Origin of the sequence: Isoptericola sediminis, from assembly GCF_013085345.1 — a bacterium.
Lineage (GTDB): Bacteria > Actinomycetota > Actinomycetes > Actinomycetales > Cellulomonadaceae > Isoptericola > Isoptericola sediminis.
The window spans coordinates 1-52,204 of record NZ_JABFAJ010000027.1 but is presented as its reverse complement, the minus strand read 5'-3'; the positions used below and the strand labels follow the sequence as shown (position 1 = coordinate 52,204).

The 52,204-nt window shown below is 72.8% G+C and carries 49 protein-coding genes and 1 riboswitch; of the genes, 32 read left to right on the top strand and 17 right to left on the bottom strand.

Annotated elements, in window-relative coordinates; all coding sequences use genetic code 11:
- The first annotated feature begins 165 nt into the window (after positions 1 to 165).
- From HLI28_RS15115 to HLI28_RS15105, 3 genes are all read left to right on the top strand, one after another.
- Positions 166 to 624, top strand: a complete 459-nt coding sequence (locus tag HLI28_RS15115; protein WP_171248401.1) for an RrF2 family transcriptional regulator — start codon at positions 166 to 168, stop codon at positions 622 to 624.
- A 129-nt stretch (positions 625 to 753) separates the two neighbouring features.
- On the top strand, positions 754 to 1,665 hold the full coding sequence (locus HLI28_RS15110; protein WP_171248410.1) for a sulfite exporter TauE/SafE family protein: 912 nt from the start codon (positions 754 to 756) through the stop codon (positions 1,663 to 1,665).
- 106 nt (positions 1,666 to 1,771) lie between these two features.
- Positions 1,772 to 2,500, top strand: coding sequence for a PAS domain-containing protein (locus HLI28_RS15105; protein WP_171248400.1), 729 nt, complete (start codon positions 1,772 to 1,774; stop codon positions 2,498 to 2,500).
- A gap of 89 nt (positions 2,501 to 2,589) precedes the next feature.
- Here the strand turns inward: HLI28_RS15105 and HLI28_RS15100 are convergent, their stop codons facing one another.
- Positions 2,590 to 2,874 carry a DUF4235 domain-containing protein gene (locus HLI28_RS15100; RefSeq protein WP_304604618.1) on the bottom strand — a complete coding sequence of 95 codons (285 nt, stop codon included), beginning with the start codon at positions 2,872 to 2,874 and terminating at the stop codon, positions 2,590 to 2,592.
- 106 nt (positions 2,875 to 2,980) lie between these two features.
- Positions 2,981 to 3,084: riboswitch (TPP riboswitch) on the top strand.
- Between the two features lie 57 nt (positions 3,085 to 3,141).
- Between HLI28_RS15100 and HLI28_RS15095 the strand changes: the two genes are divergently transcribed.
- The 3 genes from HLI28_RS15095 to HLI28_RS15085 are packed head-to-tail and all read left to right on the top strand — an operon-like array spanning position 3,142 to position 6,724.
- Positions 3,142 to 4,245: a thiamine ABC transporter substrate-binding protein gene (locus HLI28_RS15095; protein WP_171248399.1), complete on the top strand. Its 1,104-nt coding sequence runs from the start codon at positions 3,142 to 3,144 to the stop codon at positions 4,243 to 4,245.
- Entirely contained in the window at positions 4,242 to 5,978 is a 1,737-nt protein-coding gene (locus HLI28_RS15090) for an ABC transporter permease (RefSeq protein ID WP_425483400.1), read from the top strand. Before HLI28_RS15095 ends, HLI28_RS15090 begins: the two co-directional genes overlap by 4 nt.
- Entirely contained in the window at positions 5,978 to 6,724 is a 747-nt protein-coding gene (locus tag HLI28_RS15085; protein ID WP_171248398.1) for an ATP-binding cassette domain-containing protein, read from the top strand. The genes HLI28_RS15090 and HLI28_RS15085 overlap by 1 nt, the downstream gene beginning before the upstream one ends.
- Before the next feature lie 46 nt (positions 6,725 to 6,770).
- On the opposite strand, the gene HLI28_RS15080 is transcribed toward HLI28_RS15085, so the two are convergent.
- From HLI28_RS15080 to pgi, 8 genes are all read right to left on the bottom strand, one after another.
- Entirely contained in the window at positions 6,771 to 7,883 is a 1,113-nt protein-coding gene (locus tag HLI28_RS15080; RefSeq protein ID WP_171248397.1) for a PrsW family intramembrane metalloprotease, read from the bottom strand.
- A gap of 9 nt (positions 7,884 to 7,892) precedes the next feature.
- Positions 7,893 to 9,497 carry a SpoIIE family protein phosphatase gene (locus tag HLI28_RS16010; protein ID WP_171248396.1) on the bottom strand — a complete coding sequence of 535 codons (1,605 nt, stop codon included), beginning with the start codon at positions 9,495 to 9,497 and terminating at the stop codon, positions 7,893 to 7,895.
- Positions 9,494 to 10,729, bottom strand: a complete 1,236-nt coding sequence (locus HLI28_RS15070) for an ATP-binding protein (RefSeq protein WP_171248395.1) — start codon at positions 10,727 to 10,729, stop codon at positions 9,494 to 9,496. Before HLI28_RS15070 ends, HLI28_RS16010 begins: the two co-directional genes overlap by 4 nt.
- Before the next feature lie 8 nt (positions 10,730 to 10,737).
- Entirely contained in the window at positions 10,738 to 11,796 is a 1,059-nt protein-coding gene (locus tag HLI28_RS15065; protein WP_171248394.1) for a SpoIIE family protein phosphatase, read from the bottom strand.
- Positions 11,793 to 12,209, bottom strand: coding sequence for an ATP-binding protein (locus HLI28_RS15060; protein ID WP_171248393.1), 417 nt, complete (start codon positions 12,207 to 12,209; stop codon positions 11,793 to 11,795). The genes HLI28_RS15065 and HLI28_RS15060 overlap by 4 nt, the downstream gene beginning before the upstream one ends.
- On the bottom strand, positions 12,206 to 12,607 hold the full coding sequence (locus tag HLI28_RS15055) for an STAS domain-containing protein (RefSeq protein ID WP_171248392.1): 402 nt from the start codon (positions 12,605 to 12,607) through the stop codon (positions 12,206 to 12,208). Before HLI28_RS15055 ends, HLI28_RS15060 begins: the two co-directional genes overlap by 4 nt.
- Positions 12,604 to 13,434 carry an STAS domain-containing protein gene (locus HLI28_RS15050; protein ID WP_171248391.1) on the bottom strand — a complete coding sequence of 277 codons (831 nt, stop codon included), beginning with the start codon at positions 13,432 to 13,434 and terminating at the stop codon, positions 12,604 to 12,606. Before HLI28_RS15050 ends, HLI28_RS15055 begins: the two co-directional genes overlap by 4 nt.
- Positions 13,435 to 13,525: 91 nt before the next feature.
- Entirely contained in the window at positions 13,526 to 15,235 is a 1,710-nt protein-coding gene (pgi, locus tag HLI28_RS15045; RefSeq protein ID WP_171248390.1) for a glucose-6-phosphate isomerase, read from the bottom strand.
- A 213-nt stretch (positions 15,236 to 15,448) separates the two neighbouring features.
- Between pgi and HLI28_RS15040 the strand changes: the two genes are divergently transcribed.
- The 4 genes from HLI28_RS15040 to HLI28_RS15025 all read left to right on the top strand — a co-directional run bounded on the left by HLI28_RS15040 (position 15,449) and on the right by HLI28_RS15025 (position 19,249).
- Complete coding sequence (locus tag HLI28_RS15040) at positions 15,449 to 15,823, top strand: hypothetical protein (protein ID WP_171248389.1); 375 nt, start codon at positions 15,449 to 15,451, stop codon at positions 15,821 to 15,823.
- Between the two features lie 80 nt (positions 15,824 to 15,903).
- On the top strand, positions 15,904 to 17,115 hold the full coding sequence (locus HLI28_RS15035) for a phosphotransferase (RefSeq protein ID WP_171248388.1): 1,212 nt from the start codon (positions 15,904 to 15,906) through the stop codon (positions 17,113 to 17,115).
- A complete protein-coding gene (locus HLI28_RS15030; protein ID WP_171248387.1) occupies positions 17,091 to 18,596 on the top strand; it encodes a sensor histidine kinase in 1,506 nt (501 codons plus the stop codon). The genes HLI28_RS15035 and HLI28_RS15030 overlap by 25 nt, the downstream gene beginning before the upstream one ends.
- A complete protein-coding gene (locus HLI28_RS15025; protein WP_171248386.1) occupies positions 18,593 to 19,249 on the top strand; it encodes a response regulator transcription factor in 657 nt (218 codons plus the stop codon). The genes HLI28_RS15030 and HLI28_RS15025 overlap by 4 nt, the downstream gene beginning before the upstream one ends.
- A 26-nt stretch (positions 19,250 to 19,275) precedes the next feature.
- Here the strand turns inward: HLI28_RS15025 and HLI28_RS15020 are convergent, their stop codons facing one another.
- Positions 19,276 to 20,343, bottom strand: a complete 1,068-nt coding sequence (locus HLI28_RS15020; protein WP_343035864.1) for a LacI family DNA-binding transcriptional regulator — start codon at positions 20,341 to 20,343, stop codon at positions 19,276 to 19,278.
- 200 nt (positions 20,344 to 20,543) lie between these two features.
- Here HLI28_RS15020 and HLI28_RS15015 point away from each other — a divergent pair, with 200 nt between their 5' ends.
- The 6 genes from HLI28_RS15015 to HLI28_RS14990 all read left to right on the top strand — a co-directional run bounded on the left by HLI28_RS15015 (position 20,544) and on the right by HLI28_RS14990 (position 28,475).
- Positions 20,544 to 21,836: an ABC transporter substrate-binding protein gene (locus tag HLI28_RS15015; RefSeq protein ID WP_171248406.1), complete on the top strand. Its 1,293-nt coding sequence runs from the start codon at positions 20,544 to 20,546 to the stop codon at positions 21,834 to 21,836.
- An 8-nt stretch (positions 21,837 to 21,844) separates the two neighbouring features.
- Positions 21,845 to 22,870: a carbohydrate ABC transporter permease gene (locus tag HLI28_RS15010; protein WP_171248385.1), complete on the top strand. Its 1,026-nt coding sequence runs from the start codon at positions 21,845 to 21,847 to the stop codon at positions 22,868 to 22,870.
- On the top strand, positions 22,867 to 23,751 hold the full coding sequence (locus HLI28_RS15005) for a carbohydrate ABC transporter permease (RefSeq protein WP_369810849.1): 885 nt from the start codon (positions 22,867 to 22,869) through the stop codon (positions 23,749 to 23,751). Before HLI28_RS15010 ends, HLI28_RS15005 begins: the two co-directional genes overlap by 4 nt.
- Positions 23,752 to 23,827: 76 nt before the next feature.
- Positions 23,828 to 25,561 (top strand): family 43 glycosylhydrolase, encoded by a 1,734-nt coding sequence (locus HLI28_RS15000; protein ID WP_171248384.1) that lies wholly within the window; start codon positions 23,828 to 23,830, stop codon positions 25,559 to 25,561.
- Between the two features lie 116 nt (positions 25,562 to 25,677).
- Positions 25,678 to 28,044 carry a beta-xylosidase/alpha-l-arabinosidase gene (locus HLI28_RS14995; protein WP_171248404.1) on the top strand — a complete coding sequence of 789 codons (2,367 nt, stop codon included), beginning with the start codon at positions 25,678 to 25,680 and terminating at the stop codon, positions 28,042 to 28,044.
- A gap of 71 nt (positions 28,045 to 28,115) precedes the next feature.
- Positions 28,116 to 28,475, top strand: a complete 360-nt coding sequence (locus HLI28_RS14990; RefSeq protein ID WP_171248383.1) for an RNA-binding S4 domain-containing protein — start codon at positions 28,116 to 28,118, stop codon at positions 28,473 to 28,475.
- Positions 28,476 to 28,519: 44 nt separating this feature from the next.
- Here the strand turns inward: HLI28_RS14990 and HLI28_RS14985 are convergent, their stop codons facing one another.
- Positions 28,520 to 28,888: a MerR family transcriptional regulator gene (locus HLI28_RS14985; RefSeq protein WP_171248382.1), complete on the bottom strand. Its 369-nt coding sequence runs from the start codon at positions 28,886 to 28,888 to the stop codon at positions 28,520 to 28,522.
- A 222-nt stretch (positions 28,889 to 29,110) separates the two neighbouring features.
- Here HLI28_RS14985 and HLI28_RS14980 point away from each other — a divergent pair, with 222 nt between their 5' ends.
- Together HLI28_RS14980 and HLI28_RS14975 are read left to right on the top strand one after the other, a co-directional pair.
- Entirely contained in the window at positions 29,111 to 30,682 is a 1,572-nt protein-coding gene (locus HLI28_RS14980; RefSeq protein WP_425483399.1) for a SulP family inorganic anion transporter, read from the top strand.
- A 45-nt stretch (positions 30,683 to 30,727) separates the two neighbouring features.
- A complete protein-coding gene (locus tag HLI28_RS14975) occupies positions 30,728 to 31,846 on the top strand; it encodes a dipeptidase (RefSeq protein ID WP_171248381.1) in 1,119 nt (372 codons plus the stop codon).
- Positions 31,847 to 31,885: 39 nt separating this feature from the next.
- Here HLI28_RS14975 and HLI28_RS14970 read toward each other — a convergent pair whose 3' ends face one another.
- Positions 31,886 to 32,125, bottom strand: coding sequence for a hypothetical protein (locus tag HLI28_RS14970; RefSeq protein WP_246246830.1), 240 nt, complete (start codon positions 32,123 to 32,125; stop codon positions 31,886 to 31,888).
- Between the two features lie 265 nt (positions 32,126 to 32,390).
- Between HLI28_RS14970 and HLI28_RS14965 the strand changes: the two genes are divergently transcribed.
- From HLI28_RS14965 to HLI28_RS14955, 3 genes are all read left to right on the top strand, one after another.
- Positions 32,391 to 34,436 (top strand): gluzincin family metallopeptidase, encoded by a 2,046-nt coding sequence (locus tag HLI28_RS14965; RefSeq protein WP_171248379.1) that lies wholly within the window; start codon positions 32,391 to 32,393, stop codon positions 34,434 to 34,436.
- 153 nt (positions 34,437 to 34,589) lie between these two features.
- On the top strand, positions 34,590 to 35,129 hold the full coding sequence (locus tag HLI28_RS14960; RefSeq protein ID WP_171248378.1) for a DoxX family membrane protein: 540 nt from the start codon (positions 34,590 to 34,592) through the stop codon (positions 35,127 to 35,129).
- Between the two features lie 23 nt (positions 35,130 to 35,152).
- Positions 35,153 to 35,800, top strand: coding sequence for a response regulator (locus HLI28_RS14955; protein ID WP_171248377.1), 648 nt, complete (start codon positions 35,153 to 35,155; stop codon positions 35,798 to 35,800).
- Here the strand turns inward: HLI28_RS14955 and HLI28_RS14950 are convergent, their stop codons facing one another.
- The gene (locus tag HLI28_RS14950; protein WP_343035863.1) at positions 35,801 to 37,423 is read right to left on the bottom strand and encodes a sensor histidine kinase; all 1,623 of its coding nucleotides are present in this window, start codon (positions 37,421 to 37,423) and stop codon (positions 35,801 to 35,803) included.
- A gap of 125 nt (positions 37,424 to 37,548) precedes the next feature.
- On the opposite strand from HLI28_RS14950, the gene HLI28_RS14945 reads away from it, so the two are divergent.
- Positions 37,549 to 38,466 carry a universal stress protein gene (locus HLI28_RS14945; RefSeq protein ID WP_171248376.1) on the top strand — a complete coding sequence of 306 codons (918 nt, stop codon included), beginning with the start codon at positions 37,549 to 37,551 and terminating at the stop codon, positions 38,464 to 38,466.
- A gap of 91 nt (positions 38,467 to 38,557) precedes the next feature.
- Here the strand turns inward: HLI28_RS14945 and HLI28_RS14940 are convergent, their stop codons facing one another.
- Both HLI28_RS14940 and HLI28_RS14935 read right to left on the bottom strand, forming a co-directional pair.
- A complete protein-coding gene (locus HLI28_RS14940) occupies positions 38,558 to 39,106 on the bottom strand; it encodes a GNAT family N-acetyltransferase (protein ID WP_171248375.1) in 549 nt (182 codons plus the stop codon).
- Between the two features lie 2 nt (positions 39,107 to 39,108).
- Entirely contained in the window at positions 39,109 to 39,684 is a 576-nt protein-coding gene (locus HLI28_RS14935) for a 1-acyl-sn-glycerol-3-phosphate acyltransferase (RefSeq protein ID WP_171248374.1), read from the bottom strand.
- Positions 39,685 to 39,747: 63 nt separating this feature from the next.
- Between HLI28_RS14935 and HLI28_RS14930 the strand changes: the two genes are divergently transcribed.
- Together HLI28_RS14930 and HLI28_RS15830 are read left to right on the top strand one after the other, a co-directional pair.
- Complete coding sequence (locus tag HLI28_RS14930; RefSeq protein WP_171248373.1) at positions 39,748 to 40,419, top strand: O-methyltransferase; 672 nt, start codon at positions 39,748 to 39,750, stop codon at positions 40,417 to 40,419.
- An 82-nt stretch (positions 40,420 to 40,501) separates the two neighbouring features.
- Positions 40,502 to 41,470: a cold-shock protein gene (locus tag HLI28_RS15830; protein WP_171248372.1), complete on the top strand. Its 969-nt coding sequence runs from the start codon at positions 40,502 to 40,504 to the stop codon at positions 41,468 to 41,470.
- A gap of 43 nt (positions 41,471 to 41,513) precedes the next feature.
- Here HLI28_RS15830 and HLI28_RS14920 read toward each other — a convergent pair whose 3' ends face one another.
- A complete protein-coding gene (locus tag HLI28_RS14920; RefSeq protein ID WP_171248371.1) occupies positions 41,514 to 42,584 on the bottom strand; it encodes a fatty acid desaturase family protein in 1,071 nt (356 codons plus the stop codon).
- Positions 42,585 to 42,761: 177 nt separating this feature from the next.
- Between HLI28_RS14920 and HLI28_RS14915 the strand changes: the two genes are divergently transcribed.
- The 7 genes from HLI28_RS14915 (at position 42,762) to HLI28_RS14885 (ending at position 50,157) form a co-directional block, all read left to right on the top strand.
- Positions 42,762 to 44,054, top strand: a complete 1,293-nt coding sequence (locus HLI28_RS14915) for a hypothetical protein (RefSeq protein ID WP_171248370.1) — start codon at positions 42,762 to 42,764, stop codon at positions 44,052 to 44,054.
- A 103-nt stretch (positions 44,055 to 44,157) separates the two neighbouring features.
- Complete coding sequence (locus HLI28_RS14910; protein ID WP_171248369.1) at positions 44,158 to 45,318, top strand: MFS transporter; 1,161 nt, start codon at positions 44,158 to 44,160, stop codon at positions 45,316 to 45,318.
- 169 nt (positions 45,319 to 45,487) lie between these two features.
- The gene (gene dnaK, locus HLI28_RS14905; RefSeq protein ID WP_171248368.1) at positions 45,488 to 47,377 is read left to right on the top strand and encodes a molecular chaperone DnaK; all 1,890 of its coding nucleotides are present in this window, start codon (positions 45,488 to 45,490) and stop codon (positions 47,375 to 47,377) included.
- Positions 47,374 to 48,033, top strand: coding sequence for a nucleotide exchange factor GrpE (gene grpE / locus HLI28_RS14900; RefSeq protein WP_171248367.1), 660 nt, complete (start codon positions 47,374 to 47,376; stop codon positions 48,031 to 48,033). Before dnaK ends, grpE begins: the two co-directional genes overlap by 4 nt.
- Before the next feature lie 139 nt (positions 48,034 to 48,172).
- Positions 48,173 to 49,180, top strand: a complete 1,008-nt coding sequence (locus HLI28_RS14895) for a DnaJ C-terminal domain-containing protein (protein WP_171248366.1) — start codon at positions 48,173 to 48,175, stop codon at positions 49,178 to 49,180.
- 38 nt (positions 49,181 to 49,218) lie between these two features.
- A complete protein-coding gene (locus tag HLI28_RS14890) occupies positions 49,219 to 49,677 on the top strand; it encodes a heat shock protein transcriptional repressor HspR (RefSeq protein WP_171248365.1) in 459 nt (152 codons plus the stop codon).
- A 171-nt stretch (positions 49,678 to 49,848) separates the two neighbouring features.
- Positions 49,849 to 50,157: a DUF1540 domain-containing protein gene (locus HLI28_RS14885; protein WP_171248364.1), complete on the top strand. Its 309-nt coding sequence runs from the start codon at positions 49,849 to 49,851 to the stop codon at positions 50,155 to 50,157.
- 73 nt (positions 50,158 to 50,230) lie between these two features.
- On the opposite strand, the gene HLI28_RS14880 is transcribed toward HLI28_RS14885, so the two are convergent.
- Positions 50,231 to 50,992: a hypothetical protein gene (locus tag HLI28_RS14880; protein WP_171248363.1), complete on the bottom strand. Its 762-nt coding sequence runs from the start codon at positions 50,990 to 50,992 to the stop codon at positions 50,231 to 50,233.
- 179 nt (positions 50,993 to 51,171) lie between these two features.
- Between HLI28_RS14880 and HLI28_RS14875 the strand changes: the two genes are divergently transcribed.
- Positions 51,172 to 52,204, top strand: a 1,033-nt coding sequence (locus HLI28_RS14875) for a sigma-70 family RNA polymerase sigma factor (RefSeq protein WP_171248362.1), incomplete at its 3' end; no start/stop codon positions are given.

Genomic DNA, 52,204 nt, shown 5'->3' with positions numbered 1-52,204 from the left:
AGCAGGCCCCCCACCACAGGTGGGGGGCCTGCTGCCTTTCCCCACCCGTACCCCCGAGACCGCAGCGGACCGCGCGGACGGCGTCCACCCCGCTCTCCACCTCTACGATGAGCGCAGGGTGCGCGGGAAGCGTGCGGGGCGGACTGCTGAACGGGAGGAACCAGGGTGAGGGTCTCGGCGAAGGCCGACTACGCGGTGCGCGCGACGGCCGAGCTCGCCGCGGGCGACGACGGTGCACCCGTGCCCGCCGAGTCGCTGGCCGAGGCGCAGCACATCCCGCACCGCTTCCTCGAGTCGATCCTGCGTGACCTGCGCCGCGAGGGCATCGTGGCCAGTCGCCGAGGGGCTCGGGGCGGCTACGTCCTGGCACGACCCGCCGACCAGGTGACGGTGGCGGACGTCGTGCGGGCCGTCGACGGCCCGCTGGTGTTCGTCCGCGACGAGCGTCCTGCCGACCTGGACTACGAGGGGGCCGCCGCCGACCTCCTGCACGTCTGGGTGGCCCTGCGGGCCAGCGTGCGGCGTGTCCTGGAGGAGGTCACCGTGTCCGACCTGGCGGCGGGATCCCTCCCGGACGAGATCCGGTCGTTGACCTCCAGCGACTCCGCCTGGCAGAACCCCTGACCGCGAACCCGTCCGGGTCCGTCGACGCAGATCCGACCAGGATGCTGTGTATCGTTAAACCCGACTAGCCCGATCGGATATAGTCACTTCAGCGGGGTCGCCGACCACGCACGGACGGAGGGACTCGTGATGCAGACACTGGTGCTGCTCGCTCTCGTGGGCCTGGGGGCTCAGCTCGTCGACGGCAGCCTGGGCATGGCCTACGGCGTCACGTCGACGACGCTGCTCCTGGCGATCGGGACCAACCCCGCCGCGGCGTCGGCGACGGTGCACCTCGCGGAGATCGGGACCACCCTCGCGTCGGGGGCGTCGCACTGGCGGTTCGGCAACGTGGACTGGCGCGTCGTCGCGCGCATCGGCGTGCCGGGGGCGATCGGCGCGTTCGCCGGGGCCACTTTCCTCTCGTGGCTGTCGACCGATCTCGCCAAGCCGGTCATGTCGGTGCTGCTGCTCGCGCTCGGCGTGTACGTGCTGTCCCGGTTCACGTTCCGCGGCCTGCGCACCGACAAGATCGGCCAGCCGCTGCGTCGCCGGTTCCTCGCGCCCCTCGGCCTGGTCGGCGGCTTCCTCGACGCCACCGGTGGCGGCGGCTGGGGGCCGGTCGGGACGCCGGCGATCCTCGCCAGCGGACGCCTGGAGCCCCGCAAGGTCATCGGTTCGATCGACACCAGCGAGTTCTTCGTCGCCGTGGCGGCCAGCCTGGGCTTCCTCGTGGGCCTCGGGACGGCGGGCATCGACCCGATGTGGGCCACCGCCCTGCTGCTGGGCGGCCTCGTCGCCGCGCCGGTCGCGGCCTGGTTGGTCCGGCTCGTGCCGCCCCGGGTGCTCGGATCGGCGGTCGGTGGCGTCATCGTGCTCACCAACAGCCGGACCCTGCTCGCGACGGTCGACCTCGCGCCGGCCTGGACGACGGTGGTCCTCGCCGCCGTCGTCGTGCTCTGGGCCGTGGCGGTCGCGTGGTCCGTGCGGGCGCACCGCCGCGAGCAGTCGGCGACCGTGGCCCGGACGACGACCCAGGACGCGCACAGCGTCGGCGGGTGAAACCCGCGGGTGAAGACGTCCGCCCAGGTGGCGCTCGTGACTCCGCGGAGTACGGTGGGCCACACCGGCCCGGCCCGGCCCGGTGAGATCGTCGGGAGGAGAACACATGAGTTCGCCGTCGTCGTCGCGGATCATGAAGAGTTCCGCGCTCTCATCGGTGACCGACGCACTCTCCACCGGGACCCAGCTCGTCGTGGGTCAGTACCGGATCGACGCGCCCTCCGGTGCCGTCTGGTGGTCCGACGAGGTCTACCGGATGTACGGGTCGGAGCCCGGCGATCTCACACCCACCGTGGACATCATCCGGGCGCGGACCCACCCGGACGACCGGGCGCGCGTGTCGCGGACGGCGATCGTGTCCCTGCGGGCCGGGCGGCCGTTCAGCAGCGCCCACCGCATCATCGACCCGCACGGCAAGGCACGTACGGTCGTCGTCACGGGTCGGGGGCAGCTGGACGAGGACGGGGCCATCGCCCGGGTGGGCGGGTACGTGCTGGACGTCAGCCCGGTCGCTCGCGAGGTGCTGGACCGCGAGTCCCACCGTGCCGTCGGGCGGGCGATGGTCTCCGCCGCCGCCGTCGAACAGGTCAAGGGTGCCCTGATGATCGTGCGGGGCCTGGACGAGGCCGACGCCACGGACCTGCTCGGCGAGGTCGCCGCACGAGCCGGGATCCCGATGCAGTCAGCGGCGTCACAGGTCGTCAGCGAGCTCCGCACGTCCCGGGGAGAGCCTGACGACCGGTTGCAGGCCGCGCTCGACGCGGTCCACAGCGTGGACCGCCCGCACGGGCACGAGGCCCAGCTGGCCCGTCGACGTCAGAGCACCCGGCGCTGAGCACCGGTACCGGTCCGACCTCTCGCGAGGCGCGCCGGTCACCGTCCGACCGCTCGCGGGGCGACCGAGCCGCCCCGCGGGTCCGGGACTCAGACCGTCGAGATCTTCTTGGCGCGGCGGTCGACCGCCTTGACGACTCCCTGCTTCGCGAGCCGGCGCGCCATCACCGCGGCACCACCCGTGACGGCGGCGAACGTGATCGCCTGGACGATCGGGATGTCGTCCGCGTCCAGGTCGATCGGGGCCTCCTTGCCCGTGGCCTTCTCCCAGATCGTCTTGATGATCTTCTGGGCCACCCAGCCGGCGGCGAGGGTCGCCGCGATCGTCCCGACCTTCACGGCCAGCGTCGGCTCGGTGCTCTTGGACAGCTCCACGGGTCCTCCAGTCGTTCGGTGCGCCGGGCGGTCACGGACGGACTCCGTCGGGAGGTCCGCGCCACGGACGCCACCACCGTAGCGTGCTCGAGGTGTGTAGGCTCGGGGGGAACGACAGGGGAGCGCCGTCGGCGCTGAGAGTGCGGACCACCGCAGACCCTCGAACCTGATCCGGTTAGCACCGGTGGAGGAAGTCGGGCTTCTCGATCCCGTCGCCTCGGACCCTCCGAGCGGCGGACCCCCTTCTCGAACGTCTGAGGAGGACACATGAGTCATCGTCTCCGTCGCACCGTCGCGACCACCGCCGTCGTCGCGCTGCTGCCCGCGCTGGCCGCCTGCGGCGGCGAGGAATCCCCCGGAGCAGCGCCCAGCAGCTCCGCGGGCTCCGCCGACGCGAGCGCCACGCCGGAGCTGTCCGGTACCGTCACGCTCGTCACGCACGACTCCTTCGCCCTGAGCGAGGGGGTCCTGGAGTCGTTCGAGGAGGAGACCGGGCTCACCGTCGAGCAGGTCGCCGCCGGCGACGCCGGCACCCTGGTCAACCAGCTCGTGCTCACCGCCGACAGCCCGCTCGGCGACGTCGTCTACGGCGTGGACAACACCTTCGCCTCGCGTGCCGTCGAGGCCGACGTCTTCGAGCCGTACACGCCGGCCGACCTCGACCCGTCCGCGACCGGGCTCGTCGACCCGGCGCTCGAGGGGCTCACCCCGATCGACAAGGGCGACGTCTGCCTCAACGTGGACACCACCTGGTTCGAGGCCGAGGGCGTCGAGCCGCCGAGCACCCTCGAGGACCTGACCGACCCGGCGTACGAGGACCTGACGGTCGTGACCAACCCGGCGACCTCGTCGCCCGGCTTCGCGTTCCTGCTCGCCACCGTCGACGCCTTCGGGGAGGACGGCTGGCAGCAGTACTGGGCCGACCTCTCGGACAACGGTCTCAAGGTCACCGACGGCTGGTCGGACGCCTACTACGTCGACTTCTCCGGGGCCGGCGAGGGCGGTGAGCGGCCGATCGTGCTCTCCTACGCCACCTCCCCGGCCTTCACCGTGACCGAGGACGGCAGCGAGAGCACCACCGAGGCGCTGCTGGACACCTGCTTCCGCCAGGTCGAGTACGCCGGCGTCCTCGCCGGCACCGACAACCCCGACGGTGCCCGGGCCCTGGTGGACTTCCTCGCCTCCGCCGAGGTGCAGGCCGACATCCCCGCGAACATGTACATGTACCCGGCCGACGACACCGTCGAGCTGCCGGCCGAGTGGGAGGAGTTCGCCCCCCTCGCCGAGGAACCGTTCGACGTCGCGCCGGACGAGATCGCCGCGCACCGTGACGAGTGGATCGAGCAGTGGACGGCCACGGTCATCGGGTGACGCCCTCCACCAGCGGCGGGGCGTCCCTGCGGCCGCCCCGCCGTCGGCCCGCCCCGGGGACCTGGCTGTGGTGGGTCCTCGCCGCCGGCCTGCCCCTGCTGTTCCTCGGGGTGTTCTTCGCGTGGCCCGTGGCGGCGCTCGTCGTCCAGGGGTTCTTCACCGACGACGGCGGCACCCGGGCGCTCGACCTGTCCGGGTTCGCGGAGGTCCTGTCCCAGCCCCGCACGTGGCGCGTCGTCGGGCAGACCCTCGCCCAGGCGTCCGTCGGCACGGTCCTGGCCGTCCTGCTCGGGCTGCCCGGCGCCTACGTGCTGTACCGGTGCCGGTTCCCGGGCCGGGCGCTGGCACGCGGCCTGGTGACCGTGCCGTTCGTGCTGCCGACCGTCGTGGTCGGCGTGGCCTTCCGGGCGCTGTTCGCCCCCGGCGGCACCTTCGGGTGGCTCGGCATCGAGGAGTCCTTCGCCGGGGTCGTCGTGGCCCTGGTGTTCTTCAACTACGCCGTCGTCGTGCGCACTGTCGGCGGGCTGTGGGAGCGGCTCGACCCGCGGGCCGAGCAGGCGGCCCGCTCCCTCGGCGCGAGCCCGTGGCGCGCCTTCCGCACGGTCACCCTGCCCGCGCTGGGGCCCGCGATCGCGTCCGCGGCCGCCGTGGTGTTCCTGTTCTGCGCGACCGCGTTCGGCGTCGTCCTGGTGCTCGGGGGCATGCGGTACGGCACGATCGAGACCGAGATCTGGATCCGTACCACCCAGTTCCTCGACCTGCGCGCGGCCGCCGTGCTCAGCATCCTGCAGCTCGTGGTCGTCACCGGGGCGCTGCTCGTCAGTGCCCGGCTGCGCGCCCGGCGCGAACGGGCCCTGCACCTGACCAGCGACCGGTCCGCGGCGCACCGCTTCTCCTGGCGACGGGCCGCCGACGCCGTCCCGGCCGCCGCGACCGTCGCCGTCGTCGGCCTGCTGGTCGTCGTGCCGCTCGCGGGTCTGGTCGCCCGCTCGCTGCGGACGCCCGACGGCACCTGGGGGTTCGACAACTACGTCGCCCTCGGCACGACCGGGGGCCGCAACGCGCTGTCCGTCACCGTGTGGGAGGCGACGGCGAACTCGCTGCGCACGGCCGTGCTGGCCGCCCTCATCGCCGTCGTCGTCGGCGGGCTCGTGGCCCTGGTCGTCTCGCGCCGTCCCCGGTCGGCCGGGCTGCGCCGGGCCGTCGGGGCGCTCGACGCCGCGTTCATGCTGCCCCTCGGGGTCTCCGCGGTGACCGTCGGGTTCGGGTTCCTCATCACCCTGGACCGGCCGCTCGGGCTCGACGTCGACCTGCGGACCTCGGGCCTGCTCGTGCCGATCGCGCAGGCGGTCGTCGCGATCCCGCTCGTGGTCCGCACCGTGCTGCCCGTGGTGCGGGCGATCGACCCCCGGCTGCGCGAGGTCGCCGCCACCCTGGGCGCCGCCCCGGGCCGGGTGCTGCGGACCGTCGACGGCCCCCTGACCGCCCGGTCCCTCGGGCTGGCCGTCGGGTTCGCGTTCGCGGTGTCGCTGGGCGAGTTCGGCGCGACGTCGTTCCTCGCCCGCCCCGACGCGGCGACGCTGCCGGTCGTCATCTTCCGGCTCATCGGCCGGCCCGGGGCGGAGAACTACGGGATGGCGCTCGCGGCGTCCGTGGTGCTGGCGGTCCTCACCGCGACGGTCATGATGGTGGCGGAACGCCTGCGCGGTGACGCGGGCGGAGGGGAGTTCTGATGTCCGGGGCCGAGGGCCTGAGCGTCCGTGACGTCGTCGTGCGCTACGAGGGCACGCGGCGCGAGGCGGGCACGACGGCGGTCGACCACGTGTCGCTCGACGTCGCGACGGGCGAGGTCCTGGCGCTGCTCGGGCCGAGCGGCTGCGGCAAGTCGTCGCTGCTGCGCGCGGTCGCGGGGCTGGAGCCGCTGGTGGCGGGGTCGGTGTCGTTCGCGGGGCAGGACCTGGCCCGGGTGCCGGTGCACCGGCGCGGGTTCGGCCTGCTGTTCCAGGACGGTCAGCTGTTCCCGCACCGGGACGTGGGCCGGAACGTCGCCTACGGGCTGGAGATGCAGGGGGTCCCCGCGGCGCAGCGGCGCGACCGGGTGGCCGAGCTGCTCGCGGACGTCGGGCTGGCCGGGTACGCGCGGCGGGCCGTGTCGACGCTGTCCGGCGGGGAGAAGCAGCGGGTCGCGCTGGCCCGGGCCCTGGCCCCGCGGCCGAGGCTGCTGCTGCTCGACGAGCCGCTGTCCGCCCTGGACCGGCAGCTGCGCGAGAAGCTCGCGATCGACGTGCGCGACACGCTGCGGGCGACCCGCACGACGGCGGTGTTCGTCACCCACGACCACGCCGAGGCCTTCACGGTGGCCGACCGGGTCGCCGTGATGGACGCCGGGCGGCTGCTGCAGGTCGACACCCCGGAGCGGCTCCGCGCCGCACCCGCCTCGGCGCGGGTCGCGGAGTTCCTCGGGCTCGAGCTCCCCTGACCGTCGCCGATGGGGCCCGCCTTGGACCGTGGGCCGCAGCCCTCCGTCAGCGCGCGAAGACGACCCGCGCGTGCCCCATGAGCAGCAGCAGCGGGTCGCGGCGGGCGACGAACGCGTCGTCGTCCACCAGGCCCAGGTCGTACCGGCGGTGCAGCATCGCCAGCTCGGTGGCGGCCTGCTGGTAATCCGCCAGGGCCCGCGCCGCGCCCCGGCCGAGGGCACCGCGGACCTGCTCGCGGGCCCGCTGCCGTGCCCGCAGCGACGACAGCATCCGCAGGTCGCCCGTGCCGATCACGCCGAGCTCCTGGTAGCGGGGCAGGTGCCGGCGCACCAGGCCGACGATCCGACGGCGGTCCCGGTGCAGCACGACGCCGAGCGCCACCAGCACGCCGGCGCCCAGCAGGTACGCGAGCCCGAGACCGAGAGCACCCGCCACCGTCGAGGCGTTCCACAGGGCGTGCAGCGCGGTCGCCCCGGCCACGCCGGACACGACGGGCAGCGCACGCCGTCCGGGCGGGCGCAGCGCCGCGGCGGCCACGCCCACGCCGATCAGGGACGTGCACAGGGGGTGCAGCAGCGGCGAGACGATCCCGCGCACCACGAACGTCCCCGCCAGCGTCCCGGCCGGAGCGGCGGCGTAGTAGCTGATGTTCTCCACGGTGGCGAAGCCCAGGGCCACCGTGGAGCCGTAGATGATGCCGTCGGTGGCGCCGTTGAGCTCGTGGCGCCTGAACCAGAGCAGCCCCACGAGCACCGCGCCCTTCGCCAGCTCCTCGACGACCGGAGCGGTGAGGGATGCCGTCGCGTACCGGCCGAGCTCGGCGCCCAGCATCGGCCGCCACACGAGGTCCAGCCCGGCGGTGTTGAGGAGCGTGGCGAGCAGGACGGCGACGCCCGCACCCCAGCCGAACGCGGCGACGAGGACGTCGGGGGGTTCGGGCTCGAGACGGTCGAGGGCGAGGACCCCGGCGAGCAGCAGCGGCAGGGGGACGAGCGCCAGGACGACCGCCGTGACCACGCCGTCCGCGCCGTCCCGCAGCAGCAGGGCGAGAGCCACCGCCAGGCACAGGGAGGACGTGGCCACCGTGACGACGACCCCCACCGACGGCCGGGCGGTGGGCCTGCCGGCCAGGATCGCCCGCGGCTCCAGGGGTGGCATGCCCTGACCCTACTGAGCGGCCCCGCTCGTGCGGCGCACGATCACCACGGCCACGTCGTCCTCGCGCGCGCCGTCGTCGAAGGCGTCGAGCAGGTGCTGGCACGCGTCCGAAGGATCCGTCCCGGGGATCTGCGCCGCCGCGGCCTGCAGCCGGGCCAGGCCGTCGCGCAGGGAGCCCTCCCGACGCTCGACGAGTCCGTCCGTGGCCAGGACCAGCAGGTCACCGACCGCCAGCGTCGTGCGGTACGGCGGGCGGCTGTCGGGGCTCGGCAGCCCCAGCAGCCGGGAGGTGGACTTCACCGGCCGTGCCGTGCCGTCGGAGCGGACGAGCATCGCCGGCAGGTGCCCGGCATCCGTCAGCTCGACCTCGCCGGTGACCGGGTCCGCGAGGCAGACGCACACCGTCGCGGTCTCCGCGTGGTCGGTGCGCAGCACCTCGTTGAGCAGCTCCAGCGCGCGCTCCGCCCCGTGCCCCTCGCGCAGGTAGGCGCGCAGCGTCAGGCGGAGCTCGCCCATCACCGTGGCGGCGTGCAGGGAGTGGCCCTGGACGTCGCCGATGACCACGGCGACCCGGCCGTCGGGGAGGTCGAAGGCGTCGTAGAAGTCGCCCCCGACGTCCAGCAGGTCGTCCGAGGCCTCGTAGCAGGCGGAGACGTCGAACCCGGGGCGGACCGTGAGGTCGGACGGGAGCAGCGCGTCCTGCAGGGCGCGGGTGATCCGGTGCTCCTCGGCGAGCAGGCGCAGGTTGGCCAGCGCCACCGCGGTCCCCTGCGTGAACCGTCGCACGGTCTCCCGGTCCTCCTCCGTCGGGCCCGCCTGGGAGTCGGCCACCTGGACGCCGAGGCCGCCGACGAGCCGCCCGCGGGCGTCCCGCATCCACGTGGTCCACCACGAGGACGGCCCCACCCCGGCCTGCGTGAGGAGGTCCTTCCACGGCGCCGGGACGCGGTCCCTCGGCATCAGCGCCGAGCTGACCCCTCCCGGCGGCTGGATGGGCGAGTCGCCGGAACCGCGGACCAACGGCGCCCCGGGCGCCGGGCACACGGTGCGCAGCACGTGGTCGGCGTCGACGACCACCATGGCGATCGCGGGGCGTCCGAGCACGCTCGACGCGCCCCGAGCCGCGAGGTCGACCGCCTCCTCGGCGGAGCGCGCCGAGTGCAGGGGGACCAGTGCCGTGCCGAGGTCGTCGAGCCGCTGCGCGGTCCGGTGCGCACCTCGCTTCTCGTCGTAGCTGCGGCACAGCGCGCCCACGGTGGCGAGGAACTCGTCACGGTCGAGGGGTTCGGGCAGGTAGGCGTCGGCGCCGTGCTGCAACCCGGCCGTGCGGGCCGCCGCGTCGATCGACGTGGCCGACACGTGCAGGACGGGCACGGGGGACGTCTCCGGCCTGTTCTTCAGCTCCCGGCACACCTCCGCCCCCGAGACGTCCGGCAGGTTGACGTCGAGGACCACCGTGTCGAACTCGGCCGAGGCGCGCTGCAGCGCCTCGCTCCCGGTAGCGGCCTCCTGCACCGCGTAGCCGGCGGCGCGCAGCCAGGTGGCCATGAGGTAGCGGTGGGCATGGGTGTCGTCGACGACGAGCACCCGTCGCCGTCCGTTCTCCTCGGTCACGGTCGTGCTGTCCCTTCGGTGCCGAGTGCCGCGACGAGTGCGGCACGGTCGATCCGGTCCTTCGGCAGGAACCGCGCCGTGCGCGTCCACGGGCCGGGGGCGGGGCTCGGTCCGCTCGACATCAGGACGGCTGCCAGGCCCGGCCGTTCGTCCAGCATCCGAGCCAGCAGCGCCGTGCCGGTCGTGTCCGGCATGCGCACGTCGAGGACGACGGCGTCGACGTCGTCCTGCAGCATCGCCAGGGCCGTGCCGGCGTCGTGGGCGACGCTGACCCGGGTCGCCTCGTCGCGGAGCAGACCGGCGACCGAGGAGCCGAAGGCGTGGTCGTCGTCCACGACGAGGACGTGGCCGACGCGACCGCTGCGGGCACCGGCGGAGGCGTTCGTCCCGGCGGCGTCCTCCAGCGAGGGCAGGGTGAGCGTGAAGACGCTCCCCTCGCCGAGGGTCGAGGTCGCCGTGAGGCTGCCGCCGAGCGCCTCGGCGGTGCGCCGCGCGTACGGCAGCCCCAGACCCGTCCCCCGCGCGCCCGGCTGCAGGTGGTGGGGCACCTGGACGAACTCCTCGAAGATCGCGTCGAGCTGGTCGGCGGGCACGCCCAGCCCCGTGTCCCGGACCTCGCACCGCGCGCCGTCGGCCGTGGGCGTGACGACCAGGTGCACCGACCCGCGCTCGGTGAACTTCACCGCGTTGGTCAGCAGGTTGCGGAGCATGCGCGCCACGAGACGCCGGTCGCTGCACAGCACGGGCACGCCGGGCGGGTCGACGACGAGCTCGACGCCGTCCCGGACCAGCGGGCGCGTGGTGCCCTCCAGCTCGGCGAGGAGCTCGGCCATGTCGAACGGGGCGGGGTGGACGTCCTGGTGCCCCGCCTCGGCGCGCGCCAGCTCCAGGAGCTCGTCCACCAGGGTCAGCAGCGTGTCGGCGCTGTCGCGCACGAACCGGACCTGCTGGGCCTGGTCGTCGTCCAGCGGCGACTCGGCGAGCAGTCCCGCCAGGCCGATGATCGAGTTGACCGGGCTCCTCAGCTCGTGGCTCACGTTGCGCAGGAACCGCGACTTGGCCTCGTTCGCCGCGGCGAGCTGGCGGCCGCGCTCGTCCAGCTCGGCGTAGAGCGCGACCACGCCGGAGTTCGTCTCCTCCAGCTCGGCCGAGAGCTGTTCGTACTGGGCCGTCAGTGCCTCGTGAGCCTGCTCGAGCCGGGCCAGCCGACGCTGCAGAGCTGCGGCCTCCACCGCCCCGCTCATGGCCGTGCGGCCCCTCGGACGGGCAGGACCACCACGCAGGCGTCGTCACGCCGGACGGCGAAGTCGCGCATGATCACGCCGGCGACGACGGTCGCGGAGCGCAGCAGCAGACCGGGGTAGTCCACGAGGTTGACCCGGTCGGTCAGCCCGTCGGAGTACAGGGTGACGACGTCGCCCTCGCTGACGGCGTGCGTCGTCTCCGTGATCGCGGGGGAGCGCGACCCGCCGATGCCCGGGGGGCTCAGCAGGCTGCGGGTGCGGGTGCCGTGGATCGCCCCGGCGATGTTGCCGATGCCGGCGTGGCGCAGGGTGGAGCCGATCTGCTGCACGACCGCCACGGCGGCGCCGCGCGTGCCCGCCAGGGCACGGTGCACCCGCTCGAGGAGGATCGCGGGGCCGGCCGCGGGAGCCGCGCGGAAGGCCCGGACGGCGGCCTGCGAGGCCGCCGCCGCGAGCGGGCCGTGACCCAGCCCGTCGGCGACCAGCACGCTCGACGCGCCGTCGTCCAGGCGGACGGCGAACGCGTCACCGCAGACCTGCTGACCCGTCATGGCGCGGGTGATGCCGCTCGGGGCGCCGGCGGTGGACGCCGGACGCTCGTCGCCGGCGACGGGACGGCGCGCGTCGAACGCGGCGGACACGACGGTCCCGGCACCGGGGGCCGACCACGCGTCCCACGAGCCCGCCAGCCGGGGCAGCGTGCCCAGACCGATGCCGAGGGTGCCCCGCGAGGAGACACCGTCCCGCATCGCCGCCGCGACGTCGCGCATCCCGGGCCCCGAGTCGACGGCGAGCACCGTCAGGCGGGCGCACCCGTCCGTCCGGTCGACCGCGAGCAGCATGCGGCCGGAGCCCGCGTGGCGGGTCTGGTTCGTGGCCAGCTCGGACACGACGAGCCCGACCTCGGCCGCACGGCTCTCGTCGTGGCCGAGCCGGATCGCGGTCGTCACCGCCGCGCGGCGCACCCGGCCGACGGCCGACGGGTGGTCGACCGTGTACCAGGCGCCGCTCTCGAGCACACTGCGTGGCTCGTCAGGATCGACGACGCCGGTCATCGCGCCCAGGCCGCGATCTCGACGCGGGTCCCGACCCCGGGCGTCGTGTCGATCGCGAAGTGCTCGACCAGACGACGCGACCCCGACAGCCCCAGCCCGAGCCCGCCGCCGCTGGTCCAGCCGTCGGTGAGCGCGAGGTCGAGGTCGGCGATGCCGGGGCCCTGGTCCGAGAAGACGGCACGGACACCGGTGCGCAGCCCGCTCGTGACCAGCTCGACCTCGGCCTCGCCGCCGCCCCCGTGCACCAGGGTGTTGCGCGCGAGCTCGCTCGCCGCGGTCACGAGCTTCGTCTGGTCGACCAGGGACAGCCGCGCCTGCTGGGCGAGCCGTCGCACGGCCTGGCGGACCCGGACCACGTCCGAGTCGTCGCGAACCGGTTGTCGTGTGCCGGTGGTGGGAGAGGTCGTGGTCATCCGGCGTCGCGTTCGACGGCCGCGAGGAGGACGTCTTCGGCCGCCCCGCTGTCGGGGCTGAGCAGGGCCAGACCGCGGTCGACGTCGAGCGCGGTCTGCACCCCGTGCAGCCCCAGCCCGAGCTCGACCATGGTGATCGCGACGGCGGGACGCATCCCGACGACGACGGTGCGGGCGTCCAGCACCCGCGAGACGGCGGCGACGGAGGCCAGCATGCGGCCGATGAAGCTGTCGACGATCTCCAGGCCGGAGATGTCGATGATGACGCCGCGCGCACCGGTCCGGGTGATCCGGGCGGCGAGGTCCTCCTGGAGCTGGAGCACGGTGTCGTCCTGCAGCTCGACCTGGATCGACACCAGCAGCGTCGACCCGATCTTGAGGATCGGGACCTCGTTCACCCGCGCACCTCGCTGGTCGGTCGCTTCTTCTCGCGCAGCGCGTCCACCAGGGCGTCGGCCAGGGACGCGCGGGTGCGGATGTCGCCGAACTCGATACCGAGGGCCACGATCGTCTGGGCGATCTGCGGCCGGATGCCGCTGATCGTGCACTGGGCGCCCATGAGGCGCGCCGCCACGACCGTCTTGAGCAGGTGCTGGGCGACCTGGGTGTCGACCGCCGGCACACCCGTGATGTCGATGATCGCGTGCTCGCTGCCCGTCTCGACGAGGGTGTTGAGGAGCTTCTCCATGACGACCTGAGTGCGGGCCGAGTCGAGGGTGCCCACCAGCGGCACCGCGACGATGCCCTCCCACAGCTTCACCACCGGGGTGGACAGCTCCATGAGCTGCTCCGCCTGCTCGGTGATGATCGCCTCGCGGGCGTCCGCGTAGTTCTCGAACGTGTACAGGCCGAGGTCGTCCACCAGCCGCATCAGCGGCGTCAGGTGCGCGCGGACGTCGTCGTCGACCAGGCTGTACAGGCCCTCCTTGAGCGCGAACACCGCCATCGCCGTCTCCCGGGGGGTGAACCCCAGGCGGGCGCGAGCACCGGACACGTCGGCCAGGATGCCCCGCAGCTGGTCGAACGCCGCGTCGCCCAGCTCGGAGCCGCCGTCGCGCAGCCCCTCCACGAGCGCGTCGTAGATGTCCGACTGCTCGCGCTCGAGCTCGCCGCGGGTGCTGCGGCCCCGCAGCTCGACGCTCGACGCGTCGAGCCACGCGGCGCGGACGGCCTCGGCGTGGTCCGTGAGGATCGTGGAGAGCTGGGCACTCCGGGCAGTCGGCACGTGGGCTCCTTTCGGGCGGCGCGAGGGTGGATCGCGGAGACAGTGTAGGAGCAGAACGCCCCCGCGACCCACCGGTTCGCGTCGCCGCAGGTCAGGCCCGGTGTGTCCGGTAGAACTCCACCAGCCGGCGGGTCGAGGAGTCCTGTTCCGCCAGGGCGGCGTCGTCCCCGGACACGGCCGGGGCGACCTCCAGGGCCAGCTTCTTGCCGAGCTCGACGCCCCACTGGTCGAAGGAGTCGATGCCCCACACGACGCCCTGGACGAAGGTGATGTGCTCGTACAGCGCGACGAGCTGACCGAGGACGGACGGCGTGAGCGCCGGCGCCATGATCGAGGTCGTCGGACGGTTGCCGGAGAAGGTCCGGGCGCTGACCAGCTCCTCGGCGGTGCCCTCGGCCCGCACCTCGTCGGCCGTCTTGCCGAACGCGAGGGCCTTGGTCTGGGCGAAGAAGTTCGCCAGGAACAGCTCGTGCACGTCCGCGCCGGGCGCCACCGCCTTGCCGTCACCGACCGCGTCGACCAGCGGGTAGGCGGGGGTCGCGAACGCGATGAAGTCGGCCGGCACGGTCCGGGTGCCCTGGTGGATGAGCTGGTAGAAGGCGTGCTGACCGTTCGTCCCCGGCTCGCCCCAGAAGACCTCGCCCGTCTGCGTCGTGACCGGCGACCCGTCCCAGCGCACCGACTTGCCGTTGGACTCCATCGTGAGCTGCTGCAGGTAGGCGGGGAAGCGGTGGAGCTGCTGGGCGTAGGGGAGCACCGCGTGGGTGTGGGCGCCGAGGAAGTTCGTGTACCAGACGTTGAGCAACCCCATCAGGGCGGGCACGTTCCGCTCGAGCGGCGTCGTGCGGAAGTGCTCGTCGACGGTGTGGAAGCCGGCGAGCAGCTCCCGGAAGACCTCCGGGCCGAAGGCGACGGCGAGCGAGGTGCCGATGGCGGAGTCGACCGAGTACCGACCGCCGACCCAGTCCCAGAACCCGAACGCGTTGGCGGGGTCGATGCCGAACGCCTCGACCTTGTCCAGTGCGGTGGAGACGGCGACGAAGTGGGCGCGGACCGCGGCCTGCTTCGCGTCGTGGTCGTCCTCGATGGCGCCGGCCGCGTGCAGACGCTCCCACAGCCAGGCCCGGGCCAGGCGGGCGTTGGTGAGGGTCTCCAGGGTGCCGAACGTCTTGGACGCCACGATGAACAGCGTCGTCTCGGGGTCGAGGTCGGCGGTCTTCTGCGCCAGGTCGGTGGGGTCGATGTTCGAGACGAACCGGACCTCGAGGTCCTCGCGCCCGTAGGGCTTGAGCGCCTCGTAGACCATGACCGGGCCGAGGTCGGAGCCGCCGATGCCGATGTTGACGACCGTCCGGACCGGTTTGCCGGTGACGCCGCTCCACTCCCCGGAGCGCACCTGCTCCGCGAACGCCCCCACCTTGTCGAGCTCACGGGCGACGTCGGCGTCCACGTCCTGGCCGTCGACGACGAGCGACGGCTGCGTCCCGGGGGCCCGGCGCAGCGCGGTGTGCAGCACGGCACGGTCCTCGGTCACGTTGATGTGCTCGCCGGTGAACATGGCCTCGATGCGCTCGGGCAGGTCCACCTCGTGCGCGAGACGCACGAGGAGGTCGAACGTCTCGTCGGTCGCCAGGTTCTTCGACAGGTCGACCAGCAGGTCCCCGGTGGTGTGGCTGAACCGCTCGGCGCGGCCGGGATCGGCGGCGAACCAGCCGCGCAGGTCCCCGCGGAACTCCTGGTGGTGGCGGAGCAGCTCGCCCCAGGCGGGCGTGGTGGTGGCGTCGACAGGAGAGGTCGTCATGAGGCCTACCGTAATGACCGCGACGAGCGTCTGCGCGCCCGGTCCGCGGTCCGGGAGGCCCGTGCCCACGGCGACGGCCCGTCCGGCCCTCGGCGGGTCGCGCCCGGAGGATGAGAGGACTCTCATGCTCGTCTCCGCGAGGTCTCATGCCGGCGCCGAAGGATGGTGCACGTCCGCAGGCAGCGGATGCCGGCACCGTTCGAGGGAGCAGCCATGAGACCGTCCGTGAAGAAGCGCTGGATCGTCGTCGGCACCGCCGCGGCCCTGGGCATGGGCGTCGCGGGCGCCGCCGCCGTCGGGACGAGCGACCAGGACGGCCCGTCCGGGGGCGTCGACGCCGTCACGCTGGACGGCCCGGAGGACGGCGCGACCGACGAGTCCTCCGTCGACGAGTCGTCGGGCTCGACCGGCCCCGCGTCGACCGACGTCAGCGACCCGTCCCCGGAGTCCTCCGACTCTTCGACCACCGCCGTCGACACCTCCGACTCGCCCGACGACCCCTCGACGCAGAGCGCCCGCAGCGCGGAGACCGCCTCGCCCTCCCCGCAGCACGTGCAGAGCGCGGACTCGGCCGATTCCGACGACTGAGCACCGTGCCGGTCCTGGTGGGGATCGCCGACCGGAGCGGTGAGCGCGCGCTCCGCGCCGGTTCTGGCGAGGATGGACCGATGGCACAGAGCGACCTGGACCTGTTGACGGGCGAGGAGGCGACCGAGCTCCTCGCGACCGCGGTCTCGACGGCGGGCGGCGAGCTCGTCGACTGGTCGGTCCGGCAGGTGGACCACCGCCCCGGACGGTCGACGACCGTCGCCTACCGGGCGCGCGTGCGGTGGGGCGAGGGCGTCGAGGCGGGGCGGGTGCGCACCGAGACGCTCGGGGCGTCGCTCGGCCGCCCGGGCGACCAGCAGGTCCCCGGTGTGCTGACCCTCGACGACGGCGAGCACGCCGTGGCCGTGTGGCGGTTCCCGGGCGATCCGGCGCTGCCGGCGCTGGCCACGGCCTACGACGCGGAGGCGGTCGCCACCCTGCTGGGCGACCTGGGCGTGCCCGAGGTCGCGCGGGGCCCCGTCACGCTGAGGGTCCGTGCCTACCGTCCCACGCGCCGCGCGGTCATCGAGGCGAGCACCCCCGGGGCCCGGGTCTTCCTCAAGGTCGTGCGCCCCGAGAAGGTGGACGACCTGCACGCCCGCCACGCGCTGCTCGCCGGCGCCGGGCTGCCGGTGCCGAAGCCGCTCGGACGCAGCGCCGACGGTCTGCTCGTCATCGCGCCCCTGTCCGGGGAGTCGATGCGGCACGCGGTCCGCGACGGGGGAGCGGTCCCGAGCGCCGCCGAGGTCGTCACCATGCTCGACCGGCTGCCGGACAGCGTCGCCGAGCTGCCGCTGCGCACCTCGTGGAGCGAGAACGCGGGCCACTACGCGTCGGTGATCGGCGCGGCCATGCCCGCGGAGGCCGACCGGGCACGGCACCTCGCCGAGACGATCGCGACCCGGATCGCCGGGCAGCGCCCGGACGAGCCGACGCACGGGGACCTGTACGAGGCCCAGGTCATGCTCGCCGACGGGCGCATCACGGGTCTCCTGGACGTCGACTCGGCCGGTCCGGGCCGGCGCGCCGACGACCTGGCGTGCCTGGTGGCGCACATCGAGACGCTGTCCTTGCTGCGCGGGTGGGACAACGAACGCCTGCACGCCCTGGCGCTCGAGTACGCGGCGGGTTTCGCCGGGCAGGTCGAGCCGGTGGAGCTGTCGGCACGGATCGGCGGGGTGCTGCTGTCGCTGGCGACGGGGCCGCACCGGGTCCAGGAGGCGGACTGGCCGCTGCAGACCTCCCGGCGGCTGGACGCCGTCGAGCGATGGCTGGGCGGCGTGCCGGGGTGACCGGGCGCGGCCGGCGGCTCCGTCCGTCGGCGCTGCCGGTCCGCACCAAGGCGGTGCTCTCGGTGCTGCTGCTGTCCGCCCTCGGCCTGGCGGTGGCGTGGGCGGTGACCGACACGATCCACGCCCGGGCGGTCCTCGAACGGATCGACGGCGAGCTCGACCAGGAGGTCGAGGAGTTCCGGGTCCTGGCCGAGCGGGGCGTGGACCCGGACACCGGGGAGCCCTTCAGCAGCGTGGAGCAGCTGCTGCGGGTGGCGATCGAGCGGAACGTGCCGGGCGCCGACGAGATGCTGGTGACCTTCGTCGGCGGCGACGCCGACCTGTACTCGCCGTCGTGGGCCTCCGCGGTGGTCGACGACCCGGACCTGGTGGGGCTGGTGGGCGACCTCGGGCCGCAGGCCCGGAGCGCGGTCGAGGAACGGATCCCGACCGCCGTGGGTGAGATGCACGTGATCGCCGTCCCGGTGCAGGTCGCCGACGGCTCGGAGCACGGCACCTACGTCGTCGGCGTGGGGACGGATCTCGCGCTGGCCTCGCAGCAGGAGCTCCGCCGGACCTTCGCCCTGGTCTCGCTCGGCACGCTCGTCCTGGTCGGGGCGGTGGCGTGGTGGGTCGTGGGGCGGCTGCTGCGGCCGCTCGAGCTCCTCGCGGCGACGGCGCAGCGGGTCGGCGGCGACGACCTGACGCTGCGGGCCCCGGTGCACGGCGAGGACGACGTCGCCACGCTCGGCCGGGCCTTCAACACGATGCTGGACCGGGTGGCGGCGGCCTTCGACGCCCAACGGCAGTTCCTGGACGACGCCGGTCACGAGCTGCGCACCCCGCTGACGGTGCTGCGGGGACACCTGGAGCTGCTCGAGCCCGACGACCCGCACGACGTCGCCGAGACGCGAGCCCTGCTGCTGGACGAGACCGCGCGGATGAGCCGCATCGTCGAGGACCTCGTGCTGCTGGCGAAGTCCGAGCGCCCCGACTTCGTGCGGTTCGGCGAGGTCGACCTCGGGCCGCTGACCGACGACCTGCTGGACAAGGCGCGCGCCCTGGGGGACCGCGCCTGGCGGGTGGACGCCCGTGCCGAGGGGGTCGTGCCCGGCGACGAGCAGCGGCTCACCGAGGCGGTGCTGCAGCTCGCCGACAACGCGGTGAGGTTCTCCCGACCCGGGACGCGGATCGCGGTCGGCAGCGCCGTCACCGGCTCCACCGCCCGCCTCTGGGTGCGGGACGAGGGGCCCGGTGTGGCGCCGCAGGATCGCGAGCGCATCTTCGAGCGCTTCGTCCGGGTGGGTGACGCGGACGTCCCCGGGTCGGGACTGGGCCTGGCGATCGTCGCCGCCGTCGCGCACGGGCACGGCGGGACCGTCACGGCGGAGGCCGGGTCCCCGGCGTCCGACGGCGTGGGGGAGCACGGGCTGCGTGTCACCGTGTCGTGGCCCGTCGCCGGCGGCCCGGTCGGCGGGGTCCGGGAGGGGACGGTCCGATGACCAGGATCCTGGTGGCGGAGGACGAGGACCGCATCGCGCAGTTCGTCCGCAAGGGGCTGCGGGCCCACGGGTTCGTCCCGACCGTGGTCTCCGACGGCGCGTCGGCCGTCGAGCACGCGCTCAGCGGCGAGTACGACCTCATGGTGCTCGACATCGGGCTGCCGGAGGTCGACGGTTTCGAGGTGCTGTCCCGGCTGCGCGGCTCCGGGTCCACGATGCCCGTGGTCATCCTCACCGCCCGGGACTCCATCACCGACCGGGTCACCGGGCTCGAGGGCGGTGCGGACGACTACATGGCCAAGCCGTTCGGGTTCGAGGAGCTGCTGGCCCGCATCCGGCTGCGGCTGCGGGACCCGGGACGTGCCGAGCAGGAGGTGCTGGAGCACGGCGGTCTCGGCCTCGACCTGGGGTCCCGCCGTGTGACGGTGGAGGGCCGGTCCGTCGACCTGTCGGCCCGGGAGTTCGCGCTGGCGGAGGTGTTCCTGCGCAACCCGGGACGGGTGCTCTCGCGCGAGCAGCTGCTGTCGCGGGTGTGGGGCTACGACTTCGACCCGGGGTCGAACGTGGTCGACGTGTACGTGCGCTACCTGCGCCGGAAGATCGGCACGGAGCGGATCGAGACGGTGCGGGGGATGGGCTACCGGCTCGTCTGACCCGTCGGGAGGGAGACCTCCGCCGCCTACCTCGCGGGCGGAGGGGGAGGGGCGGTGCTGCCGCGGACGACGAGCGAGGTCGGCAGGCGCAGGTGCTGGTCGCGGGGGGTGCCGTGGAGCAGGTCGAGCACCATGCGCAGCGCCTCGGCCCCCATCTGGTGCAGCGGCTGGGCCACGGTGGTGAGCGCCGGGGTGGTGGTCATCGACTCGGGGACGTTGTCGAACCCGACGACGGACAGCTCCTCCGGCACCCGGATGCCGAGCTCGGCGGCGACCTCCATCAGGTGGATCGCGGAGAGGTCGTTGGCGGCGAACACGGCGGTGGGCCGCGCGTCCCCGGTCGCGGTGAGGAGCTCGCGCGCCGGGGTGTCGGCGGTGTCGGGACGGTAGCCGCCCACCCGCACCAGGTCCGGGTCGACGTCGATGCCGGCGGCCTCGAGCGCCTGGCGGTAGCCGAGCTCGCGCAGCCGCGCGGACTGCAGGTCCGTGCGTCCGCCCAGGTGCGCGATGCGCCGGTGCCCGAGTCCCAGCAGGTGCTCGACGGCCTCGCGCGCACCGGTGACGTTGTCGGAGTCCACGGTGTGGGTGCCCTCGGGGCCGGTGTGCGGGTCGATGGCCACGACGGGGACCCCGTAGGCGCCCGACATCACCATCGTCGGGGTGACGACGATCGCGGCGTCGATGAGGGTGCCGGCGAGCCGGGACAGCGATCGGCGCTCCCACCCGCCGGGCACTCCGCCGTCGGACCCGCCGCTGTAGGCGAGCAGCTCGTAGCCGGTGCCGCCGACGGCCGACGAGATCCCCTTGAGCAGCTCGGTCGAGTAGGGCTCGAACTCGGCCACCAGCACGCCGACCACGTTGGTGGACTGGCGCCGCAGGCTGCGGGCGACGAGGGAGGACTCGTAGCCCAGCTCGGACACGACGGCGAGGACGCGCTCCGCCGTCGAGGAGGCGACCCCGTAGCGGTTGTTGACGACCTTCGAGACGGTCGCGACCGACACGCCGGCGACGCGCGCGACGTCGGAGATCGTCACCCGTCCGGCGGGCGGGCTGGTCCTGGGACCCGCGGCGGACGGGTCGGCGGCGGTGCTCACAGGAAGACGGTATCCCGCGCAGCCCGGGGTGACGAGCCACGGAAGGCGGTGATGAAATCGTTATCGAAAACGTTTGACGAACGATGCGTCCGTCGGAAACGCTAGGGGCTGGCCACACCCGTGCAGGTGCGGGTTCAGGTGCCGTCGTGGGGAACACCCCCAGCGGTAGGCATTCTCGACGAGGAGGATCAGTCATGAAGATGCGTTCGCGAAGGTCGCTCGCGGTCACGGCCGCCCTGGTCATGGGCCTGGGCACGCTGACGGCCTGCGGAAGCGGTGACGAGGGCGGCTCCGCCGAGGAGGGCGGTCCGGTGACGCTCACCGTCTGGCACAACTCGACCACGGGCCCGGGCAAGCAGTACTGGGAGGACGCGACCGCGGCCTACACCGAGGAGCACCCGGACGTGGACTTCGAGATCCAGTCGATCCAGAACGAGGACATGGACGGCAAGCTCCAGACGGCCGTCAACTCCGGCGACATGCCCGACGTCTTCATGGCCCGCGGCGGGCAGAAGCTGGCGGACATCGTCGCCAGCGGCAACGTGAAGGACCTGACCGGCACGCTCAGCGACGAGGCCAAGGACACGATGGGCGCGGCGCTGTCCGCCTTCACCGTGGACGGGAAGAACTACGCGATGCCGCTCGCCGTCCTGCCCGGCGGCATGTTCTACTCCCAGGACCTCTACGACGAGGCCGGCGTCTCGGGCACCCCGACCACGATCGACGAGCTCGAGCAGGTCGACGCGCAGCTCAAGGACGCCGGCATCGAGCCGATCGCGCTCGGCGCGAAGGCCGCGTGGCCGGCCGCGCACTGGTTCTACTTCTTCGCCCTGCGCGAGTGCTCGCAGGAGACGATCGAGAGCCTGTCCACGTCCGCGGACTTCTCGGACGAGTGCTGGCTCCGCGCCGGCCAGGACCTCGAGGACTTCGCGGCCACCGAGCCGTTCCACGAGGGCTTCCTGACCACCGATCCGCAGGAGGGCGCGGGGTCGTCGGCCGGGCTGATCGCCAACCACGAGGCCGCCATGGAGCTCATGGGTGGCTGGAACGTCGGTGTGATCGCCTCCCTCACCCCGGACCAGCAGCCGCTGGACGACCTCGGGTGGTTCCCGTTCCCCGAGGTCGAGGGTGGCGAGGGTGACCCGACGGCGATGATGGGCGGCGTCGACGGCTTCAGCTGCTCGCAGGACTCCCCGTCCGCGTGCGAGGACTTCCTGAACTTCATCGCGACGAAGGACCAGCAGGAGCAGTACGCCGAGGCGTACCAGACCATCCCGGCCAACCAGGACGCCCAGGAGGTCGTCGAGGACCCGGCGCTCCAGCCGATCATGGAGGCGTACAACGACGCCGCCTACGTCAGCACCTGGATGGACACCGTCCTGGGCCAGAACGTCGGCAACGCGCTGAACACGGCCGTCGTGGAGCTGCTGGCCGGTCAGGGTGACGCCGCGGGCATCGTCTCGACCATGGAGACGGCCGCCTCGCGCGGGTGATCGCACCGATGTCCGACTCACAGGTCATGGCGCCTGAGGGTCCCTCGGCCGCAGGGGGCGGCAGCACGCCGCCCCCTGCGGCACAGCCGGCGGCCGAGCCGTCCCGGCGAGGGGCCGACTGGCGCAAACGCGCAGAGATCACGCTCCTGACCGGCCCCGCGATCCTCGTCTTCCTGACGTTCGTCATCGTGCCGGTGGTCATGGCGGCCTACTACGGATTCTTCCGCTGGAAGGGCTTCGGCCCGCCGACGGACTTCGCCGGCCTGCAGAACTACGTCTCGATCCTGACGGATCCCACGTTCCAGGACGCGGTCCGCCACAACTTCATCATCGTCGTCCTGTCCTTGGTCATCCAGGGCCCGGTGGCCATCCTGTTCGCGCTGCTGATGAACCAGAAGATCCGCGGGCGGTCCGTCATCCGCATGCTGATCTTCGTCCCCTACGTGATCTCCGAGGTCATCGTCGGCACGGGTTGGGCGCTGATGATGTCCGACACCGGAGCGGTGAACACGGTCCTGGCCAAGATCGGTCTGGAGAACCTGCAGCAGAGCTGGCTCGCCGACCCGAACATCGCCATGGGCACCCTCATGCTCATCCTCACGTGGAAGTACGTCGGCTTCGCGGTCATCCTCATGCTGGCCGGTCTGCAGTCCATCCCGGAGGAGCTGTACGAGGCCGCCGCCATCGACGGCGCCTCGTTCTGGCAGCAGCAGTTCCGCATCACGCTGCCGCTGCTCGGACCGACGATCCGCATCTGGGCGTTCCTGTCGATGATCGGGGCGCTGCAGCTGTTCGACCTGGTCAACATCATCTGGGGGCAGTACGTCGCCGCCACGGCGGGCACGTCGACGATGGCGACCTACATGTACCTCAACGGTCACCTGGCGGGGAACTACGGGTTCGGTAGTGCCGTCGCCGTGGTGCTGTTCATGATCTCCCTGGTCGTCGCGCTGTTCTACCAGCGCTTCGTGCTGCGCCGCGACACCGAGGGCGCGGTGACCGGAAACTCAGGCCGGAAGAGGAGGAAGAAGTGAGCGCCTCGACCGTTTCGCCCACTCGCCCGCAGACGTCGCCGCAGGTCCTGCGCCACTCCACGGCGTTCGCGTGGGGCAGCCCGGCCACCTACCTGATCGCCGTCGTGCTCATCGCGGCGTGCATGGGACCCGTCCTGTACATCGTGCTCGGTGGCTTCCGCACGAACTCGCAGATCACCGAGGACCCGTCGGGGCTGCCGTCGCCGTGGGTCACCACGAACTACACCGACGTCCTGGCCAGCAGCGAGTTCTGGGTCGCCATGGTGAACTCGACGATCTCCGCGCTCGCGACGACGGTCGGCACCGTCGTCCTGGGCGTCATGGCGTCGTTCGTCATCGCCCGGTACGACTTTGTCGGCAAGGGAGCCATGTACTCCCTGTTCGCCGCCGGGCTGATGTTCCCCATGACGGTGGCGATCACGCCGCTGTACCTGATGGTGCGCATGCTGGGCCTGACGAACTCGCTGATGGGCATCATCCTTCCGCAGATCGCGTTCGCCCTGCCGGTGACGATCATCATCCTGGTGCCGTTCCTGCGGGCGATCCCTCAGGAGCTCGAGGAAGCGGCGAGCATCGACGGGGCGAGCCGCCTCGGATTCTTCTGGCGGATGGTCGTCCCGCTGTCGATGCCCGGCGTGATCACCGTCGGCATCCTGGCGTTCATCAACGCCTGGAACAACTACATGCTGCCCCTGTTCATCCTCAGCGACCCCGCGACGTTCACCCTTCCGCTGGGCGTGGCGAACTTCGCGTCGCAGTACTCGGTGGACACCGCCCGGGTGCTGGCGTTCACCTCGCTGTCGATGATCCCGGCGCTGCTGTTCTTCACGCTCTTCGAGAAGCGGATCGTCGGCGGACTCACCGGCGCGATCAAGGGCTGAGCCCGGCCCGCGAGAACGACGTCCCGGCGACGCCCCGACGTCGTCCTCGCACCCCGTCCTGTGGAGGTGGACTTCCGTGTCGCTCGTACGCAACCCCGTCCTGCCGGGCTGCTATCCCGACCCCAGCGTGTGCCGGGTGGGGCAGTGGTACTACCTGGTCTGCTCGACCTTCGAGTACCTGCCCGGACTCCCCGTCATGCGCTCGCGTGACCTCGTCACGTGGGAGACGGTCGGTCACGTCGTCGACCGTGAGGGCATGCTGGACCTGGGGGGTATCCGCTCGTCCGGGGGCCTCTACGCTCCGACGATCCGTCACGACGGCGAGCGGTTCTGGGTCGTGTGCACGCTCGTGGACCAGAACGACGACCAGCGGGGCGGCAACTTCGTGTGCCTCGCGGACGACGCGGCAGGACCGTGGTCGGACCCGATCTGGCTCGACGAGCGCGGCATCGACCCGTCGCTGTTCTTCGACGACGACGGGCGGGTCTGGATACACGGCACCCGTCTGGTCGAACCGGACCGCGCGGAATGGCACGACCAGACCGAGGTGTGGATCCGGGAGCTCGACCGCACGTCGATGAGGCTCACCGGGCCCGAGCACCTCGTCTGGAACGGTGCGCTCACGAACGCCGTCTGGGCCGAGGGGCCACATCTGTTCACGGTGGACGGCACGTACTACCTGCTCGCGGCGGAGGCCGGGACGGAGTTCCACCACGCCGTCTCGGTCGCTCGCGCCGACCGGGTGACCGGCCCGTACGTCGGGAACGCGGGCAACCCGGTGCTGACCCACCGACATCTGGGCAGGCGCCACCCGGTCGTGGGTGTCGGGCACGCCGATCTCGTGGAGACGCCCGACGGCGACTGGTTCGCCGTGCTGCTCGCCATGCGTACCTACGGGGGGTACCACTACCCCCTGGGCCGGGAGACGTTCCTCGTGCCGGTGGTGTGGGAGGACGGGTGGCCGGTCTTCGCGCCGGGAGTCGGCATGGTGCCTCGCGAGGTCGAGGTACCGGGTGCGTCGGCGGCCCCCTCGGGGTGGAACCCCGAGGGCCGGCCCGGAGTCGTCGCCCCGTCGGACCGGCGGTGGACGGCGCTGCGTGCCCTGCCCGCCACCGTCGCCGCGCCGGACGGCGACGGGTGGCACCTCCCGGTCCGGGCGGACGGCCTCGGCGAGCCGGGCGTGCCGGCTTTCGTCGGGCTTCGCCAGCAGCACCAGGACGTCGACGTCACGCTCGAGCTGGACGTCGCCGCGTTGCAGGTCGGCGAACGAGCAGGCCTCGTGCTCCGGCAGTCCGAGCAGGACCACGTGACGCTCGACGTCACGCCGGAGGGCGGCCGGCTCGTCGTCCGCGCCCGCCGACGTGCCGGTGCCGACGGCGAGGGCGTCCCGGGGCGTGCCGACCCCCGCGCGGACGCCCTTCCGGGCAGCGGTGAGCCGATGGGCCACGCCTCCGTCGCCGCCGACGCCGGACGGATCGTGCTGGGCATGAGGGCACGGGGCACCGACGTCGACCTGTTCCACAGATCACCGACGCCGGACGGCCCCGGGCGTGAGCACCACGTCGCGACCGCCGATGCCCGCTGGCTCGACACGGTCACCACCGGCGGATTCCTCGGACTGTGGATCGGTGCGTTCGCCACCAGCGACGGGAGACCGGCCGCAGGGTCGGTACGCGTCCGGTTCGCCTATCACCCCGCGGGAGGGAGCATCCCGCGCCACCAGACCACCACCACGTCGCTCTCGACGCACCACGCCGCCGCAGGCAGCCTCGAGTCCGAGCTCGTGTCCACCGAAGGAGACCGACCGTGACCCACGTCCAGCCGAACGCTCAGGACGGGTCGGAGACCGTCGCCGACACCGCGGGCCCGGGCACGCCCGGCGCGGCGCCGCACGCCTCCGACCGGGTCGTGGCGCTGCACGCGCGGATGAGCCTCGAGGAGAAGGTGGCCCAGCTCGCGGGCTACTGGCTCGACCAGGGCGGCGACGTCGTGGCCCCCCTGCAGGACGAGATGGCGGCCGGGCAGGCCGGGGCCGACCGGCTCGGCGACGTCACCCGGCACGGCATCGGTCACTACACCCGGGTCTACGGCACCCGGCCGGTCGACCCCGTGGAGCGCGCCCGGTGGCTGTGGGGCGAGCAGCGCCGCCTGCGCGCCGAGACCCGGCTGGGCATCCCCGCGCTGGTGCACGAGGAGTGCCTGACCGGGCTGGCGGCCTGGCAGGCCGCCACGTTCCCGACACCGCTGGCCTGGGGTGCCGCCTTCGATCCCGAGCTCGTGGCGGAGATGGGCGCCCTGATCGGCGAGTCCATGCGCTCCCTCGGCGTCCACCAGGGCCTGGCACCCGTGCTCGACGTGATCCGGGACCCGCGCTGGGGGCGTGTCGACGAGTGCATCGCCGAGGACCCGTACCTGGTGGGCACCGTCGGCACGGCCTACGTCCGCGGCCTGCAGGGAGCAGGGGTGCACGCCACCCTCAAGCACTTCGTCGGGTACAGCGGGTCGCGGGCCGGACGCAACCACGCACCGGTCTCGGCCGGTCCGCGCGAGATCGCCGACGTCTACCTGCCGCCGTTCGAGATGGCGGTGCGTGACGGCGGCGTCCGGTCGGTCATGGCGTCCTACAACGACATCGACGGCGTGCCGCTGCACTCCTCGGACGAGTACCTCACCGGGGTCCTGCGGGACCGGTGGGGGTTCGACGGCGTGGTCGTCGCGGACTACTTCGGGGTCGCGTTCCTGGAGGTGATGCACGGGGTGGCCGCCGACCGCGGCGAGGCCGCGGCGACGGCGCTCGCGGCCGGGGTGGACGTCGAGCTGCCTACCGGCGACGCGTTCCTCGACCCGCTGACGGCCGCGGTGCGCGACGGCCGTGTCGACGAGGCTCTCGTCGACCGGGCGGTGCTCCGCGTCCTGGCGCAGAAGGACCGGCTGGGACTGCTCGAGCCCGACGCGTTCGCCGACGAGCCGCCGGCCGACGTCGACCTCGACTCGCCACGTCACCGTGAGGTGGCGCGGCGGCTCGCCGAGGAGTCGGTGGTGCTGCTGTCCAACGACGGCGTGCTGCCGCTGGGCCGCTGGACCAAGGCGCCCGGACGGGTCGCGGTCGTCGGCCCGAACGCGGCCCGTGCCGACGCGCTGATGGGCTGCTACTCGTTCGCCAACCACGTGCTCGCCCACCACCCCGAGCGCCCGCTCGGTTTCGAGATCCCCACCGTGCTGGAGTCCGTCGGCGACGCCTTCACCGCCGCCGGGGCGGCTTGTCCGGACGTCGTGCACGCCCGCGGTTGCGACGTCGCGGGAGAGAACACCTCGGGGTTCGCCGAGGCGGTGGCCGCGGCGTCCTCGGCCGACGTGGCCGTGGTCGTGGTCGGGGACCAGGCAGGGCTGTTCGGCCGGGGCACCGTCGGGGAGGGCAACGACGTCGAGTCGCTGGACCTGCCCGGCGTGCAGCGGGAATTGGTCGAGGCCGTGGTCGCCACCGGGACCCCGGTGGTCATGGTGGTCCTGTCCGGTCGGCCCTACGCGATCGACTGGGCGCTGGACGGTGACCGCGGTCCCGCGGCCGTCGTGCAGGCGTTCTTCCCCGGCGAGGAGGGCGGTCCCGCCGTCGCCGGGGTGCTGACCGGTGCGGTCACCCCGTCCGGACGGCTCCCGGTGTCGTTGCCGCGGTCGGCCGGGGCGCAGCCGTACTCCTACCTGCACCCCGTGCTCGGTGGCCCGAGCGACGTCACCTCCACGGACTCCACGCCGTTGCGGCCGTTCGGTTTCGGGCTGTCGTACACGACGTTCGAGTACGACGAGCTCCGGGTGGACCCGGCCGTGGCCACCGCGGGGACGCTGTCCGCCACCGTGCGGGTCACGAACACCGGGGACGTGGCAGGCGCCGACGTCGTGCAGCTCTACGGCCACGACCTCGTCGGGTCCGTGGCTCGGCCCGTGGCCCAGCTGCTGGCGTACCGACGGGTGGCGCTCGCGCCGGGGGAGTCGGTCGAGGTCGCCTTCTCGGTGCCGACGGCCCGGTTCGCGTTCAGCGACCGGCGTCTGGACCGGGTGGTCGAGCCGGGAGCGGTGGACGTCTGGGTCGGGTCGCACGCCGCTGCCGTGGCGGGCGAGGCCGGTGACCTGCGGCACGTGACGGGCGGTGCGATCCGGAACGAGCGGGTCGCCGCCAAGCGTCAGGTGCCCGGGACGGCGACGCCGCGGTCCCGCGTGGACCTCACGGGTCCGGTGCACGCGGTGACCGGTGCCGACGCCCGGGTCGCGACCGTCGTGGTGGTGCGCGAGCCCTGACCCGCGGGTCAGGACTGAATCTGCCGGGTCAGGACCGATTCGCGCGAGGCAGGACGTGGCAGAGTGGACGGATGCGGATCGACATCTGGCTGTGGGCGGTCCGGCTCTTCAAGAGCCGGTCGGTCGCGGCCTCGACGCTGCGCTCCGGCAAGGTGCGCGTCAACGGCACCGTCGCCAAGCCGGCCACGCAGGTCCAGGTCGGCGACCGCGTGACCTGGCAGGACCCGCTGCGCCAGCGCATCGTCGTGGTGCGCGAGCTGCTGCCCAAGCGCGTCGGCGCACCGCTGGCGGTCAAGGCCTACGAGGACCAGAGCCCGCCGGTGCCGACGCGTGCGGAGCGGGCCGCGGTCGGCCTGCGGGAGCGGGGTGCCGGCCGGCCCACCAAGAAGGAGAGGCGCGAGATCGACAGGCTCCGGGGAGGACGGCGGTAGTCCGGCCGTCCTGACCCGCGCGAAGCGGTCCTGACCCGGCGCGGTCAGAGCCGGTGCAGCAGCGCGATCAGCTCGTCGGCCATCTCGAGCTTGCGCGCCAGGTCGGCGCGCCGTTCCTCCGCCGCGGTCACGTAGCCGGCGAGCCGGTCCCGGGCGGCAGGACGCTCGTCCGGGTCCACGGCCTCAGCACCGAGCGTGTCGGCGACCCGTAGCAGGTCCGACATCTCCTCCAGGGAGAACCCCAGCGGCTTCATGCGGCGGATCAGCAGCAGCCGCTCGACGTCCGCGTCGGTGTAGAGCCGGAACCCGCCCTCGGACCGTGCCGAGGGGCGCAGCAGCCCGACCTCGTCGTAGTGGCGCAGCGTGCGCAACGACAGGCCCGTCCGCTCGGCGACGGCCCCGATGTGATGCATGGCCGGATCGTGAGACACGAGGGTGAACTCTACCCTCACGTGAGGGTAGAGTTGGCCCGTCGCGGGCGGACGTGCGCCCGGCGCCGTCGGCCGCGACACCCGAATCCTTCGCGCGACGCCGCGCCCCTTGAGCCCTGTCCCCGGCCGGGAGCCCGTCGTCGAGCGGTCCCTCTCGGTCTGCCGTGCGCCCACGGCGCCACCGAACCGAGAGGAAGCCTCCGCGTGTCGACCGACCTGCGTGCCTCCCTGCCCGACCCGGCCCCCGAACCCCAGCCCGTCACCGGCGCCCCCGAGGCGACCTCGTCCGGCTCCTTCAAGGCCGCCTTCAGCTCGATGACGCGGCTGCGCACCGAGGTCCTCGCCGGACTCGTCGTGGCGCTGGCCCTCATCCCCGAGGCCATCGCGTTCTCGATCATCGCGGGCGTGGACCCCAAGATCGGTCTGTTCGCCTCGTTCACGATGGCCGTCACCATCGCGTTCGTCGGCGGCCGGCCGGCGATGATCTCCGCCGCCACCGGTGCCATCGCCCTGGTGATCGCCCCGGTCGTGCGCGACCACGGTCTGGACTACCTCATCGCCACCGTGATCCTCGGCGGGGTGATCCAGGTCGTGCTCGGCCTGATCGGCGTCGCGCGGCTCATGCGGTTCATCCCGCGCTCGGTGATGGTCGGATTCGTCAACGCCCTGGCGATCCTCATCTTCACCTCGCAGATCCCGCACCTGTTCGGGGACGCGGTGCCCTCCGACCAGCGCTGGACGGTCTTCGCGCTGGTGGCCGCGGGCCTCGCGATCATGGTGTTCTTCCCGCGGCTGACCAAGGTCGTCCCGGCGCCGCTGGTCGCCATCGTGCTCCTGACGATCCTCACCGTCGTCGCGGCGATCGCGGTGCCCACGGTCGGCGACCAGGGCGACCTGCCGGACTCCCTGCCGGCGCTGTTCTTCCCGGACGTGCCGTTCACCCTGGAGACGCTGCAGATCATCGCGCCGTACGCGTTCGCCATGGCGCTGGTCGGGATCATCGAGTCGCTGCTGACCGCGAAGCTCGTCGACGACGTCACCGACACCCACTCGAACAAGACCCGCGAGACGTGGGGCCAGGGCGTGGCCAACCTGGTCACCGGGTTCTTCGGCGGCATGGGCGGCTGCGCCATGATCGGCCAGACGATGATCAACGTGAAGGTCTCCGGCGCGCGCACCCGGCTGTCGACGTTCCTGGCCGGCGTCTTCCTGCTGATCCTCGTCGTCACCCTCGGTGACGTCGTGTCGGTCATCCCGATGGCGGCCCTCGTGGCCGTGATGATCATGGTCTCGGTGGCCACGTTCGACTGGCACTCGGTCCACCCCTCGACCCTGCGCAACATGCCGTGGGCCGAGACGGGCGTCATGCTCTCGACGGTCGTCGTCACCGTGTGGACGCACAACCTCGCCTACGGCGTGGTGGCCGGTGTGGTGGTCGCGGCCGTGCTGTTCGCCCAGCGGGTCGCGCACCTGACGACGGTCACCCGTCTGGACGCCTCCGACGAGGACGGCGAGCGCGTCTACGCCGTCGACGGCGAGCTGTTCTTCGCGTCGTCGAACGACCTCGTCTACCAGTTCGACTACTCCGGCGACGAGCAGCGCGTGATCATCGACATGTCCAACGCCCACATCTGGGACGCCTCGACCGTCGCCGCGCTCGACGCCGTCGAGCACAAGTACGCCGTGCACGGCAAGACCGTGGAGTTCCGCGGGCTCAACGACGACAGCCGGGAGCGGCTGGACCGACTGGCGGGCAAGCTCGGCGCGGAGCACTGAGCCGCCGCTCGGCCGGCGGGGGCGACCGGCGCTAGGGTCGCCGACATGGTGAGCGATCGGATCCGCGCCCTGCTGGCCGAGCACCCCGTCGCCGACGGGCACAACGACCTGGCGTGGGAGGCCCGCGAGCAGGTCGGCTACGACTGGGACCTGCTCGACATCGCCGGGCCGACGGCGGACCGGACCCACACGGACATCCCCCGGCTGCGAGCCGGGGGAGTGGGGGCGCAGTTCTGGTCGGTCTACGTGCCGACCACCATCCCCGGGGCGGACGCCGTGGTGGCGACGCTCGAGCAGATCGACGGCGTGCACCGCATGGTCGAGCGGTACCCGGACCAGCTGCAGCTCGCCACGACCGCCGCGGAGGTCGAGGACGCCTGGTCCCACGGGCGCATCGCGAGCCTGCTGGGCGCCGAGGGCGGGCACTCGATCGACGGCTCCCTCGGCGTGCTGCGCATGTTCCACGAGCTCGGCGTGCGGTACATGACGCTGACCCACAACGACTCCACGCCGTGGGCGGACTCCGCCACGGACGAGCCGAGCGAGCACGGCGGCCTGAACGACTTCGGCCGCGAGGTCGTGCGCGAGATGAACCGCCTCGGCATGCTCGTCGACCTCTCGCACGTCGCCGCGGGCACCATGCACGCCGCGCTCGACGTCACGACGGCGCCGGTGGTCTTCTCGCACTCGAGCGCCCGCGCCGTGTGCGACGTGCCGCGCAACGTGCCGGACGACGTCCTGGGCCGGCTGGCGGGCAACGGTGGCGTCTGCATGGTCACCTTCGTGCCGCACTTCGTCACGCCGGCGGTGGCGGAGTGGAAGGACGAGGCCGCCGCGGCCGCCGCCGAGCAGGGGATCCGCGCGACCGACTACCTGGCGTTCAGCGCGTTCCTCGCGGACTGGCGCGAGACCCGGCCCGCACCGCCCACGCGCCTGGCCGACGTCGTCGCCCACGTCGAGCACGTGCGCGAGGTGGCCGGCGTCGAGCACGTCGGCCTCGGCGGGGACTACGACGGTGCCAGCGGGTTCGCCCCCGAGCTCGCGGACGTGTCCGGCTACCCGGCGCTGCTGGAGGTGCTGGCGGAGCGAGGCTGGTCCGACGCGGACCTCGGCCGCCTCACCAGCGGCAACGTGCTGCGGGTGCTCCGCGACGCGGAGCGCTGACCGCGCACTCCCGTCGCGAGGGCACGTGGGACCGACGGCTCAGACGCCGAGCGTCCGGCGCGACCAGGAGATGCCGAGCGCCTGCAGGACGGTCCCGGGCTCGCGCGCGGTGGCCTCCGAGTAGGCCCGCAAGGACAGCACCGACGCCGTGAGCATCGTGGTCATCACCTGGCGCGCCAGGTGCGCGTCCTGGCTGGCCTCGTCGAGCAGCTCCTGGACGATGGTGGAGCGGATCCCCAGGTCCGGTTCGGAACAGGCGGTCAGCAGTGCGATCGTCATGGCTCCGGCGTCGTTCTGCATGAGGTACCCCCAGGTCGTCGACGCTGACCCTCCCGGTGTACCGCACGCCGTGTCAGCACGCGAGCGGGGCGGCCTCGACGGTCGCGGGCCGAGACCGCGCCTGACCAGGCCTTCTGCTGCGGCGCGGCAGCCGCTACGATCGGCGCGCGGCGGCCACCGTGACCGCCGGGACGACGACGGGGTGTGTGTGGCACGGACGGACCAGACCGAACGCAGGCGCGGGGGACGGTTCGTCCGCCGCACGATGACGACGCTGCTCGTGGCGGGACTGGCGCTGGCCGGCCTCGTGGCCGTGCCGGCGGGTGTCGCCCCGGCGGCCGCCGCGGGCGGGATCACCGAGGAGTCCCACGCGCGGTACGTGGTGTCGAAGAAGGGCAAGGTCACCGCCACGGTGACGACCACGATCACCAACGTCACCCCCGACCGGGGCAACACCTACTACTACTGGGACGCCTACGGCATCGGGGTGCCGTCCAGCGCGAAGAACCTCCGGGCGAGCAGCGGCGGCGTCGACCTGAGGATCTCGACCGTCGACTCCGAGGACCCGAACATCCGGTGGGCGACCGCCGGGTTCTCCCCGCTGCGGTACGGCCGGTCGCGCACCATCGAGTGGACCTACACGATCGCCGGCGACCCGATCCGGTCGGACCGCTGGGCGCGGGTCGGCCCGGGGTACGGCACGTTCGCGGTCTTCGCCTACGGCGACGAGGGCAGGACCAGCGTCGAGGTCGACGCCCCGAGCTCGATGACGTTCGACGCCACCGCACGCTTCACCCCGGACACCGAGGGCAAGCGCACCGTGTACTCCCTCGACGACCACATCGAGGACGTGGGCACCTGGGCGGTGGTGTCCCTGCGTGACCACGAGCGCTCCGACGAGCGGGAGATCGAGGTCGGGGACACCAGCCTGACCCTGCAGGCCTTCCGCGGTGACGACGCGTGGCTCTACTTCGCCGCCGACCGGGTGTCGCAGGGACTGCCGGTGATCGAGGGGCTGACCGGATCCGACTGGCCGGGCGACATCGAGGTCATCCGCGAGGACGTCTCCCCCCAGGTGCTCGGCTACGCCTGGTACGACGAGACGGGCCGCGAGATCGTCCTCGCCGAGGACCTCGACGAGGCCACCCTGTTCCACGAGCTCGGGCACGCCTGGTTCAACGAGGACACGGTGCGCGAGCGCTGGCTGTCCGAGGGACTGACCGAGGTGACCGCCTTCCGCGTCATCGACTCCCTCGACGGCAAGGGCACCCCGCGCAAGGCGCCGAAGCGGGACGGCAAGGGCGCCGTCGCGCTGAACAAGTGGTCCGACGGCGGGGGCGAGGCGCGGGAGACCTACGGGTACGCCGCCTCCTACACGGTGGTCGAGAAGCTGCTGGGCGACCTGGACGACGAGACGTTCACCGAGGTGGTCCGGTCGGCGGTGGCCGGCGAGAGCGCCTACGAGCCGGCGGGCAGCACGGAGCACCGCTTCGGCACGGTCGACTGGAAGCGGTTCCTGGACCTGGCCGCCGAGCGCGGCGGGGTGGACGGCACGAAGGTCTTCCGGCAGTGGGTGGCGACGGGACCCCAGAAGAAGCAGCTCGCCGAGCGTGCCGACGCCCGGGCCGAGTACGAGCGTCTCGACGCCGCCGACGGCGACTGGGCCGCCCCGTACACGCTGCGCCGCGCCATGACGGTCTGGGACTACGACGAGGCGGGAGAGGTGTTCGAGGTCCTCGACCCGCTGACCGTGGAGGCGTCGGCCCTGCAGGAGGCCGCCGCACGCACGGGCCTGGGCGTCCCGGACAGCATCCGGGCCGCCTACGAGGACGCCGGGTCGGTCTCCGACCTCACCGAGGTGGGCGACCTGCTGCCCCGGACCACGGACACCCTGGAGCAGGTGCACGCCGCCACGGAGGCGGTCGCCGCCGACCGTGACCCCGTCACCGAGCTGGGCGAGCGCGTGCTCGCTGCGGAGGCGTCGGCGACCGAGGCCGCCGAGGCGCTCGCGTCGGGGGACCTCGACAGGGCGCAGCTGGCCGCCACCGAGACCACGGAGCGGGCCGACCGCGCGCTGTGGGTCGGGATCGCGCTCGTGATCGGTGCCCTCGTGGGACTGGCCCTGCTGGTGCTGGTCCCGTGGCTCGTCGTCCGGCGCCGACGCCGACGGCGGGCGGCCGTGCTCACGGAGCCCCGGGTCGTCGCCGTCGTGGCCGCGCCCGGCGTCGACGGCGAAGGAACCGACGGCGACGGCACCGATGGCCAGGGGACGGACGCCGAGCGCGTCCCCGCGGAGCCCTCGGTGTCCTGATCGGGACCTTCGGCCCCGGGGGCGGGACCATGGGCCCGCAGGTCAGGGCCGTTGCACCCTGCCCCCGGGGGCACGGGACCGCGAGTCTGGTGCTGACACCGGGAACCGCCCGGTGCCCAGGACCGGAGTTCCCGGTCGAAGGAGGAGATCGTCATGACCACCGCCTCCGCGCACCAGGCATCGACCCCCACCGTGCGCGAGACCTCGCTCTCACCGGCCGCGGCGTACACGTTCGCCGTCGTCCGGCTGCTGCTCGCCGTCGAGTTCCTCTGGGCCTTCTTCGACAAGACCTTCGGTCTGGGCGTCGCCACGCCCGCCGAGCGGGCCTGGATCTCGGGCGGCTCGCCCACCACCGGGTACCTCAGCAACGCCGAGGGGACGTTCGGCGACTTCTTCAGCTCGCTCGCGAACAACGTCTTCATCGACTGGCTGTTCATGCTCGGGCTGCTCGGCATCGGCCTCGCGCTGCTGCTCGGTATCGGCATGCGTGTCGCCGCCGTCTCCGGCGCGATCCTCATGCTGCTCATGTGGCTCGCCTCGCTGCCGCTGGAGAACAACCCGTTCGTCGACTACCACCTGGTCGACGCCGTCCTCCTGGTCGGCCTGGCCGCCATCCTCGCCGGCGACACGCTCGGTCTCGGCAAGCGCTGGGGCTCCACCGAGCTGGTGCAGCGGTTCCCCTGGCTGCGCTGACGTCGACTGCGTAGCGTAGAGCCATGGGCGAGCCGAGCGTGCGGGTCTTCCTCGTGGACGATCACGAGATCGTCCGTCGCGGTGTCGCCGACCTCATCGAGGCCGAACCGGACCTCGAGGTGGTCGGCGAGGCCGGCACCGCCGCCCAGGCCCTCGCTCGCATCCCCGCTCTCACCCCGGACGTCGTCGTGCTGGACGTGCGCCTGCCCGACGGCGACGGGGTGACCGTGTGCCGGGAGCTGCACTCGCGCATGGACGTGGCCTGCCTCATGCTCACCTCGTTCGACGACGACGAGGCGCTGTTCGACGCGATCATGGCCGGTGCTGCCGGCTACGTGCTCAAGCAGGTCCGCGGGACCGACATCGTCGCCGCGATCCGCACCGTCGCGGCCGGGGGTTCCACGCTCGACCCCCGCACCACCGCCGCGGTGATGCAGCGCATGCGGGCGCAGGACCGCCACGACGACGACCCCTTGTCCGGGCTGACCGAGCAGGAGCAGCGGGTCCTCGCCCTCATCGGGCAGGGGATGACCAACCGGCAGATCGGTGCCGAGCTGTACCTGGCCGAGAAGACCGTGAAGAACTACGTCTCCAGCATCCTGGCCAAGCTGGGGCTGGAACGCCGCGTGCAGGCCGCCGTGCTCGCCACCCGCCTCGAGGACCGGCACTGATCACCGTCTGAGCGGCACCCGCCAGCGCACCGTCGTGCCGCCCGGGCCGGTGTCGACCTCGAACGTCCCCCCGAGCTCGGCCGACCGCTCCTCCATGTTCCGCAGGCCGCTGGGGGCGGCGTCGTCCGGGATGCCACGTCCGTCGTCGCGCACGACGAGCCGGAGCGACTCGATCGCGTCGACCGAGACGTCGACCCGTCCGGCGTGCGCGTGCCGGGCCACGTTCGACAACGCCTCGCGCAGCACGGCCACGAGGTGGTCCGCGACGACCGCCGGCACCACCGTGTCGATCGGGCCGGACATCCGCAGGGCGGGATGGAAACCCAGCGTCCGGGCGGCCGCGTCGCACTCGGCGATGAGCCGGGCCTTGATGCCGGCCCGACGGTCCTGCGCCTCGGGCTGGTGCAGGCCGTGGATGGTGGTGCGGATGAGGCTGATGGTGTCGTCGAGGTCGTCCACGGCGCGTCCCACGCGGTCGGCGTCCTGGTCGAGACCGTCCCGCTCCAGCCGGCGCCCGACCGCCTGCAGGCTCAGCCCGGTGGCGTACAGCCGCTGGATCGCCAGGTCGTGCAGGTCGCGCGCGATGCGGTCGCGGTCGCGGATCACGGCGAGGCGTTCCCCGTCCCGACGACGTTGCGCCAGCTCGAGCGCGACGGCGGTCTGCGCCGCGAAGGCCTGCAGCGAGTCGATGGCGACGCTCGAGAACGGCGGGGTGTGGCGTCGTCGCCCCACGCTGAGGATGCCGATCGTCTCGCCCGGCCCGCCCAGGGGTACCGCGGCCAGCGGGCCGACGACGTCGACCGGCCGGAACGCCGGGGTGGTGCGGTCGTCGGTGGCCGCGTCCGCCGTCGTCACGGGCTGGCCGGAGACGTAGGCGTCGGCGGCGAACGTGCCACGCGTCGGCAGGGCCGTGCCGACCAGGCCGTCGACCCCGGCACCGCAGGCCGAGCGGATGACGAGCTGGTCGGCGTCGTCGGCGCGGATGGCGAGCACGGCCGTGTCGGCCTCCGCCACGTGCATGGCCTCACGGGCGACGACGTCCATCACCGAGTCCGGCGACGAGCCCGAGGCGATCTCCCGGGAGATCTCGTGGTTGCCCCGCGCCCACCGTTCGCGCAACCGTGCCGCGGAGTACAGCCGTGCGTTCTCGACGGCGACGCTGGCCGCGGCCGCGAGCCCCTCGGCCAGGTGCTGGTCGCGGTCGGTGAACTCCCCGCCGCCCCGCTTCTCGGTGAGGTACAGGTTGCCGAAGGGCCGTCCGCGGACCCGCAGGGGGACGCCGAGGAACGACCGCATGGGCGGATGGTGCGGTGGGAACCCGACCGACCGGGGGTCGCCGCGCATGTCGGCCAGGCGGAGCGACTCCGGGTGCCGGACCAGCTCCCCGAGGAGGCCCTTGCCCGTCGGGTAGGGGCCGATCGCGCGGATCTCCTCGGGGGTGAGCCCGACGGTGAGGAACCGCGCGATCCGTTGGTCCTCGCCGAGGATCCCGAGCGCGGCGTACCTCGCGTCGACGACGTCGGACGCCGTCTCCACGAGACGCTGCAGCGTGGTCTCGAGGTCGAGACCCCTCCCGACCGAGACCACGGCCGCGAGCAGGCGGTCCACGTCGTCGTCGTGCACCTGTTCACCGTAGCGGGACCAGTGCTGTCCGGCCCGGGACCTTCGGCCTGCCAGGGGGAGGCGAGAGGCACTGCCGGGCGGCGGTGCGTCCGTGGCCTACTAGGGGCAAGACCAAGGAGGTCGTCATGAAGAGCACACGAGTGATCGTCGGCATCGACGGTTCGATCGCCGGTGAGCAGGCCCTCGACTGGGCGGCCGCCGAAGCCGTACGCCGACAGGGAACCCTGACCGTGGTGAGCGCGTACACCGTTCCGACGACTCCGGCCGAGCCGGGCTTCGGCCTCGGGGAGCAGGCGATCCGCGAGCGGGCGGAGGAGGGGATCTCCCGGGCCGCGGAACGGCTGGTCGAGCTCCGCGAGCACCGGCCCACCGCAGCCCCCGTCGCGGACGAGGTCTCGTGGGAGGTCGTCTCCGGCACGCCGGCCGGCGTGCTCGTGGGCCACACGGGTCCCGAGAGCGTCGTCGTGGTCGGCCAGCGCGGCCTCGGCGGCATCGACCGGGTGGTGCTGGGATCCGTCTCGTCCGCCGTGGCGGCGATGGCGCACGGATCCGTCGTCGTCGTGCCGACCGACCCCGTTGCTCAGCACTCCGTCACCCCGAGCGACAGCGTCGGCCCGATCTGGCGGGTCGTGGCCGCCGTCGACACCGACGAGCAGGCCGACCGCGTGCTGGAGCAGGCGTTCGGGGAGGCCGACTGCGCCGCTGCGCCGCTGCTCGTGGTGCACGCCGTGCACCCGGACTTCATCGCCGGGCCGTACGCCATGGCCAGTGCGCTCTCGCAGGAGTACCGGGACGAGGCCATGAAGGCGATGACGGACATCATGTCGCGCTGGACCGACAAGTTCCCGGACGTCGAGGTGTCGACGGAGGTCGTCACCGGGGTGCCGATCGACGTCCTGCAGCAGCGGCTCAACCGGCACGACCTCGCCGTCGTCGGCGGACGCAAGCACTCGCCGATGGTCGGCCGGGTGCTGGGGTCGATGCCCGACCGGCTGGTGCGGCACGCACCCTGCCCGGTCCTGATCGCCCACGAGTCCGCGTAGGACCCGTGGGACACGTCCCGTCCGGCCGTCTTCCCCCGACGGCCGGGCGGGACGCTGCTGTGTGCGGACCCGGTCGACCAGCGCCGACGTCTCAGTCGTGCAGGATCCGCTGGAACAGGACGTGGTCCTGCCAGGCGCCCGCGATCCGCAGGTAGCGCGGGGCGTAGCCGATCTTCTCGAAGCCGGTCCGGGCGAGCACGCCTTGCGAGTCGTGGTTGTGCGGCAGCGTCGCGGCCTGCAGACGGTGCAGGCCGACGACGTCCCGTGCATGCGTGACGAGCGCCTCGACGGCGGCGGTCATCACGCCGTGTCCCGTGACGGCGCCGGCGAGCCAGTAGCCGAGGTGGGCGTTGCGGAACGGGCCGGCCACGACGTCGCTCAGCGTGACCCGTCCGACGACCTCGCTGTCGCGCGTCAGGACGCACGGGACGGTGCGGCCGGCGCGGTGCGCGGCGAGCTCGTCCGGGACGGTCCGCGCGTGGTGCTCGGGGGTGAAGTACGACTCCGGCCGCTCCGGTTCCCAGGGTTCGAGACGGGTCCGGTCCCGGGTGTACGCCGCGGCCAGGGCGGGTCCGTCGTCGGGGTGCAGCAGGCGGAGCGTCACGCCGGCGGGCAGCGCGACCGGCGCGAGGTCGAGCACGGTCAGTTGTCCTCGGAGCGCAGGCGCGGTTCGGTGCGAAGCTCGGGCCGGACGCCCGCCTTGTCGGCGTAGAAGGCGCGGATCCGGTCCATGTCCATCGTGACCTCGCCGGTCAGCTCCATGGTGGGGCCCAGACCCGTGGTCATCGTCGTCCGGTCGACGTACCCCAGGGTGATGGGCAGGTCCGCCTCGCGGGCGATCCGGTAGAACCCCGACTTCCACCCGTTGCCCGAGCGGGTCCCCTCGGGCGTCACCACGAGGTGGAAGGTCTCCCCGGCCGCGACCCGGTCGACGATGTCGTCGACGACGCGCGACGGGTCCCGGCGGTCCACCGGGATGCCGCCCAGGGCGCGCATGATCGGTCCCCGCCACCCGGTGAACAGGGTGTGCTTGCCCAACCAGCGCACGTCGATCCCGAGCCGCCAGGCGATGGCGAGCATGAGGACGAAGTCCCAGTTGGAGGTGTGCGGGGCGCCGATGAGGATGCCGGTCCGGTCGGGGGCCGGTTCGGTCTTCAGCCGCCACTGGCTGATCCGCCAGTACAGACGCGCGATGCCGCGACGGAGCGAGGTGAGCACGCGACGATCCTACGGCGTGCCACGACCGCCCGTGCGGACGGGTTCGGTGCCATCATCGGCGGTATGGCGAGCGCGGAGCAGGGCTGGTCCGAGGTCGACGCCTACCTGGCCGGCGAGCTCGTGGAGGAGGACGCGGCGCTCGTCGCCGCGCGGGACCGCGGGCGGGAGCGGGGTCTGCCCCCGATCGAGGTCACGGCGACCCAGGGTGCCTTCCTCGCCCTGCTCGCACAGGTCTCCGGTGCCCGGCGGGTGCTGGAGATCGGCACGCTCGCCGGCTACTCCACCATCTGGCTCGCCCGCGCCGTGGGGGGAGCGGGGCACGTGACGACGGTGGAGATCGACCCGCGGCACGCCGAGGTCGCCCGGGAGAACGTCGACCGGGCGGGCGTCGGCCCGCTGGTGCGCATCGAGGTGGGGCGCGCGCTGGACGTCGTGGCGCGGCTCGCCGACCGCGGGGCGGAGCCGTACGACCTCGTGTTCGTCGACGCCGACAAGGCGAACATGCCCGCCTACCTCGAGCTGGCGCTGCGCGTGACGCGGCCCGGCAGCGTCATCGTGGGGGACAACGTGGTCCGCCGGGGAGCCGTCGTCGACCCGGAGGACGACGACCCGGACGTCGTCGGGGTGCGGGGGTTCCTGCACGCCCTGGGGAGCGACCCGCGGCTGACCGCGACCGCACTCCAGACGGTCGGGGCCAAGGGGTGGGACGGGTTCGCGATCGCGCGCGTGACCTGAGCGGTGTGAGGTTCCGGACAGGCCCCGGGGGCGACGGCGGCGGCCGGGCGCACCTGTCAGGGGTGCTGTGGGGGGACACTGGATGACAGCACCGTCCACCACCACTGAGGAGCTCTTCGTGCACCAGGGAACCGTCCGATGGTTCGACGCCGACCGAGGGTTCGGTTTCATCGACCGAGGGAACGACGCCGACGACCTGTTCGTGCACGCGTCCGAGATCGTCGGCGGTGGCACGGGACCGAAGCAGCTCCGCGAGGGGCAGTCCGTCGAGTTCGAGGTGGGCGAGGGTGACCGGGGCCCGCAGGCGCGCCGGGTCCGTGTCACGGGCGACCAGCCTGCCGATGCGCCGCTGGGCGTGCTCGGCACGGTCAACTGGTACGAGCCGACCAAGGGCTACGGCTTCGTCACGCCTGACGGCGGCCGCGGCGAGATCTTCGTCCACAGCTCGGCCATCGTCACCGGCGGCGTGATCACGGAGGGGCAGCGCGTGGCGTTCCTCGTCGTCGAGGGGGAGAAGGGGCCGCAGGCCGACCACCTGCTCCCGCTCGCGGCGGAGGCCGCGAAGCCGGCCTCGGACGGAGCCGACGGCACCGTGTCCTTCTTCGACGAGGCCAAGGGCTTCGGGTTCATCGCTCCCGACGCGGGCGGCGAGGACGTCTTCGTCCACGTCAAGGCGCTCGGCCGGGGGACGTCCGAGCTCTCCGAGGGCGCGCGGGTGACGTTCGACGTCGTCGACGGCGACCGGGGGCCGAACGCCCGCAACGTCCAGGTCGTGCGCGGCGCGGGGAGCGGGCGTGACGTGGCGGGCCGCGGTCGACCGGGCCGTCCGTCCGCATCCCGCGGGCCGGTGCGGGGAGGCGAAGGGACCGTCGCGCGGTACGACGCGGACCGCGGCTTCGGGTTCATCGCGCCCGACGACGGCGGCGAGGACCTGTTCGTCCACGTGTCGGTGGTGCGGGGCGCCGAGATGCTGGAGGAGGGCGACCGGGTCCGGTTCACGGTGCGCCAGAGCGACCGGGGGCCGCAGGCCGACCGCGTCGAGATCGTGTGAGCGCGGCGGCGGGTCCGAGCACCGCCGCCCTGGCCCCGACTCCTCAGCGCCCGCGCAGCTGGTGGAACATCGGGCAGTCGAACGGGTCGCGGGCCTGGAGGCCCACCCGGTTCAGGTACCGCACGACGATGCCGTAGGAGGCCGGCAGGCTCGTCTCCGTGTACGGGATGCCCAGGTGGGCGCAGTGCTCGCGCACGATCTCCCGGGTCCGGGCCAGGTGCGGCCGGGGCATCGAGGGGAACAGGTGGTGCTCGATCTGGAAGTTCAGGCCACCCATGAGGATGGTCATCCACCATCCACCGCGGATGTTGCGTGAGGTCAGCACCTGCTTGGACAGGAAGTCCAGCTTCCTGTCCGCGGGGATCAGCGCCATGCCCTTGTGGTTCGGGGCGAACGAGGCGCCCATGTAGACGCCGAACACGGCCATCTGGACACCGAGGAACGCGAAGGCCAGCCCGACGGGCAGGAACACGAACAGCACCGCGAGGTACAGGCTCAGGCGCAGGCCGATCACCACGAGCTCGTCGATCCGGGCGCGGAGGGTCTCCGGCCCGCCGGTGAACAGCGACCGGATCGAGGTGACGTGCAGGTTCAGCCCCTCGAGGGTGAGCAGCGGGAAGAACAGCCAGCCCTGGTAGCGGTGGATCAGCGCCAGGAAGCCCTTCTGCTCGCGGGCCTGCTCCTCGGTGAAGGCGATGGCGTCCATCGCGATGTCCGGGTCCTTGCCGACCTTGTTCGGGTTGGCGTGGTGGCGGGTGTGCTTGGTCATCCACCACGAGTAGCTGATGCCGGCGACCCCGTTGGCGAGGAGGCGCCCCACGCGGTCGTTGACGGGGCCCGAGGCGAAGACCTGCTTGTGCGCGGCCTCGTGGGCGACGAACGAGAACTGGGTCAGCACGAGGCCCAGGGCGCCGGCCATGAGGAGCTGGAACCAGGAGTCGCCCAGGAGGACGAAGCCCGTGACGACGCCGCCGAGCGCGGCGGTGAGCGCACCCAGCGTCCAGAGGTAGTAGCGGGGTGTCTTGCGCAGCAGCCCGGCGTCCCGCACGGTGCGGGACAGGGCGGCGTAGGTGCTGGTGACAGGGTTGTCGGCGCGCAGTGCGGCGGAGGTCATGGACGTCCTCGTCGTCGGGGGTGTCGACTTCTCAGCCGCGGGCGTGGGGTGATGCTCGTGTGACGAATGCCCCTCACCGTACGGGGTCCTCGGTACCTGCCGGGCACACGACTTGTGAACGAACGGTGCACGTCCGTCCCGTATCAGCGTCGGTGCGGTGTCGCTCCCCACCGGTAGATGGTGCTCGACGTCGCGCCGGGCAACCCGTCGATCGCGTCGGAGTGGATCATGTCCGTGGCCGAGGGCTCGCAGGGCAGCGTGTCAGTGCCTGACCACGACACGCTCGCCGCCCCCGTGGCGTCGGCGGCGAGGGGCTCGTACCGGTGGTTCGTCGAACCGTACAAGCTCCGGTCGCGTGAGATGCACATCGTGGCCTGGATCGTCACCGGCGCCATCACCTACGTCCTGCTCTCCGGGTCCCATGTCGTCCGGCTGCAGGTGGACGACTGGGCGGACGTGATGATCTACGTGCTGCTCAGCCTCGCCGGGCTGTTCGCCGCGGCGCTGTTCTTCGTCAGCTGTGCCGAGCTCCTCTACCGTCGCGAGACCTCCCGCTGGAGACTTCGGTCGAGGGCGGGTCTCTCGGCGGTCTGGTTCCTCCTGTGCGTCGTTGCCCTCGTCACCCTGCTTGTCGAGTCGGCGACACCCCGTGCCGGTGAGCTCGTCTTCTGGACGGCGTGGGACGCCTTCCCGCTCGACGGGCCGGCCACGCTCGGGTGGGAGCAACCGGTGACCGGCTACGAGATGTCGGTCGGCGCCGCGCTGGTCCTGGTCCGAGCGTTCGTGATCTTCGGCGTGCTGGGAGTGCTGGTGAAGATCATCGAGGAACACATGAAAGGGCGGAGGACGGACGTCGCGTCGGCGGAGTCCGCGCGGTCCGGCGCCGAGGTCCCGCAAGAGGACCCGTCCGCTGCATCGCCAGAGGCCGCAACCCGCCCCCGGAGACCGTGGTGGCTGGTGCCCGCCGTCGTCGCCCTGGCGGTCGCCTGGGCCGGGGCAGCGGTGTTCGGCGGTTCCGTGGAGTCGAAGGAGCGCGCTGCGCTCGAGACCTGGGACTGTGTCGACCTCAACGAGCCTGGCGCACCGGAGGCGGCCCTCGAGACGATGACGGTGCTCGACTGCGACGCGCCGCACACGGGGCAGGTCGTCGACTCCGGGGTGTGGCCCGAGCTGGTGCTGGACGGCGCCCCCCGGGAACCGGTCGAGTACCCCGGTGAGTCGGACCTGGCCGAGCGCGCCACCGCATCATGCCGCGAGGACTGGCCGGTCGACGGCGGCTATCGCGTGGAGGTCGTCCCGCTGTATCCCACGGCCGACGAGTGGTACCGGCTCGGCGACCGCGCGCTGGCCTGCCTCGCATACGCGACCGGGGGCTATGCAGGGTCGACCGAGGGCTCCCCGGTCCTCGTCACGGGCTCGTGGGAGGACGAGGGCACCCCGACGCCCGTCGATACCCCGACGGACGGATAGCAGGTCTCCGTGCGCGACCTGTTCCCCTTGTCAGGAGCCGACGTGGCTGGTGGGCTGGAAGCAGGCCGCGTACGAGACACCGGCTCGCGGCCGGGAGGCACGAATGACTGTCGGACCGTGGCACGTCGGACTGGCCGGGATGTCGATCATCGGGGTCTCCTTCGGGTTCGCCCGTTACGGCTACGGACTGTTCGTCCCGGTGTTCGAGGACGAGTTCGGTCTGTCGACCGAGACGCTCGGACTCGTCTCGGGTGGTAGCTACGCGAGCTACCTGCTGGCACTGCTGGCGGGCGGCGTGCTCGCCGCCCGCTTCGGCCCGCGACTGCCCGTGGTCCTGGCCGGGGCGTGCGCGACCGTGGGGATGACGCTCATCGCCCTGGCCCCGCACGCCGGCGTGATGGCGACCGGTGCGCTGCTCGCCAGCACCAGTCCGGGGTGGGCCTGGGCGCCCCTGTCGGACGCCGTCTCCCAGCTGGTCCGCCCGCGGAGCCGGGACCGGGTCCTGTCCGTCGTGAGCACCGGAACCGCCGTCGGGCTGGCCGTGGCCGGACCTGTCGCGCTGGTCGCCGGTGGGTCCTGGCGTCTCGCGTGGATCGTCTTCGCGGCCCTCGCCCTGGGAAGCATGCTGTGGAACGCGCGGCTGCTGCCCACCGAGCCCTACCGGCGGACGGCCACCCGACGTCGGGCCGGTGGGCCGGGCTGGCGGTGGTTCGTCAACGGTGACTCGTGGCCGCTCCTCGCGGTGGCGCTCCTGTTCGGGGTGTCGAGCGCGTTCTACTGGACGTACGCCGCCGATCTGGCCCTGGACCGCGGCCTGCCCGAGTCCACGCGGTCGGTGCTGTGGGCGTGCGTCGGCGTCGTCGGGGTGGTCGGCCTCGTCACGGGCGACCTGGTGAGGCGGTTCGGCCTGCGGCGGATCCTCTTGCTCGCGCTGCTCCTGCTGGCCGGCGCCATCGGGCTGCTCGGGCTGTTCCCGGGAACCTGGTCGGGGGCCGTGGCCTCCGGTGCGCTCTACGGGCCGGGCTTCATGATGATGTCGGCGCTGCTCGCGGTGTGGAGCGGGCACGTCTTTCCCGAGCGACCCTCCGCCGGCTTCAGTGCGACGCTCCTCGCGTTGGCGGTCGGTTCGATCATCGGCCCCGCGGCGCTGGGACTTCTCGCAGGGTCGACGGACATGGCCGTCCAGTTCGTGGTGGCCGCCGCCGTCACGGTGGTGGGCATGGCCTGCGCCGTCCCGGCAACCAGGCGGACCGCGTCGATGTGAGGCGCTTCACCGTCGGCGAACATGTCCTCCGACCTGTGGGAATATCGCCGCTCCGTGCAAGGTTGAGTGAGGCAGACTCAACTTCGTCCCTCTCGACTGGACAGCCGCCGGGCGGCGTCTTACGTTGAGTGCAGACGACTCAACCCCCGCACGAACAAGGAGTGCCAACATGTCCCGAGCTGTCGGAATCGACCTCGGCACCACCAACTCGGTGGTCGCCGTCCTGGAGGGTGGCGAGCCCACCGTCATCGCCAACGCCGAGGGCGCCCGCACGACCCCGTCGGTCGTCGCGTTCTCCAAGACCGGTGAGGTCCTCGTCGGCGAGGTCGCCAAGCGCCAGGCCGTCACCAACGTCGACCGGACGATCTCCTCGGTCAAGCGCCACATGGGCACCGACTGGTCCACCGAGATCGACGACAAGAAGTACACCGCGCAGGAGATCAGCGCCCGCATCCTCGGCAAGCTGAAGCGCGACGCCGAGGAGTACCTCGGTGAGCCCGTCACCGACGCGGTCGTCACCGTCCCGGCGTACTTCAACGACGCCGAGCGTCAGGCCACCAAGGACGCCGGCCAGATCGCCGGCCTGAACGTCCAGCGCATCGTCAACGAGCCGACCGCCGCCGCGCTGGCCTACGGCCTCGACAAGTCCAAGCAGGACGAGCTCATCCTCGTCTTCGACCTCGGTGGCGGCACCTTCGACGTCTCGCTGCTCGAGGTCGGCAAGGACGACGACGACTTCTCCACCATCCAGGTCCGCGCCACCTCCGGCGACAACCGCCTCGGCGGCGACGACTGGGACCAGCGGATCGTCGAGCACCTCATCAAGCAGGTGAAGAACACCGAGGGCGTCGACCTGTCCAAGGACAAGATCGCCCTGCAGCGCCTGCGCGAGGCGGCCGAGCAGGCCAAGAAGGAGCTCTCCTCCGCGACGAGCACCAACATCTCGATGCAGTACCTGTCGATGAGCGAGAACGGCCCCGTCCACCTGGACGAGAAGCTGACCCGCGCGCAGTTCCAGCAGATGACGCAGGACCTGGTCGACCGCACCAAGGAGCCGTTCCACGCCGTCATCCGCGACGCCGGCATCTCCGTCTCGGAGATCGACCACGTCGTCATGGTCGGCGGTTCGACCCGGATGCCGGCCGTCGCCGACGTCGTGCGCGACCTGACCGGCGGCAAGGACCCGAACAAGGGCGTCAACCCGGACGAGGTCGTCGCCGTCGGCGCCGCGCTGCAGGCCGGTGTCATCGGCGGTGAGCGCAAGGACGTGCTGCTCATCGACGTCACCCCGCTCTCCCTCGGTATCGAGACCAAGGGCGGCGTGATGACCAAGCTCATCGAGCGCAACACGGCCATCCCGACCAAGCGCAGCGAGATCTTCTCCACGGCCGAGGACAACCAGCCCTCCGTGGCGATCCAGGTCTTCCAGGGCGAGCGCGAGTTCACCCGGGACAACAAGCCGCTGGGCACCTTCGAGCTCACCGGCATCGCCCCGGCCCCGCGCGGCGTCCCGCAGATCGAGGTCACCTTCGACATCGACGCCAACGGCATCGTGCACGTGTCCGCCAAGGACCGCGGCACCGGTACCGAGCAGTCGATGAAGATCACCGGTGGCTCCGCGCTGCCGCAGGAGGACATCGACCGCATGGTCAAGGACGCCGAGGAGCACGCCGAGGAGGACAAGAAGCGTCGCGAGGAGGCCGAGACCCGCAACCAGGCGGAGTCCTTCGCCTACTCGATGGAGAAGCAGATCGCGGACAACCGCGACAAGCTTCCCGCCGACGTCGTCTCCGAGGTCGAGGGCGACATCGCCGCGGTGAAGACCGCCCTGGAGGGCGAGGACACCGAGGCGATCAAGTCCGCCTACGAGAAGCTCGGTGCCTCCTCGCAGAAGATCGGCGAGGCGCTCTACTCGGCCGAGCAGGCCGCGGGTGCGGACGCCGGCACCGCCGGCACCACGGCGGGCGACGCGCCGTCGTCGGAGTCCGAGAGCTCCGACGAGGACGTCGTCGACGCCGAGATCGTGGACGACGAGGACGAGAAGAAGGACTCCCAGTGACGTCCGACGAGACGCAGGGCACCCCCGAGCCGCCGGAGAACGGCGGCTCGGGGGACTCCCCCTTCCACTTCACGGACAAGCGCAAGGTCGACCCCACCACCGGCGAGAAGCGCGAGACGCCCGAGGGCGGCACCCCCGGGACCGACGAGGCCGCGGCGTCGTCCGGCGAGGGCGACCCCCTGGAGGCGCTCGACTTCGAGCCGGTCGGCGAGGCCGCCGAGGACTCCGAGCTGCTGCAGGCCAAGGCCCAGGCGGCCGAGAACCTCGACGCGCTCCAGCGGGAGCGCGCGAGCTTCACCAACTACCGCAACCGGGCGCTGCGCGACCAGGAGGCCGCGCGGACCCAGGGCACGCAGGACGTGCTCGCGGCGCTGCTGCCCGTGCTCGACGACATCGAGCGGGCCAAGTCGCACGGCGAGCTGTCCGGCCCGATGGCGGCGATCGCGGAGAAGCTCGACGCCTCGCTCGCCAAGTTCGGCATCGAGCGGTTCGGTGCCGTGGGCGAGGAGTTCGACCCGACCGTGCACGAGGCGCTCATGCACAACACGGACGCCGAGGCGACCGCCACCACGGTGAACCTGGTGGTCGAGCCCGGTTACCGCATCGGTGACAAGGTGGTCCGCGCCGCCCGCGTGGGCGTCGTGGGGCCTGAGTGATGTCGTCGGTGGGGCTCGGTCTCGTGCGCTCGAATGATTCGCTCGTACCTCGCTCGGCTCTCGCGCACGAGACCGAGCCCCACCGACCGGCCGTCGCGCGCCGCACGGCTCGAGTGACGGAGAGGCAGAAGGAGGCGTCGTGACCGGCCAGGACTGGATCGAGAAGGACTTCTACGCCGCGCTCGGCGTTCCCAAGGACGCCGACGAGGCGGCCCTGAAGAAGGCGTACCGCAAGCTCGCGCGCCAGTACCACCCGGACCAGAACCCGGGTGACGCCGCCGCCGAGGCGCGCTTCAAGGAGATCGGCGAGGCCTACGCGGTGCTCTCCGACCCCGAGCAGCGGAAGCAGTACGACGCGCTGCGCTCCATGGCCGGCGGCGGTGCCCGGTTCGCCGGAGCTCCCGGTGCGGGTGGCGGCCAGGCCGGGTTCGAGGACATCTTCAGCTCCATGTTCGGCGGCGGTGCCGGCCGGGCGGGCGGCCCCGGCGGCCCCCGGGTCCAGTACCAGCAGACCGGCGGCGGCTTCGAGGACATCCTCGGATCGATGTTCGGCGGGGGCGCGGGTGGGCGCCCGGCCGGGTTCGGCAGGCCCCAGCGCCAGAAGGGCGCCGACGTCGAGACGCGGGCCACGCTGCCCTTCCGCGCGGCGGTCGAGGGCACGACGGTCGAGCTGACCGTCGACGGCCGGAAGATGACCGCGCGGATCCCCGCCGGGGTCCACGACGGCCAGAAGATCCGGCTGCGCGGCAAGGGCCGGCCCGGCATGAACGGCGGCCCGGACGGGGACCTGCTCATCAAGGTGCACGTCGAGTCCCACCCCGTGTACGCGATGGACGGCGCGAACCTGCGCATGACGCTGCCGGTGACCTTCGCCGAGGCGGCGCTCGGCACGACCGTCGAGGTGCCCACGCTGTCGGGCGAGACGGTGCGTCTCAAGGTCGCCGCGGGCACGCCGTCGGGCCGCGTGCTGCGGGTCAAGGGCCGTGGCGTGGCGACGGCGAAGCGCACCGGCGACCTGCTCGTGACGATCCAGGTCGTCGTGCCGCAGAAGCTCAGCAGGTCGGCGAAGCAGGCGCTGGAGGAGTTCGCGGCACAGGTGGACACCGGCGACGTGCGCGCGGAGCTCGGCGCCCAGGCCGCCCAGTAGGCACGCACCGGTAACCTCAGGGCGCGAGGGAGGTCGAGATGGTCACCGACGACGCACCGGTGCTGACGGTCTCGCAGGCCGCGCAGCTGTCCGGCATGCACCCGCAGACGCTGCGCCAGTACGACCGGCTCGGTCTGGTCGTGCCCCGGCGCGCCCGCGGGCGTGGCCGCCGCTACTCGCGGCGGGACGTCGCCCGGTTGCTCGAGGTGCAGCGCCTCGCCCAGGAGGAGGGCATCAACCTCGCCGGGATCAAGCGCATCCTCGACCTCGAGCACCAGGTCGGCCAGCTCGAGCGGCGGCTCTCCGAGCTGGCGGGGCTCATCGCCGCGCGGGACGAGGCCGAGGGTCGCGTCTTCGCCGCCGGCACGGGTGGTGACGTCGTCGCGGTGCCGCTGGGACGCCGCGTGCGACGCTCGGAGCTGCGGCTCGACATCGACCCGCGGCGGGAGCGTGGCGGAGCGCTGGTCCTGTGGCGCCCCTCGCGCGACCGCGGGTGAGGCGACGGCGCCGACCGCGGAATTTGGAAATGCCGTCCTTTCGCAATTCAGGAATCGTTCGGTAAGCCTGCCCTGATCTTTCCAGGTCGCCTTTGGTTTCTCGGCAGGAATGCCGAGACGTGCCTATCATCGAAATGGTTCGGCGATGATCCAGCGACCCGAGGAGCGGCCATGACCACGCTGATGGAGATGCCCGAGGTCACCGAGTGTTCGGTGGAGGGCTGCAGCTACAACCACGACCACGACTGCCACGCGGGTGCCGTCACGATCGCCGGGGTCCCCGGTGACGCCGCCTGCGCCACGTTCATCCCGCTCGGCACCAAGGGCGGGCTCGACAAGGTCGTCGCGCACGTCGGCGCCTGCCAGCGCATCGACTGCGTCCACAACAAGGACCTCGAGTGCGGCGCCTCGGCGATCCGCGTCGGGTCCGGTCCCCAGGACGACCACCACGCCGACTGCCTCACCTTCACGCAGGCCTGAGCACGGCGCCCAGCACGACGAGGGCCCCGGACGGATGATCCGTCCGGGGCCCTTCGTGTCGCGGTGCGGGCCGTCAGCGCCGCAGGTGCTCGAGGAGGTCGAGCGCCGCCTCGTGGTCACGGGGCAGCCGCTCCATCCACACCCGGACCGGCCGACGCATCGTCTCGGAGACCCCGAGGATCTGGGCGTTCCGCTCGATGATGCGACGCACGCCCTGGGACAGGCGCGGGATGTCCGCCGAGCGCTCGCACAGCACGGCGAAGACGCCGTCGCTGAGGGACGCCATCGGGTGCCCGCCGCCGAACACCTGGTCCAGGGTCCGCCCCACCGAGGCGGCGCGTGCCATGCGTTGCCAGGGGTCCAGCGCCTCGACGGCCACGTCCACCACGACCAGGCAGTGGGACTCGGTCGCCTCGACGCCGTCGCGTTCCGCCCGTCCGTAGGTCTCGCGCAGCCGCTCGCCCAGGTAGTCCGCCGTCGGCAGGCCGGTCGCGGGATCACGGACACCGCTCAGCGCGGGCCGGCGCTCCCGGCCCAGCGCCCAGCCCAGGGCCGATCCGCGGACCGCGTCGACGTCGACCGGTGAGCCCACCGTCCGGAACAGGCAGGCGACGTCCTCCAGCGTCTCGTCCAGGGAGATGCCGGCGGCGCTGCGGGCGTTGCCCAGCCGGTGCGCGGGGGCCTCGGGCGAGCGGCCCTCGATGATGGCCTCGACGACCGCGTCCACGGCCGGATGGTACCAGTCGCCCGGGCGCAGCCAGACCTCGGTCAGGCTCGTGGTGCGCCAGCGTTCGCGCGTGGCGACGGCGACGGTGTCGCCGGGCGGCAGGCTCATGCTGATGTGACTCTCATGGCCCCCCACTATGACGCAGAAACCCGCGACGTGTGCGGGTGAAACCGGTCCGGATTCACCCACCCGGCCGGGCGGCGACGTGCACGGGGTGCGGCTAGAGTGTGACCGTCCCGTGTCGACGCGGGTGCAGAGGCGGACAACCGGGCGAGAAGCGGACCAGCGTGACCGACGTCTACGTGGGATCGGACGGATCAGCTCCCAGCGACGGCGAGCTGATCCTTGAGGTGCGCGGAGGCAGCCTCGAGGCCTACGGCGCCCTCTACGCACGGCACAGCGGCGCCGCCCGGGTCCTGGCGCGCCAGTACGTGCGGTGCGACGGCGACGCCGACGACGTGGTCTCCGACGCCTTCCAACGTGTCCTCGGCGTGCTGCAGCAGGGCCACGGACCGGACACCCACTTCCGCGCGTACCTGTTCACCGTCGTGCGCCGTCTCGCCGCGGACCTCGCCCACGGCGCGCGCCGCACCCGGCCCACCGACGACGACGGGACCTTCGAGGACGCGATGGGTCCCTCCTCGTCCCCCGAGGACCCCGCGCTGGCCGGGTTCGAGAGCTCCGTGGTCGCCCGCGCCTACGACGGGCTTCCTGAGCGCTGGCAGGCCGTGCTCTGGTACACGGAGGTCGAGGAGCTCTCACCCGCCCAGGTGGCGCCCATCCTCGGGCTCACACCGAACGGCGTCTCGGCCCTGGCCTACCGCGCCCGGGAGGGGCTGCGGGTCGGCTACCTGCAGCAGCACCTCTGCGGCGACCCCGCCGACTCCTGCCGGGCGGTGAACCCCCTCCTCGGTGGCTACGTGCGCGGCGGGCTCGCACGCCGTGAGGTCGCCAAGGTCGACCGTCATCTCGAGGTGTGCCAGGACTGCCGGACCCTCGTGCTCGAGCTCGGCGACGTCGCCCACGGCATGCGCGCCGTCGTCGCGCCCCTCATCGTCGGCCTCGCCGGGGCCGCGATCCTCGGTGCGCTCCCGCTGGGCACCGCGACGATCGGCGCGGGCGCGGCGGCGGGTGCCGGCGTGGGAGCCGGTGCCGGGGGTGCGGGAGCGACGGCCGGGACCGTGGGGACCGGGGCGACGGCCGGGAGCGCGGGCGCCACGGCCGCCGGGGCCTCGACCGTTGCCGGGACCTCCACGGCCACCGGTGCGGGTGGGGCCGCGGCCGCGGGCGGGGCCGGAGCGGCCGGCGCCGGAGCGGCCG

Coding starts and splice junctions, on each gene's coding strand:
- HLI28_RS14955 (WP_171248377.1), top strand. CDS start 35,153: ATGGGCGAGCCGAGCGTGCGGGTCTTCCTCGTGGACGATCACGAGATC.
- HLI28_RS14890 (WP_171248365.1), top strand. CDS start 49,219: ATGGTCACCGACGACGCACCGGTGCTGACGGTCTCGCAGGCCGCGCAG.
- HLI28_RS14930 (WP_171248373.1), top strand. CDS start 39,748: ATGGCGAGCGCGGAGCAGGGCTGGTCCGAGGTCGACGCCTACCTGGCC.
- HLI28_RS15085 (WP_171248398.1), top strand. CDS start 5,978: ATGTCCGGGGCCGAGGGCCTGAGCGTCCGTGACGTCGTCGTGCGCTAC.
- HLI28_RS14920 (WP_171248371.1), bottom strand. CDS start 42,584: ATGACCTCCGCCGCACTGCGCGCCGACAACCCTGTCACCAGCACCTAC.
- HLI28_RS15010 (WP_171248385.1), top strand. CDS start 21,845: ATGTCCGACTCACAGGTCATGGCGCCTGAGGGTCCCTCGGCCGCAGGG.
- pgi (WP_171248390.1), bottom strand. CDS start 15,235: ATGACGACCTCTCCTGTCGACGCCACCACCACGCCCGCCTGGGGCGAG.
- HLI28_RS14945 (WP_171248376.1), top strand. CDS start 37,549: ATGAAGAGCACACGAGTGATCGTCGGCATCGACGGTTCGATCGCCGGT.
- dnaK (WP_171248368.1), top strand. CDS start 45,488: ATGTCCCGAGCTGTCGGAATCGACCTCGGCACCACCAACTCGGTGGTC.
- HLI28_RS14885 (WP_171248364.1), top strand. CDS start 49,849: ATGACCACGCTGATGGAGATGCCCGAGGTCACCGAGTGTTCGGTGGAG.
- HLI28_RS15830 (WP_171248372.1), top strand. CDS start 40,502: ATGACAGCACCGTCCACCACCACTGAGGAGCTCTTCGTGCACCAGGGA.
- HLI28_RS15105 (WP_171248400.1), top strand. CDS start 1,772: ATGAGTTCGCCGTCGTCGTCGCGGATCATGAAGAGTTCCGCGCTCTCA.
- HLI28_RS15035 (WP_171248388.1), top strand. CDS start 15,904: ATGGCACAGAGCGACCTGGACCTGTTGACGGGCGAGGAGGCGACCGAG.
- HLI28_RS14965 (WP_171248379.1), top strand. CDS start 32,391: ATGACGACGCTGCTCGTGGCGGGACTGGCGCTGGCCGGCCTCGTGGCC.
- HLI28_RS15040 (WP_171248389.1), top strand. CDS start 15,449: ATGAGACCGTCCGTGAAGAAGCGCTGGATCGTCGTCGGCACCGCCGCG.
- HLI28_RS14975 (WP_171248381.1), top strand. CDS start 30,728: ATGGTGAGCGATCGGATCCGCGCCCTGCTGGCCGAGCACCCCGTCGCC.
- HLI28_RS15080 (WP_171248397.1), bottom strand. CDS start 7,883: ATGCCACCCCTGGAGCCGCGGGCGATCCTGGCCGGCAGGCCCACCGCC.
- HLI28_RS14915 (WP_171248370.1), top strand. CDS start 42,762: ATGGTGCTCGACGTCGCGCCGGGCAACCCGTCGATCGCGTCGGAGTGG.
- HLI28_RS14880 (WP_171248363.1), bottom strand. CDS start 50,992: ATGAGCCTGCCGCCCGGCGACACCGTCGCCGTCGCCACGCGCGAACGC.
- HLI28_RS15060 (WP_171248393.1), bottom strand. CDS start 12,209: ATGACCACGACCTCTCCCACCACCGGCACACGACAACCGGTTCGCGAC.
- HLI28_RS15065 (WP_171248394.1), bottom strand. CDS start 11,796: ATGACCGGCGTCGTCGATCCTGACGAGCCACGCAGTGTGCTCGAGAGC.
- HLI28_RS14995 (WP_171248404.1), top strand. CDS start 25,678: ATGAGCCTCGAGGAGAAGGTGGCCCAGCTCGCGGGCTACTGGCTCGAC.
- HLI28_RS14910 (WP_171248369.1), top strand. CDS start 44,158: ATGACTGTCGGACCGTGGCACGTCGGACTGGCCGGGATGTCGATCATC.
- HLI28_RS14960 (WP_171248378.1), top strand. CDS start 34,590: ATGACCACCGCCTCCGCGCACCAGGCATCGACCCCCACCGTGCGCGAG.
- HLI28_RS15095 (WP_171248399.1), top strand. CDS start 3,142: ATGAGTCATCGTCTCCGTCGCACCGTCGCGACCACCGCCGTCGTCGCG.
- HLI28_RS15015 (WP_171248406.1), top strand. CDS start 20,544: ATGCGTTCGCGAAGGTCGCTCGCGGTCACGGCCGCCCTGGTCATGGGC.
- HLI28_RS15025 (WP_171248386.1), top strand. CDS start 18,593: ATGACCAGGATCCTGGTGGCGGAGGACGAGGACCGCATCGCGCAGTTC.
- HLI28_RS14990 (WP_171248383.1), top strand. CDS start 28,116: ATGCGGATCGACATCTGGCTGTGGGCGGTCCGGCTCTTCAAGAGCCGG.
- HLI28_RS15030 (WP_171248387.1), top strand. CDS start 17,091: ATGGCTGGGCGGCGTGCCGGGGTGACCGGGCGCGGCCGGCGGCTCCGT.
- HLI28_RS14985 (WP_171248382.1), bottom strand. CDS start 28,888: ATGCATCACATCGGGGCCGTCGCCGAGCGGACGGGCCTGTCGTTGCGC.
- HLI28_RS14970 (WP_246246830.1), bottom strand. CDS start 32,125: ATGACGATCGCACTGCTGACCGCCTGTTCCGAACCGGACCTGGGGATC.
- HLI28_RS15110 (WP_171248410.1), top strand. CDS start 754: ATGCAGACACTGGTGCTGCTCGCTCTCGTGGGCCTGGGGGCTCAGCTC.